Source organism: Halorubellus salinus, from assembly GCF_020567525.1.
Classification (GTDB): domain Archaea; phylum Halobacteriota; class Halobacteria; order Halobacteriales; family Natrialbaceae; genus Halorubellus; species Halorubellus salinus.
In genome coordinates, this window is the sequence record NZ_JAJCVI010000003.1 from 114,015 (window position 1) to 171,685 (window position 57,671).

A 57,671-nucleotide genomic window follows, 5' to 3' on the forward strand; every position below is an offset into this window, starting at 1 on the left:
ATCGACGAAGAGTAATGGAGGTGATGTCGCGTCACCCGAGGAATTTCGATGTCGCGGTCTTGCCAACGTTCCACGACATCGATCTCAGGTGGCCATGCTTCGGAGTTGGCTTTCGACCAGAACGCGTTCTGGAAACCGGTTCGGTGAGCGAACCGGAGCCGGGCCTCGAGGTACGCGTCGGGTTCGAACAGTACCTTGTCCTTCGTGTTCACAGCTCCGGAGAGAATCGAGTCGCTGTCGTGCGTTCCGACCAACCGGAGTGTATCGTCGTCGACACGGACATTGTCCGGGACGATACGGGTCGGACTCGTCGACGTCGACCGACCCCATCCCCAGCCGATACTCCAGATGTCCCTGTTCAACTCGTCCGACTCGAACCGGTCGTCGAGGACGAGTTCCCACCCTGGCGCAGTCGGACGGGCAGTGACGGCGTTCGCAACGCTCCTGGCCGTGGTCGCTGTGGGACTACAGAGGACGGTTCCGCTTACGAATCCGAGGAACGACCGACGATTCATCGGTCAGAATGGTACTCACGAGGGGCTGTCAGTGAAGTCCGCGTCCGAAACGATACCTGTCGGAATCGCTCGTCGAACCACTGCACGAACCCAGGCATATCACTCTGTATAACCGAGCGCTCGGAGCTGGTCCGCGCTTGAAACGGTGGACACCCCTGGTTCGTACGGCGCAGGGTCGTGGGTTTCACGGTCCGTCGCCGAGGTTTCGACCCACGGAACCTGCGTCAAACACGGCATGTCGACGTTCTGTGGATGCCCGTAGAGACCGAACTCACCGAAGGCCTCGCCGTGATCGGCTGTGAGGACGACGTCGTCGGCATCGACGTTTTCGAGTAACAGGTCGACGTCTTCGAGGACCGTCGAAAGCGTCTCTCGATACCGATCAATCGCGGTCTGGCGCGGGAGTTCTCCACGCGTCACTCGATCCCAGGCGTCGGGAACGCTTCGTTCGTCGTGGTCGAAGTTCCGCTTGCTGAGGGGGTCTGCATCATCCGTCAGGAACGGGACGTGTGGTTGCACGTAGTGGACGAGAAGCCGATCGGAGTCCCCTGTTCGGCCGTGATGGATGGCTCGGTCCGTGACGGGTCTCGGGAGGACGGTTCCCCAACGTTCGTCCCACGCGTACTCGTACACCTCGTCGAGGCAAGCGAACGTCGAAGGCTCGCAGAACCGGGCAGCGAACGGGTTCGCGCTCACGTACGTCGTCTCTGAGAGGATGTCGTCTGGCGTCACCTGCAGCGTCCTCGGCAGCCAGTTCCACGTGCACGACGCGAGTGAGGGGAATCGAGAGATCTCCTGAATCCAGTCGTGCGCCTCTCGTTGGAGTTCGAGTTCGTCCGCTCTGCATGCGTCGAGGATGATGCAGACGTCCCAATCCATCTCGAAGAGAGAGCGGCCGTCGATACCGCCGTTGAGACGGTGATACGCAAGCCCCGCCCACCGCTGGAGTCCACCTCGCAACCCGTATTCGCGAACGAAACCAGGAACGCTCGTGACCCCCTTCGCGAGCGTCGTGGCGTTTATCATATTAGTGATGGTAGGACTGAATCGTCTTGATTATTGAGACGCTATCTTGACGGATACAACGTAAGCGACGTCTTCAAGCACACCATGCGAGGGGTGACGCGGGGAGACTGGAGACAGTACGAGACAGAGAGAAACGAGGTCGTACGACGGATTCTCACAGGACCGGAGAAAGAGCGGGGTAGTAACGGACGGCCCGTAGCGGCCGTCTCGCTAGTCAGTACGGTCGATGACCGTTCCGTTCAGTTCAGTGACGACCGAACCACCGAAGGTCGAAACGTCGACGACGTCCCCATCGACGAGCCAGAACGCGTCTGCGTCGGCGTCCACGCGACCTTTGGCTTTCGACGAGTCGACAGCGTCCGAGCTGTCGATGGTCGCGCCGTCCTGTCGACTCTGCATGAGGCGACCGGTCGTCTCGACGATGTACGAGACGGTTCCGCTGGATTCGGACGACCGTCGAACGACGAGTTCGTCGACTGCGAGTCCGTTGAGTCGAACGTCGGCCTTCCCGTCCACCGAGAGCGAGGCGATGGAGCCAGAGAACGCGTACTTGTCAGAACCACCACCGACCGTCCCAGTAGCGGTGGCACCGTCGATAGAGTCAGCTTGATTCATCTCCTTCGCCGGTTCGATACTGTCGCTGACAGTCACCGAGTACGAAGCGGTCTCGGAGTACGGGCTCCCGTCGATCGTAACCGTGTTCGGTAACGCGTTGGGGTCGGTCGGACCCTCGGTGTTCGGATCAACGAGCGTGTCGGGGTCGACCTGCTGGTCGTCCACGTAAATCTCGAGGGGGCCGTCGTACGCGAGGTCCGTGATGGGGCCGTCGATACGGAATCCTGGGAGGCTGCTCGTGCGAGCGACCGATCCGCCGGCAGTCATACCATCGTCCGCAATCCAGTAATCAGCTTCCTGGCCGCTATCGTCGAGTCTGATGTTCCCGTCACCGGCTCGGAACGCGAACGTCGCTTCCTCGCCGTTCGCAGACCGGACCCAGACGTAGTGACTCTCAGACGTGTCGGTATCACCACCGTCGCTCGAGTCGGGCGTGTAATCCCAGACACGAACCCAGTCGGTGAGGTACTCTCGGCCCTCCCAAGACACCGACTTGTCCGTGGTTCCGACGTTGTCGAGGTTCAGGGATAGCATGAGATACTCAGGGCCACCACGATTGAACGATTCGAGGACGTCCGGGTCGGTTGTCTCCTCGACGAGTTGTCCATCCACGTAGTGGCGGATGGCGTCCTCCCGCCATTCCACACCGTATACGTGGAACGTGTTTCCGGGCCACTCGGACTCCGAACTGTACTCGTGGCTTCCGTTCACCGACCGATGGGTCGAGGAGTCACCGGGGATGCCAGACGCCGCGTAGTGGAGGTTGTGGCTGCTTTCGTCAGCACGGCTCGCGGACGGCTGCAGGTACTCGACGACGTCGATCTCCGGGGGCCACGCTTCGTCGTTCGGTTTCGACCAGAACGCGTTCTGCCACCCGACGCCCTGAATGAAGTTACATCTCGCTTCGAAGTACACAGGCGGTTCGACCGTTACCTTGTCCTTCGAGTGTACGTTCCCAGCGTACAGAACGCCGTTGGACTCCCAATCCTCGTGGGAGGCGGTGAGAACGAGCATGGAGTCACGAACGTTGACGTGTCGTTCTCGCGCCCAGGTAATCTTGCTGCCAGGGGCACCCATCCCCCAGCCCCACCCGATACCCCAGTTGCTGGTATCGAGTGCAGTGCCGTCGAAATCGTCCTCGAACGAGAGAGTCCAATCGGATTCGTTCGGTGGGCCACTGGCCGTGGGCGCGCCAGCGGTGACACCTCCCAGGCCGATACCGGAGAGTGCAGCGACACCCGCAGCTTTCAGATAATTCCGTCGTTTGAACGCCAGGTCGGGGATAGTAGGATCATTCTTCCCGGTTTCGTCTTGCGTTTCTGTGCAATCCGTATTCGATTCGTTTACGTTACTACTCTGACGAGTAGGGTTTGCTTGTTCGTCGGACACAGGTCCACATTAGAAATCGCCTGAATAGGTTTTGTTACAACATGCAAGATGGGTTGTACTCGGCTTGATGAGGTTAGCGGCTGATTCACAAGGTTTAGTTACCAGATACAGGTGAATGAGCATCGGTACGAGTCAGAAACGTATACCATACCCCAGAGAAGGTCGTCTTCGCATGTCACGTCCGTACGGTTCGAGACTATCAAAATAGGGGCAGGCCCGGCGATGAAACGTAGTAATCAGTCGTTACGCGCCTCAGACTGCGAGGTCAGCAGTGCGTCTTGTCAGATTTCCCACTTCAATCGGTCAACGTTTCCATCGCGACCGAAGATACGGAGCGGATGCGGTCCGTAATACCAGAGGAACAACATCGTGTTCCGCGACTTGATCCGCCGAATGGTCTTCGCGTCGACGACCGCTCGCTCCTCGAGTAGTTCAGAACGAAGCGAGTACAGTTCGGTGAGTAACTCGACGAGCGACGACAGTCGGCGAGTGACCACGAGCGCGTACGTCGACCAGACCAGCGCCGTGAAGAACACGTAGCGCCACGGAAGGTTCCGGACGGCTAACTTGATCCGGTTTTCGGCCAATCGACGGCGGGTCTCGAGGTCCGTGATGCGACCCGCGTTCGACCCCTTGTGTTTCACGACGATCGACGGCGTGTACAGGATGTCAGCACCTGTGTCATGGATGCGGAGAGAGAGGTCCATTTCCTCGAACCCGTAGACGAAGTGATCCGGGTAGCCACCGACGGACTCGAAGGTGGAGCGACGGATCGCGTTCCCGACGCCGACGAAGTTGGTAGCTCGATACGAGTCCGCAGGAGTCATTTCGAAGGCTGGTGGATCCGGCGTCTCTCCGAGCGCGATCTCGTCAGAGTAGTAGTCTCGGCACTGGAACGCGAGGACGTCCACGTCGTCGTGTTCGTCGAACAACGAGACCACTCGACGAGCGGCGTCGGTGCCCGTTAAAACGGCGTCGTCGTCGAGCGTAACCACGTACTCGCCCTCGGCGAGGTCGAATCCGACGTTCCGAGCCTGCGGAACACCCATTCGTCCGTCGAAGTGATAGTACCTGATCCGGTCGTGATCGAACCGAGCACCCGGCTCGAACATCGAAGACGTCTCGTCGGTCGAGTTACTGACGACGACGATCTCGAATGGACGATACCGCTCGTCGAGGATGGAATCGAGGACATCCGCGAGATCATCGGCACGGTTGTACGTGGCGACGACGAACGAGACGAGCGGTCCATCGGCATCGGATTCAGAGTTTTCTGAGCTCATCGAGAGGAGGTGGTCGCGTTGGTCGACCGCAGAATTCGAACCGCCCCGCTGTCGTAGAGGACGTTATTGGAGCGACACAGGGATTCGACCTCCGGTTCGGTGAAACTCGTTGGCTGGACGCCCTCCGACCGTGAGGTGGTGACGGTTCGCGTCCGCACGTATACGAATCCATCGTCGACGCGATGGACGTCGAACGATGGTCGCCATTTGCTCTTCAGTAAGACGACTTCCGTACGGTGGTACGCGGATGGCAGTGCGGAGCGAAACAACTGCGAACTGTACGAGTCAGTGTACACCTGGACTCGCGGCGGCTCGTCCACTGCTATCCGTGACCCGGGAACGTCACGGTACGTCTCGTATTGGGTGATGTCGGCTCGTTCCGAGAGCCATTCGACCGAACGGCGTTCCTGACTCGTGAACGCGAGGTCGTTCGCGTCGGCACTGAAGGTAGACGTATTCGCAGACCCGGCGAGCGCGAAGACGAACCCGGAGTTGAACGCGAGCAGCACGACGAGGAGGACCGGGACCGCGTACGTTCGTTCGACGCGGTTGGTCGCCGCTGCGACGGACGGGACGGAATCGTCGACGAGCGATCTGAGGACGAGGAAACCGATCGGAAGGAACGGCGCGAGGACGGGAAGCACCATCTGGTACACCCGATCAGCCCATAGACTGAATGATAAGAAGTATGACGTGCCGAGGAAGAGGAACATTGGGGTTGCGACTGCGGCGTATTCGAGCGTGCGAGGCTGCTCACTGCGACGAACCGATTCGAGGTTCCTGTAGACAACGCTCGCGAGACCAATCGCCAGCAGTAGCGTCAAGGCGATGTAGAGAACGACGTTGAGTTGGTCGAATATCGTCGTCTGTTGGGTCGCGTAGCTCGCTCCCGTTCCTGGAATGAGTCCTTGGAAGAAGAGGACGGTGAGTTGGTCGGTTATCTGCGCTGGAATGGAAGCCATGCGAGAGACGACTTGAGCGGAAGCGTAGGTGTACCATGCAGTCGCTCCGACCAGGAGCAATACCGGCGTGGAGACGGAAAGCGACCGTTCGATCTCGACATCCTCGACGAAAGCGTCCAGTGCAGTCACGGCGAGTGCGGCGACGAGCATCGACGCTGCCAGGAGATAGGTCGTCCCGTAGTGCGTCAGGATGAGACCGGTTCCGAGAAGACCGAGACTCGAGCGCCGAACGCTGTCGGCGTTTCGACCGAAGACCGCAAGCAGGAGGAGAATCGCGAACAGTTCAGAGAGGAGTTGTTTCCCGGGCGTGAAGTAGAACGAGACGTGATAGAAGCTAAAGAAAAGGCTGGCGAAGAGTGCGGTTTGAGCACCGAAATGCTCACTGGACAGGTAGTACACGCCCACGGGGACGAGCGCGAAGAGGAACGAGTGAACGAGGACGAACACGAGGTTAAGCTCCAGTCCAGTCAACGTCGAGAATGCCGCGGGAACGACGCTCACGACCGGAACCGAGATGGACGGTCCGACGACTTCGATGGTCGCCTGACCGGTCCGGCGCACCATCGCAGCCGAACCGTAGAGGCCCTGGATGTCCGCACCGACGACGCTCTCTGCGACGAGGTTACGGTGCAAGAGTAGTGAGATCGAGACGAAGAACGCAACTGCCGGGTACTGTCTGGTTGGAAAGTACCGAGAGGATGTAAGGAGCACGACGACGCAGGTAGTGACGATGAAGAGACTCACTCCGAGCGAGCTTCCCCACCGTTTCATTCCGAACGCACCTGCCGCGGCGACCGTCGGTAGCAGGACGAGGAGGACGGTCAAACCGAGCGGGTGGAGGTCAGGGAGCCAGTGAGAGACTGATGGCGAGTTAGTCCGAGAATTGAAGGCTACCAGCGCGAGGACAACGACGCTGAGTGCGATAGCAAGTGGAAGCTCGCTTATCGGGCGCTCGATACCGATCAGTGGCCCGAGGAACCCGAGAGCGAGGACGACAACGGCGAGGACGACAACGCTGTATGCGACGGCGTAAAGCAAGAATCGGCCAGGGGTTTCGAGGTCGCGTTCGAGCGAATTGGCGAGCATCGCGCCTGGGACGAAGAGCAGGAGTGGTAGTCCAAATACGAGTCGGAGGACGTCGAAGGCTGGGTAGACGCTGGCAACGAGCCCCACGATTGCGTAGCTGGTGAGCAGCGCCAGTCCGACACCCCCGACGGAAGAGGATTGCAAAGCCGAATGAAACACTCGTACGCGAGCCATTGTGACTACGCTTACAGTCAGCAGTGTTAGGAATAGTAATGAACGAGTTACATCCTAGCGTCCTCGAGAAACATGTATCTGTGTGAGACCCCGTTGGAGTCGCGTACGTTCTCAGTTCGCGTCGGGACGGAGGAGATGAACTGCAGGTCGAACCACTTGATCCCTGACGTCGATGCTGGCAATCGAGAACGCGAGGTAGAGCACCATTCCGACGACGACCTGCGCGAAGAGGACGGTGACTCCGGTGACTGGCTGGTACTGATTCAGGACGGCCAGCATACCCCCCATGAGCACCGCAGAGACTATGTACCAGGCGAGTAACCGGACCGGAATCTCGAAGTTGACGTGTCGCGCGAGATATCGACCGTGGAGTATCGTGTTTACGAGCCAGGAGAGCATCGTCGCGTAGGCCGCACCGACGAAGCCGACGGTGACGATGAGCAGCGGGGTGAGAACGAGGTTGACTCCAACAGAGGCGACCGTGGCTTTGGCCGCCAGGTCCGGGCGGTCGATGGCACTCACCGAGATACCGATGACGTCGTTCACGGACTGGAACAGTTTCTCCACCATGAGGACGACGAGAACCGTACTCGCGATCGTGTACTCCGCCCCGAAGACGAACCTGAGGATCTCGTCGGCATAGAGTACGGCACCAACGATGGCGGGAACCGAGACGTAGAGGACGTACCCGAGGGCGGTAGAGATGGCGTTCTGGATGCGTTCTGTCGCCGCTTCAGCGTCCCATTGACTGATCTGTGGGAAGAGGTTCAGTCGAATCGAGTTACTCACCAGGAGGACGAGGAGGGTGACCTGCCAGGCGATCTCGTACGCCGCAACGTGAGAGTTCGTGAGCAGGAACCCGATGACGAGGACGTCCATCCACTGGTAGACGCGGCCACCGACGGCTGTGATAGTGCTGTACTTGGAGAACGCGACGATGGAGCGAACGCGCGCGATCGACGGTCGGCCGAGTGACGTGTCGACACGCGTCGTCGCCCAAACGAACTCGAGGGAACGCCCAACTATCTGCCCGATCAGAAGGGCTTCGGGGCCGTACCCGTACTCGAGGAGGAGGAAGCTGCTCGTAACCCACGTGAATCGACGGCCGACCTCGATAATCGCGGTTTCGCCGACGCGGAGTTCGCCGCGGACGGTCTGTATCGAGAACCGCGAGAATTCCTGGACGACCAGCCCCAGAACGAGGTATGGAGTTATCGGGAAGTGTGCGTACGAGTCGATGAACGTCCCCATTGCGAGCAGGAGACCCCCGACGACGGCAAGCGTCAGGGTCTTGAACGCGAGCGCGGACCCGAGTATTTCGGCGGCCGCCTCGCCTTCACTGAGCCGTTTTTCGAGAGCCGCGCGGACCCCGAGGTCTGCTGGGATGGAGCAGACGCCGAGGAGCGCGAGGTAGAGGAAGAACACCCCGAGTTCGTTCGATGGGAGGCGTCTCGCGAACAAGGTGATGCCACCGAAGAACAGGATCGCGTTCGCGCTCTTCGATAACAGCATCTTGAACGTGGACGTGCTCAGGCTCATCGGAGCGTCTGGATATTGTTCGGATTGAATCCGGTCAGGTGAGGGCTTCGAGCGCGTGGCGTGCTTCTCGAGCGAACGGTGCAGGGTCGTCGTACGTGAGATAGTCGAATCGGGGGTCGGTGTAACAGGACCAGAGTACGTCGCGGACAGAGTTCAACAACCCGGGATTCGGCGTGTTCGGGTAGTCGTCCCTGAGGACGCTAGCCAGATACTGCAGCTCACCGAACAGCAAGTGAGTCGCGAGCCCCGTCTCGTGCGTCGAATCGATGTCGTCACGGTTCCCAGTGGCGAGTTGCCACACGAAGTACGGGAAATCGGCACCAGAACGGACGTCGCACGGGATCGACGTCCATGTCCGCGGATTGACTTCTGCGAGCGTGTACGCGCCGGTTCTCGCGTCCTCGAGGAACTGAACGGTCGCGAGCCCGTGCCATTCGAGTTCGTCGAGCACCTGTTCGCCGAGCGCTTCCAGTTCCGCGTTCCGCGTCAGTTCCCTGCAGACGCTTGCCCCGCCGGCATAGGACTTCCCACGGATCTGTCGACGAAGGCTCGAAGCGACGCAGTTGCCGTGCTCGTAGAGTGCTCGATACGAATACTCGTGGGCTATCGGTATGAACTCCTGGACGATCGGTTCGTGTCCATGCATCGCTCCATCAATCGTGCTCTGTGACGGTTCTCGTCCCGGTTCGGGGTGGATTGGGTCGGGGCACCCGTCGCACTCCGTCTTCGAGAACGAATCGACGTAGTCAGTTGTGAGGATGGAGTAACGGGCCTTCACGATGAGTTCGCGGTCCCAGTCCTCGACGGCGGAGAGTGTCCACGTTTCGGGGACCGGGACCTCAGCGTTGTCGGCGATGCGAGCGAGTTCGAGACCGTCGTGAACCGCTCGAAGTGCCGGGAACGTCGGCCACACCCGAGCGACGTGGTCGTCGAACTCGTCGAGGTACTTCGAGAGGACGTACGCGTCCACTTCGCGGTTCGGGATGATAGTGCGGACGTCCGGTCGTTTCGCCAGCGCTAGAAGTCCGTTCTTGTATTCGACGATATCCTCGTACGGTGATCTCACGCTCTCGATTTCAGAACAGTATCGGGAGACACCAGCGGGCACCGAGGGGTCTTCTGTTGCGACGAGGGTGGTCACGCCCCGTTTCCCGAGCGATCTGACGCAAGTCAGCGCCTTCACCGAGTGCCCCGCCGGGAGTAGGACTGTTCCCCGGTTCACCTGAGTGCTGGACATGGATGTGCGGTCGGGTCCCTGGTGTAAAGATAAGTGCTTGCTTCTGTCAGGGAGAGACTCTATGCCGTGAGAAATCTGGATATAACGAAGCGCGCCACGCGGCAATCCTCGTCGATGACGTTGTCACACTCGATCTTCGAGACGAGTCGACGGCTCGTTCGAAGCGTCTGGAGACGCAGCGTCGGTCGGTCGGCGGTGTTCTCCGCGTTGTACGGGTCGCTGTGGCGTCGATACCTCGCGTTCAGAGGGACGACCGTGGTTTCAGGAGTCGCTGGCAGGACCGCGACCTTCGACGTGTCGACGCGTTCAGAGTACGTTCGGGCGACGGAGTTCGGTGGGGAAGGTTCGTTCCTGGAGGCGATGCTCAGGGACGTCGAGGACTCGGAGACGGTGTGGGACGTTGGCGCGTGTGTCGGGACGCACAGTTGCTTGCTCGCCGATGCGGTTCCCTCGGGAGCCGTGGTCGCTATCGAGCCTGAACCGTCGAACGCCGAACGGCTTCGAGAGAACCTCTCACGGAACGCTCGAGCGGTGGATTGGACCGTTCTCGAAGTCGCACTCGGTGACGTTGATGACATTGGAACGCTCACCTCCGAGTTCAGCGAGCGCGGGTCCGGACATCATTATCTGTCCGAGGACGAGACGGGTGACCGTGTCCCGGTCCGACGGGGAGAGAGTCTGGTTGCGGGGGGGATCGCACAGCCAGACGTGCTCAAAATCGACGTCCAAGGGTACGAGCTCGCGGTCTTGAAGGGACTCGGGACGCTCCTCGACGACGTTCGCGCAATCTACGTGGAGATCCACACGGAGAAGTGCCGGCGGTACGGTACGACCGCGCTGGCGGTCGAATCCATGCTCCGCGACGCCGGATTCACCGTCGAACAGCTCCAAGATGGACCCTCTGACCGGCCGTCGGTCTACTTCGTTCGTGCGGTCAGAGAGGCTACGAGAGTGAACCAAGTTGGCGACTGACGCCGGTCGAATCGGCTGGGAGCGCCCTGGCTCGTTCTGATTCCAGGATAGTCTCCTGTTACGGTCGATACGGCGTCAATTACAATGCTGGCAGGCAGTCAGACGACGAACGTGACCTCCTACGAGAGAGGCGGCGAGATGACGCCGCTTACGGAACTGTCGGGACGTGATGCGGTCGAGAACGTTCTCATTTTCATTTCGGACGCGATGCGGTTCGATCACCTCCCGGACGTCGTAGCCGAACGCGGGGTGACTGCACGCGGCATTGCCCCCAGTTCGTTCACCGCCTCCTCGTTGCCCTCGATTTTGACCGGTCAGTATCCGAGCACGCACCGTGTCTGGATGTTCGACGACCGGTTACCGGAACGACCGCCACTCCTCAAAACGGACGAGGTTGACGTCGGGTTCGATGCACAGACCGTCTGGATCGAACTCCCTCCAGCGGAGAAGCCACCACTCCAGATACATCGGATGAGCGAGGAAATCGAGCTGGAAGCATTGGAACCACCGTTCACGAACGTTGTCCACGACGTCGGGCCACACGCGCCGTACGGGTTCGAGAACGGCGTCTTCGAGTCGACGAGAGCTTTCTTTAAGGAGTACTCCGAGATGGACGAGCTGGCTGCACTCTACGAGCGAGATTGCGTGACGTCCGCGGAACGGTTCATGGAACGGTATCGGGAGCTCGAAGCGCGTGGGTTGCTCGAATCGACGCTCGTCGTCTTCACGAGCGATCATGGACAGTGCCTCGGAGAACCCGAGAACGGCGGTCGGTTCGGGCACGGGCACCCGCTCACTCCGGCGATAGTCGACATCCCTATCGTCTTCATGGGAGCCGGGCTACCCAAAGGGGAACGACTATCTAGGGTCCTGTCAAGTACCGACATCGCACCGACGGTACTCTCCGCCCAAGGCCGGGAGGTACCCGACGACGTCGACGGGACGGATTGTTGGCAGGGCGTGCCGGACGCGGATCGACTGGCCAGGTCCGAGGTCTGGCAGCACCTTCCGGTTGGCGTCCGTGACCACACTGTCGACCTCTCCGTGTACGGCGCGACATCGGCGTGGGACGACGACGGTGGGTACGTCTTCCTGGAGAAGTCCACTTTCGAACGGGTCCTCGCACTCGCGTACGACAATTTCTTCCGAGGGTACGCACCGGCGTATCGGCGGAACTTGACCGCGAGAGCGGCCATGAACATGCTGCGTTTGGCTGCTACGGGGACGGTGGAATACGGCGAGCCGTCATTCAGCGAAGCGCGTGCTCGAGCGGTCGTTCCCGAATCGCTGGAACCGAGAGACGACGACTCCGCGACGACGTTGAGCGACGAACAAGAGTCACATCTGCGTGATCTCGGGTATATTCAGTGATGTGGCCGGCCGCCCACCTCGCTGCGGCGTACCTCGCGTGGTCAGTCCTCTCGCGCGTTCGATACCGACGACCACCGAACACTCCCGAGGTCTGGATTGTGGCGTTCGCGTCCCAGTTTCCGGACCTCGTCGACAAACCGCTCGCCTGGTGGGTGCCCGTGCTCCCGGCCGGTCGTTCGCTCGCACACTCGCTCATCACCGCGACGGTCCTCATCAGCGCGCTGGCGGTGGTCGCTCGACGAATCAACCGCCTTCCGTACGCGATCGCGTTCGGGACCGGGTACGTCACTCACGTCCTAACGGACGCCATCAATCCGCTTTCGGAGAGACGGTACGCCTACGTGAACTATCTCGGGTGGCCGCTACTTCCGTTACCGCCGTACGATACGAACCGAGCACTGTTCGGAGACTTCGGTTCTGTCGACGTCGCTGACCTGTTCGGATTCGAGGGGGCGATACTGGTCGCGATGGTTCTCCTCTGGCTGGCCGACGGCACCCCTGGGATTCCACGTCGTTCGTTACAGCGATGAGTTCGACGCGTCGTCGTTCGTGACGTTCACCCAGAGGTAGACGTCGCGGTGGGCGCGTTCCACCGTCGGCTGGGCCGAAGGCGAGTCCTCATAGAGGAGGAATCGGACTCGAAGGCGGTCACCCGTCATCGACGGCGAGATATCGTAGGGCAGATAACGCGTCTCACCCGGTCGGAGCGCGACCGTCATCCGTTTTCGTTCTTCGGATTCGACCACCTCGAAGCCGTTCGTCTCGTTCTGGACGCGTTCGAGAAGAACGACGACCGTCACCGTCGACTGTCGGTGTTCGTTCGTAATGCCGACGAAGACGCGTTCGCTCTCGTTCCGAGTCATCGTCTCCGGATAGTCCGATGCGACGTACGACCCGTCGGCGTCTTGGGTCACGACGAACAGGTCGGTCTCCGGTGGCGTGGGGCTGGAAGCGACAGCGAAGACGCTCCCGACAGCGAGGACGAAGAGGGCAGCGACGAGGACCTGTGACCCGGTTTCGGTGAGTGCCCTGTCGTCGTTCACCATCGTCAGAAGGGTCGATCCGCTGTCGGTTCGGTCGGTGGATTGGTTCGCGTCCATCATGAGTGATCGATCGCTGGTCCGTCGTCGGTGGGCAGGGGTTCTCTCGCCGGGTGGTCATCAGACCGTGACTTCTCGGTCGCTGGCCGGCCCTCGGACAGGACCGCTTCGTACAGAGAGACGTGTCGGTCGGCGATACGGTCCCAGGACAGTTCGGTGGCGAGCGCCCTGCTGTTCGCGGCCATCCCTCGTCTGCGGGCGTCGTCCGTCAGGAGATCGGTGATCACGGCTGCCAATCGTTCGGGGTCGCCCGAAGGGACGGTGAGGCCGCACCCGCGATCGCCGACGAGTTCCGGGAACTCTCCAGCTCGGGACGAGACCACTGGTTTGCCGAACGAGATCGCCGTCGCGAGCGCACCACTATGACCCTTCGTCCCGCCTTCCTGCTCGCGGTAGGGGAGGGCGACGACGGACGCTCGTTCGAAGCACTTGCTCACGCGATCGTTCGGGACGTACTCGGTGTTGATATCGTAGTGCTCGGAGTGTTCGTCGACTGTGGGACGAACGTCGGACGGGATCCGCCCGTCGCCCGCCACGAGGAGTGTCACGTCAGGCACCGTCTCCGCTACGATCGGGATCGCTTCGATGAGCGTGTCGATACCTTTCTGTGGGACGACGTGCCCGAAGAACAGGACGACGTTCGAATCGGGTTCCGGAGCGATGTCGTCGTAGTCGCCGAACACCTGGTACGCACCGTGAGGGATGACCGTGACATCGTCGGAGTCCATGCCGTGCCGGAGGAGCGCATCACGCTGGTTCTTCGTGTGAACAATCGTCGCGTCCATATCGGGCGTCGGGATAGCGAGGCGTAACAGCTCCTCGACGCAGAGCGATGGCCGACGGACCTGAAATCGACGCAGCGGGACCTCGTGGCGCGTGACGACGAACGGCAACGAATCGATGCCATGGAGGTGTGTGAATAGCTGGACCTGTGGGAACAGACCCGAGGTCTCGTGGACAAGATCCGGATCGACATCCAGTGCGTCCTTCACTCGGTCGTAGGAGAGGAATCCGCGCGCGAAGTCGATCGGCGATACCTCCCGCCGGTAGAGCGCCGGCATCGAGACACTCAGTGGCTCGAACGGTTCGAGTAGTTCGACGTGCTCGGCGAACAAGTCGTCCGCACTCGTGGTGGTGGGTTTCATCACGGTTACGTCGTGTTCGGTTGCGACGGCGTTCGCCAGTTCCGCTGTGTAGTGCGGGAGTCCACCCGAGCTCTGACCGAGGATGTAGAGGACGTGCATCGTTAGAGACTGATCTGTTTCCGCAGATACGGGCCGATGATTCGCGTGACCGGAATCGGGAGTCGTCGCCACACGCGCTTTGCGGCGTCGTATTCGTCGTCCTCGGCGTCCGTGAGATCGACAGGGTCGCCCGGGAAGTAGTGATAGTCGTCGAGCCAGACCTTCTCGCCACCGAAGCTCTTCTTGAACATGTACACGCCTGACCCTTCACGGGTGCGTCCGAAGTTGTACGCTTCATATCCGTTCTTGGCTCCCCACTCAAGGGACTTCCAGTGGAGGAGACTCCCGCCGTTGCGGTCCCGTTCCTCGTACTCGGAGACGACCGTGTGTTGTGCGATGCGATCACCGAGGGCCAAGTCGAGAACACCGTTGATGATGCGGCCGTCCATCCGAATCAATCCGAGCCTGAAGACGCCAGTCTCCGAGTATCGTTCCCAGAGCGTCCGGAAGAACTCGAAGTCGTGTGGCGGACTTCCGTGGCCCCGCATGGTACGCAAGTAGAGCTGGTAGAACTCGCGGAGGTCCGATAGCGAGGTCCCGACTTCGAACGTGAGCGAATCGTCGTCTATCGCTTGCCGGACTTGTCGTTGTCTGCTCGCTTTCATCGAGTCCCATATGTCTCCTGGGTCCCTGTCGAGCTGGACGCGGAACGTAACGTACCGGCGTTTCTTCGTGAGTCGGTCGCGCTCACCGAGATCGCGCCCTCGGAGACTGAGATGGTCCACACCCGTCTGGTCCGCGAACTCTATCGCACTGTCGAGGAGCACTGCTGTGGTCTCCTCAGCTCTGTCGTCTCCGACGAGAACGGACCCGAGTGAGGAGTACGGCATGGAGACGATCTGGTCGCCGAACAAGCGACTCTCGATGCGAACGAGCGGGAGCAAACCGTGGATCTCGCCGTTCGCTCGGGCGACCAGATTCCGAACCGTATGATCGTACGTATCGATGGCAGCACTCCACGCGGCCGATTGGTACGGTGCGCCACCGTGCTCTCTGACGAACGCGTCCCAGTCGTCGACGTTCGCACACTCGGAGACGGTGAATCGCGAGGTACTTCGGGGCGTCATCGCGACGGCACCTCGACACTCTCCGCTTCCTCGGGAGCGTTCTGCGTGGTTTCGACGTCGTCTACGCGTCGAGATCGGTCAACGAGCGATTCGACAGGACCCCACTCGAACGACTCCAAGAGATGGTCGAGTTTCTCGACAGCCCCGTCGACACCGTAGAAACTGATCAGTCGCTTGTGTATCGGGGGGGATGTCACCGGGACTGCTGGGTTGAACTCCCAGGGATGGAAGTAGAGTGTCGCAGAGATCCCGGCGGCGTTCAGTCGCCGAATGCCCCATTCGAGCAGTTTCGTGGGGAAGAGTCTCGCATAGAACCCGCCGGCGATTGGGAGTCTGAGCCGCGAACCGACGACCGCGATCGGTACCTCGATGAGCCCCGACCGGTTCGCGGCGTTCGAGACCTCACGGAAGGGTTCCTCGTCGTCAACGACGTACGGCTGGACGGGCGCGCCACTGACGCCGTACATCGGTGTTCGCATGGGGAAGACACTCGAATCGTACTCGTAGCCGTTCGATTCCAGGACCCGAAACGCCCACGCCGTTCGCGGCGTCACGGAGAAGTTCGGTGCCCGGAATCCCTTGACGTCCACGTTGGCTGCCTCCTCGATTGCGGTTTCCGACTGTTCAATCTCCGTCTCGAAGGTGCTCGGCGTGAGTTCGAAAAGGGGCGTGTGCGAGTGGCCGTGCGATCCGAGTTCGTGGCCGGCGTCTGCGATCTCACCGATGGTCGTCGGGTACGCGACCGCCAGGTCACCGCTGACGAAAAACGTGGCAGTGACGTCGTGCTGGTCGAGGACATTGAGCACGATCTCGACCGAGTCTTCGACGTGGTCAACCGGGTCGTCGACCTCGTCCGCGAGAAGGGTTGCAGTGTACCAGTGTTCCAGGTCGAAACTTATCGCGTTCCGTTCCGGTGTTCCGGCCTCTTTTACCATCTTGTCATGAGTGGACCGTTGCCAGTATTGTTATGACGGGAATATGGCGAGTATCAGCGGGCTTCGTGCGTCCACTCGCCGAGGTGTCGACCGGAGCGAGGTTCGAGAGATGAACCCTCGAAGACGGCTCTCCGGTCGGTTTCCCGCTGGCACAAACAGTGATTGCCTCCCTGTAACGAGCGTCAATCACCACTTGTGTACGGGAAACAGTTCCAAGAAGCACACAGCCATTGTTTCTGATATACCCGGCTGACTGACCGACGTGAGGCCGTCTACACCGTCGGCTCCGTCAGAAGGGCCTGACTCGTCGTCGGCCTTCGTGGAGAGAGACGGGTGAACGTGGAATTGATTCCCACCCTCCTCGCGCTCGCCTGCGCGACGGCGAGGGCGCAGCCGACCCGGGCCAGTCGATGTCGCGACGGCGGTGACCAATACCTGAGCTCCCGTGTCGATCACCGCCCCGTCAGTCATCGTCAGCGACGTACCGACCGTCCCTGCCGAGACGATCCGGTTCAGCTAGCTCCTCGAGAACCTGTTCCGGAACGCCGTCGAACCATGCCCGACGAGCAACCGGACGGAGTCCGGGTACACGACGGCCGCGGACGGCACCGGATTCGGGCTCCGCATCGTCGCGGACGTCGCGGACGCGCACGACTGGTCGGTGTCGGTGACCGAGAGCGCCGACGGCGGCGCTCGCTTCGAGTTCCGGACCTGACGTCCGGCGTCTCGACGTCGCCTGTCAGTCCGCGTGCTGCTCGACGCCCTCGTAGGGCTCGCGCGAGATGGTCTCGCGGAGGTCGGCGAGCGCCTCCCGGCCCGTCGTGGAGGCCGCGTGCGTGACCGCGAACACTTCCTCGCGGGAGATCTTCACGCCGCGCTCGGTGAGCGCGTCCTCGGGTCTGGCGCCGAGTTCGCGGAGGGTACCGACCGCGAGGAGGAAGGGGACGCTCCACGCCTCCAGGGTGTTCCCGTGCACGAGCGGCATCGACTCGAGGTACGTCTGCGCGTCGTCGAGGAACCCGCGTGCGTGGTCGGCGGTCCGCTGGACGACGCGCGCCGCCGCACCGCGATGTTCGGGTTCGACGACCTCCTCCTGGGGGACGCCCTCGGCTTCGAGCCACTCGTTGGGCAGGTAGACGTTGTTCTCGTCGACCCAGTCGTCGTAGACGTCCTTCGAGACGTTCGTCAACTGGAGGAGTTGCCCGAACTCCTCGGCGGTCCCTTGCATGCGGCGGGCGCGGTCCTGGTCGACGTCCGTGCGCGTCAAGAGGTTCGTGACGAGTTCGCCGACCGTCCCGGCGGCGTAGTGACAGTACTCCTCGAGTTCCTCGGCGTCGTCGATGCGGAGCCCACCCTGGTTGCTGTACCGTTCGACGAACGCCGCCATCCCGTCGACCATCTCGACGACGGGGCCGACGACCGCCGACCGGACATCTTCGGGGAGCGCCGCGAACGTCGCGAACACCGTCGGTGACCGCGCGACGACCTCCCAGTCGGCGTTTCGCTCGTCCTCGGCAGGCAGGTACTCGTCGACGTCGGCGCGGAAGTCCTCGATGGTCGCGTCCGCGGTCGGGTCGACCGCATCCCGGTACGTTCGGAGGAGCGCGGCCTGCTCCTCGGGGGGGAAGTGCCCCGCATCCTCGACCGTGTCAGCGACTCGACAGAGGAGATACCCCAGACAGATGTGGGTCGACATCGGTTCCTCCAGTACGTCGACTGTCAGGGCGAACGTCCTCGACACGCCCTGTACGGCCTCGTGACACCACGCCTCGTCGACATCACCACGATAACACTCACGCCCGCTCATCAGATATATCCGACCAAAAGGGCCCCGCGGCAAAAAGCCTCCGGGGTAACGGCGGCCCGGATGCGACCCAAATCCGACCCGAGTCCCCGATTCCGTCGGGTTCGAGCGGTCAGAGTTCGGCGCTGGCGGCGGGAGCGCTCACGCGAGGAACTGGAGGAAGGCGAAGAGCGTCCCGAGTGCGGCGAGCGTGGTCGCGAACACGTTCAGGGACGCGAACGTCGCGTCCCCGCCGAGTTCGGTCGCGTAGACGTACGTCGAGACGGCGGTGGGTGCGCCGAGCATCACGACCGCGGTGTCGCGGACGAGCGGGTCGACGGCGAGCGTCGTGAAGACGAGCCACGCGAGGACGGGCATCGCGACGACCTTGAGTGCGACGACGCGACCGGTTCGACCGAGCGACGAACCGTAGCCGGTGGCGCGCAGCGACCCGCCGACGGCGACGAGCGCGACGGGGAGTGCGAGCGCGGACAACGGCGCGAGGCCGGCGTCGACCGCCGTGGGGACGGTGACGTCGAGGGACGCGACGGCGAGGCTCGCGGCGAGCGTCAGGAGCACGGGGTTCGTCGCGACGCTCCGGAGTTCGCCAGCGACGGCAGCGTCGGCGTCGTTGATCGTCACGAGCACGAGTATCGTGACCGGGATCTGGACGAGCGAGGCGAGGCCGAGGACGACGCTCGCGGTCGCGGCCGCGGTCACGCCGAGCGTCGCGGCGACCACGGGCACGCCGAAGTACCCGAGGTTCCCGTGATAGGATTGGACGAGCGCGACGCTCCGCCGGTCGTCGGCGCCGCGACGGTTCGCGACCCACGCGAGCGCGAGGAGCGAGCCGATGACGGCGACGAGCCCGAGGACGAGTTCCGGGGAGACGAGCGTCGCGAGGTCGCGGTCGTGCGTCGACGAGAACACGAGCGCCGGCAGGAGCACGTAGAACGCGAGCTGGCCGAGGCGCTCGTTGCGAGCGTCGGTGAGGACGCCGCCGCGTCGCGCGAGCAACCCGAGGACGACGAGCGCGAACATGAACGCGAACCGCTCGGCGAGACTCACACCGGACGCAGTCGACTCGCGGCCTTCACGCTTCGGGTTCGCGCAGTCGCCATCACCGACTCCTGACGTCCCCAGGGGAGCGTCCCGCGGGAGCGCGAGCGGCTAGAGCCGTCGGTCGAAGAAGTCCGCCATCAGGCGGAACGTCCGTATCTTGTGGTCGGCGTCGGTCGACGTGTGCCCCTTCTCGCCGAGTTCAACGTACTCGAACTCCTCGCCTTCCTCCCAGCCGCGTTCGAGGAGTGCGTCGCGGAACGTCCGCGCCTGCGAGATGGGACAGCGCGGGTCGTTGACGCCGTGGACCATCAGGAGCGGGTCCGTCACGTCGTCGACGTGCGTGATGGCCGAGCGGTCGCGGTAGAGCTCGGCGTCCTCGTCGGGGTCGCCGACGAGCTGTTCGAGGTACGACTGGAAGTGCGGCATCGACTCCTCGTACAGCAGTTCGAGGTCGGTCATCCCGACGAACGCCGCGCCGGCGCTCCAGAACTCGGGTCGCTGCACGAGCTGCATGTACGTCGAGTACCCGCCGTAGGACCCACCGTAGACGGCGACGCGGTCCTCGTCGACCCACTCCTGGCGTTTCAGCCAGCGACCGCCTTCGGCGACGTCGACCTGCTCCATGCCGCCCCAGTCGCCGTTGATGCGGTGCTTGAACTCGCGGCCGCGGCCCGTGGACCCGCGGTAGTTCGGGAGCAGCACGCTGTAGCCCTCGTCGACGAGGAACTGGACGCGCTCGTTGAACCGCCGGGACTCGTGCGCGCTCGGTCCACCGTGTACCATCACGATGGCGGGCGACGGGCGTTCGCCCGAGTCGTAGACGAGCGCCTCGATCTCGAGGCCGTCCGTGGACTCGTACGTGACGACGTCGCAGGGCGCGAAGTCCTCGGGCTCGAACCGCCCGTACTCGGCGTCGACGAGGGTGTCGATTCCGTCGGCGTCGAGGTCGTACGCGAGGAGGCGCTGGCGGGTGGTCGGGGATTCGTGCGTGACGAGCACGCGACCGTCGGCGAGGACGCCGTCGTCGGCGCTCGACCCGGGGAACATCGCGACGCCCTCGGGGAGGTCGAACTCCGTGGCGGCGTCGGTGTCCTCGCGCTCGTAGTGGACGGCGACCTCCGCGCAGTCGCGCGCTCGACGCGCGAGGAACCCCTCGCCGTCGGGGAGGACGAACGCGGGCACCTCCTCGTGGTCCGGCGAACCGTACCACGTCACCGTCCCGGCGTCGAGGTCGTAGACGCCGGGGCGAGTGGTGTCCTCGCTGTCGTCGGCGAGGAGGACGGCGTCACCGCTCGGGAACCAGTCGACGATGCTCGTCTCCGCGCCGACGTCGCCGACGTCCAGGCGTCGTGCGTCCACGGCGGCACCCTCGCCGTCGGCTGCCGCGTCCGCGTCGCGGTCGGGGAGGTCGGCGACGTAGGGGTCCTCGTTGTCGAGGTCGTCGCGCTCGTTCGTCCGGTAGGAGACGCGGTCGCCGTCGGGCGAGAACTGCCCGAGGACGACCGGTCGGTCGTACGCGGTGAGTTGCGTCGAGTCGCCGGTCTCGACGTCGTGGACGTGGAGGTTCATCTGGCCGGTCGCGGTCGTCGAGTACAGGAGCCGGGAGCCGTCCGGGGAGACGTCCTGGAGGACGGTCTGGCCGTCGGTCTCGACGACGAGTTCGACGTCGCCGTCGAGCGTGATGGCGTAGACATCGTTCTGCTCGTCGCCGGCGTCCTCGTCCTGATGGAAGAACACGCGGTCGCCGTCGGCGTCCCACGCGATGGGGTACATCGCGTTCTCGGGGACGTTCCCGTCGCTGACCTGCGTGCGGTCGCCGGACTCGACGTCGAGGACGTAGAGCTCGTTCCGCCCGGTCTCGTCGTGGTAGTACGCGACCCGGTCGCCGTCGGGGCTCACCGTCGGATGGTAGAAATCGGGGAGGGAGGCGAGGGCTTCGAGGGTGTCGTCGTCGCTTCCTGCGCGGCGCGTCGTGGCCTGTTGGGCGTCGTTAGCGTCTGTCATGATGGGGTTGGTGGTGTGGTCGGTGTGCGGTCCATCGGGTCGTCGACTGGGTGGCCGCGGTCGGTGACCGTGGCGCTTCTGGGCAGCTGTGTAGGTACGTGAGATTCGAAGCGGTCGCTACGGAAAAGAATTGTTGTTTCGAAGTACAGTCTTCTTCTCTTACAGATTCGACCGCCGGGGATTTAGTTCTTCTGGTGGTCCAGGTGCGGCGTCGATCCACTCGTCGGACCACTCGACGCGTTCAGGCGTCGAGTGCGAGCGAGCGGACGCGCTCGCGCAGTTCCGCGGGACCGTCCGCGACCGCGTCGGCGCGCGAGACGTCCTGCTCGCCGTCGGAGTCCGGCGACCGATAGGCGAGGACTATGGCGCCGGCGCGCGCCGCCGCCTCGATGCCGCTCGCTGAATCCTCGATGACGAGACAGCGCTCGGGCGCGACGCCCAGGCGTCGCGCGGCCTCCTCGTAGATGAACGGCTCGGGCTTCCCCGGCTCGTCGAGTTCGGGCGCGAGCACCTCCGCGTCGAAGACGTCCTCGAGGTCGAGGCGCGAGAGCGTCCACTCGACCCACTGCGGGAACGACGACGTCGCCAATCCGACGGGGAGCCCCGCGTCCTGCAGTTCGCGGACGAGTTCGGCCGCGCCCTCGGTGACGTCGGCGCGTTCGAGGTAGATGCTCTCCGCGACGTCGTCGTAGAGCGCGAAGTACTCCTCGCGAGTCACGTTCATGTCGAGGTCGGCGCCGAACGTGTCGTACTGGTCGTAGATGCTCACGCCCGTGAGGTCCGCGGGCGTCACCTCGGCCGCCGGCGGGTACGCGACGTCGATGATGTCGTGCATCTCCTCGGTCCAGTACGACTCGGACTCGACGAGCACGCCGTCCATGTCGAATATCACGGCGTCGATGCGTCGATTCTCGAGGTCGGCTTCGGGCTCGGTCATGCCCGGAGGAACGCAGCACGAGCCCTTGCATCCACGGGTTCCGGCCCGGGAGCGATGACAAGACACTTGCACTCTGGGTCGGACTACCTCGACCGATGCCCTCCACGCGACGTCGAGCGCTCCGAGCGACCGCTGGCGCGGTCGCAGCGAGCCTCGCAGGCTGCAGCGCACTCACCGGGAACTCGGAGCGCGAGCGTCCGCGCGGCGAACGCCTCGGGACGCCTATCACGGACTACGAGACGGAGCGCGCCGTCGTCGAGGACGAGCAGCGCCTCGTCGACTGGCCGGACGAGGACCAGGCGCCGAGCGGACAGTGGCTCGTCGGGACGGCCGACGACCGCGAGAAACTGACGTTCCCGACGGACGCGACGACCGACGTCGAATCGTTCCTCGACGACACCGCGTTCGAGGACGCCGCCGTCATCGTGTTCCAGCGCCAGCACGGTGCGTGCTACCGGCTGGACGCGTACCGGCCGACCGCGAAGCCGGACGAGATATCGGCCTACCTCTGCACCGAGACGCGCCCCGCGGACGAACCCTGCAGCGCGGACGCCGACCGGACGACGCTGCTCGCGCTCCGCATCCCCGTGGACGCTCGCGACCGCAACCGCCTCTCCGTCACGGAGGGCTCCGAGTGCTCGAACCGGCTCGGTCCGCGAGACGCTGGAGGTGACGGACGATGACCGACCGCGACGACGGAGGTGACTCCTGCGGGGGGACCGGGGCGTCGCGGCGACGCGTCCTCGCGGGCGCGGCGAGCGCGAGCATCGCCACGGCACTCGCCGGGTGCTCGTTCTCGCTCGGCGGCAGCGGCTACGACCGTGCGGCCCTGAGCGAGGTCGCCGAGGGCCCGGACCCGTCACGTCCCGCGACGCATCCCGTCGAGATCGACGAGGCGATGATTGCCGACCACCGCGAGCACGCTCGCGACCATCTGGAGCAGGTGTCCGACGACCCGAGCCTCCCGAACGGCGTCGTCGCGGACGAACTCGCCAGTAACCGCGAGCGGGTCGCGGAGACGCTGCGCGTACAGGGGCCGAGCGACGCGGACGGCGGCGAGCCCAGCGACGACGGGAGCGGGTCGGGCGAAACCGACGACCGGAGCGCGGAGCACCGGCTGCACGACGCCCGGGACGTCCGCGCCGACGCTGCAGACCTCCACTTCCAGTATCTCGCAGCGACGGGCGACGTCACCGAGCGCGAGCTGGAGCGACTCCGGGACGACGCCCGCGACCGGCTCGCAGGCTTCCGGCGCGCGTGGGCGTACCGCGCGCCGTCGCCGACGCGAGCGCTCCTCGTGCACGCGCTCTTCGAGGGCCTCGTCGAACGCGTCGAGGTCGACCTCGCGCCGTGGCCGCGGTTCCCCGACGACCCGCTTGCTGGCTGGCGCGAGGTCGGGCACCTCCGCGGGAAGGTGGCGACGGCGGACGCGCTGCTCGACGACCTCGACGCGTACCGCGAGCAGGTCGCGACCGCGGACGCGGGCCGGTACCGGCCGGCGCTGGCGGCGGCGGCGATGTGGCTGTCGCGGCGCGCGAACCGCGTCGAGTACCGCGACGACCGCGCGCTGGAGGACGGCCGCGCCGGGCTGTCGACCGACCCCGGCGACTCGGTTGCCGGGTACGGGTTCGACGTCGCACGCGAGTACCTGCGGGAGTATTCCAAGCGCGCGTTCAACGACGTCCAGCACGACTCGCAGTACGCGCGGACGGCGCTGTTCGCCGCGAAGCGCCGCGCCGCCGTGGACGCGTTCGCGGCGGCCGTGGACGACGCCGAATCCAGTGGTGGGTCGGTCGACGTCTCCGCGAGCACGGTCGCCGACGAGCGGACGAGAGCGGTCGACGCGATCGAGCAGACGCTCGACGCTGGCCCGACCGGTCTCCAGCGGCGGTTGCTGGAGCCAGCGTACGTCGCACTCCGGGACGGCGACGGCGAACTGCGGACCGGCCGGAACAGCGACCCCAGGCGAGCGTTCGCGGTCTACCGGTACGTCGCGAGGTACGCCGACGCGGCGACGCGAGCGAGCGAGGAACTCGTCGGCCTCCTGCGCGCCGCCGAGTGAGAGCGTCCAGGGCGTCGCCGACTCCCGAAGACGTTACGTCGACGCTCTTCGAAGCCCGTGACGTGATTCGGGACGCGCGCGTGCTCCGGACGGACTTCGTGCCGAGCGAGGTCGAGCATCGGGACGGCGAGGTGAACCACCTGTCGTCGGTGCTCGACCCCCTGACGAGAGGGGAGTCCGCCGACACCGCGGTCGTCACCGGCCCCTCGGGGGCGGGGAAGACGTGCCTGACGCGGTTCGTCGCCGGGAAGCTCCGCGAGGCGACGCTCGACGTCGAGACGGTGTACGTGAACTGCTGGCGGAACTACACGCGATATCGGGCGCTCTACAGCGTCCTCGAGCACGTCGGGCGGACCGTGGACGTGCATCGGCAGTCGACGCCGACTGACGTCCTCGTCGACCGCGTGGAGAACGCGGACCAGCGCGCGGTCGTCGTCCTCGACGAGGCCGACCAACTGGAGGACCCCGGTATCATCTACGACCTCCACGGGCTCCCGCAGTACGCGGTCGTGGTGGTCGCGAACCGCGAACAGGACCTGTACGCGCCCGAAGGGAACCGGCTGCGGTCGCGCCTCCAGTCGAGCGAACACGTCCGCATGGACACGTACGGCGCCGACCAGCTCGTCTCCATCCTCCAGTCGCGCGTCGAGAACGGCCTGGAGCGCGACGTCGTCACGACCGCGCAACTCGAGCGCATCGCGGACGCGGCAGCGGGCGACGCGCGGCTCGCCATCGGCATCCTGCGGAGTGCGGCGCGTGCCGCGGAACGCGAGGACGCCGACGAGATAACCGACGACGTCATCGAGGGGGCGGTGCCGACCGCGGAGACCGAGATGCGTCAGGCCGACGTCGCGAACCTCACCCCCGACCAGGTCGCGGTGTTCGAGGTCGTCCGCGAGCACGGCCCCGTCAGTCCCGGCGACATCTACGAGGAGTACTGCGAGCGCGTCGACGACCCGAAGTCCGAGCGCTCGGTTCGCTCGTACCTCTCGAAGATGCAGCAGTACGACCTCCTCCTCGCGAGCGGCTCCAGCCGCAGTCGCGTGTACGAGGTCGTCGACGACGACCTCCCGTCGCCGGGCGCCTGAAAGAAGAAGGGGACGAAGCGCTTGTCGTCAGCTCCGGTTCCTGCGACGGACGACCATGTAGCCGAGCGCGAGCGGCGCGAGCGCGAGCAGGACGAGACCGGACAGGCCGCTCCGAGCGGGACTCGCGTCACCCGCGGGCTGGACGGCCGCGCTCTCGTTCCCCTCGGTCTCGTTCACTGCAGTCGTGGCCGGCTCTTCCGTCGTCGTTGCCGGTGGTTCCGTCGTCTCGTTACCGTTGCCTCCATCCGCCGCGACGATCTCGACCTGGACGGTGTCGGTGTTGTCGCCGTCGTCCACCTCGATCGTGTAGGTGCCGGGCTCCACGTCGTCCGTGGAGAGTGCGAGCGTCCAGCGACCGGAGAGACCCCACTCGTCGGTCGAGTTCGTCTCGAAGTCGTTCGCACTTGGGCCACTGATGACCTCGACGGAGATGGAGTTATCGTCCGGCTTCCGGTTCGTCAGCCCGGCGACGATCATCTGGTCGCCGACGGGGACATCCTGGATTTCGCCATCGGAGACGCTCCCGGCGGGCCCGACGGTCTCGATCGACGTCGCGCCGTCGGTAAGCCGGAACGACTCCTCGATGGCGAGGTCGTCGCTCGCAACCTCGTTCGTGGTCTCGTCTTTGAGGCGTGCGACGATCTGTGACTGGGTCAATCCAGTACCGAAGCTCTGGACGTAGTTCTCGAGCGAGGCGAGTTCCGCGTTCGGCTGACCGGGCAGCACGCCGTCACCGGCGACGCTGTCCCGACCGAGACCGATGACGAAGGCGCGGATATCGCCCTCGTTGAGCTGCCGTCCGTCGACCGTCGTCAACGAGATGTCGTCCTCGTCGAACGTGTCGTCGTCGTCGACGGTGATCCGCTCGGTCGCGACGCGACCGCGCGAGTCGACCATCACGGCGAGCACGGCGTCGAGACCCGGCGCCGTACCTATCACGTCGACCGTTCCGTCCTCGACGGCGACCTGTGCGTCGATCGTCTGGAACGTCCGCGCTTCCTCGAGTCCGGGTTCCTGCACGACGAGCGACATCTGCGAGCTCGTGGCGCTCGAGAAGTCGGACGTGCTCAGCGTCGTCGCGATCTCGCCGTCCGAGATGACGTCGTCCGCCTCGACCACGCCGATCCGGTACCGGCCGGGGATCGAGAAGATGTCACTGGCCTGCGAGAGCACGACGTCTTCGCGCTCCCATTCGCCAGTCGAGTCCACGCTGAGGGTGTCGTCCGCGTTCAGCGAGCCGTCCTCGTTGATGTCGAGGAGCTCCCAGTCGCCCTGGTCGCGCGCGTAGACGACGACTTCGTCCACGCCAAGCGCGGCGGTGCCGCGCACGTCCTCGTCGCTACCCGCGACGTAGACGCCGGGTGGACTGTCGAAGTTCAGGTCGCCCTGGTCGACGTCGAGCGTCCTGTCGTCCTCGGTGTCTCCGAGGTCCGCCGCGACGTCCTCGAGCGACCGGTCCGCCTGGAAGAGGTCGATGCTGATCGATGCGTCGTCGAGGAGTCTGGTGTCGATCTGACCGACGCCGACACCGGTGTCCTCGTCGATCTCGACCTGCGCCCACGCGAAGTCGGCGGTCCCGTCGCCGTCGGTGTCGAACGTGCCTTTGTCGATGACGTCCTGGACGTCACGGAAGACGTCAGCGTCGACGACGTCGTTCCGGAACTCGCTGTCCTCGATGACGACGTAGTGGTTCGCACCGGCGGTGGATCCACGGATGGTGTACCGGACGTTCTCACCGCGAGTGACGTTGTCCGCTTCGAGGTCGAGGTTCACGTCGTCTTCGCTCTGCACGCTGACGGACGTGGACTGGCTGGCGGGACCGAAGTCGAGGTCGTCCCAGCCTTCGACCGTGATGGTGATGTCGTTGACGTCCACGTCGCTGACGTCGAGCGCCCAGTAGGCTGCGTCGACCGTGGAGTTACCGAGTTCACCGTCCTGGAACTGCCCGATACCTTGCAGGTAGACGATCCCGGTTCCGGTGCCGCGCTGGCCGGGGTTCGTCACCTTCTGTGGGTTCGCCGCGTACGGCCCGGAGAGTTCGTTTCTCTGCTGTTCGGAGAGTGCTCCGGCGTCAGCGAGTACCTCGCCGGTGATCTCGTCGCCGTTGGTGTCCCGGATGACGAGTTCGAGGTCCTCCGCCTCTTCGAAGTTCCATTCGGCGCGAACGAGGAGCGTCTCGTCCTCCTGGACCGTGGAGCCTTCAACGTCCACGCCGCGTTGGTTCAGTACTTCGAGTTCGGTGACGCGGGGCGTCTGGACGACGACGCCGGCGGCGTCACCCGACCCGGTGAGCGTATATTGCCCGCGTTCCTGGTCCTGCGGGATCGGTGATTCGAGCGGGATGCCCTCTGCGTCGCCCGAGACACCGGTCAGTTGTGACGAGTCGATCGGGGTGCCGTCTTCGCCGAGGAAGTTGATGTCCTCTTCGCCCTGGAAGACGACTGGTTTCTCGGTGGCGACCTGGACGTCGTTCGGTCCGCCGACGCCGGGGTTGAAGTTCCCCGCGCTTCCGCCGCGCTGGATGGTCAACCCGAAGGCGACGCCCGCCACAGCTGGGGCTGCGACGAGCAGGAGTACCATCGTGATGGCTCCGAGTTTCCGTCGCGATTGGTCAGCGTTGGTTGTCATGTTGGAGTAGTTTTCTCGTGTTAATTTTGTTTAACGTTGTGTGTACGGTCTCGTCGTCGCGTCTGAGTGTCGTGGTTTTCCTGGTTACTTCTCACCCCCGTATGGGGTGGACATGAGTTTGTTTCGAGCGGGTATTGTTATGATGAGACGACAGTTCGTAACGCTGCGTTGTCTACTCCCCCCGGGACCCGGGAAATTTAGAGGGCGTAAGTTATGCGTCAACGGTCGGTCCGTTACCCGAATCGACCGGCGACCAGTTGGCAGGATTGTCGAACGGTCGTCGGTTCCCTTCGGTTGGCAACCAGTAGAAACGGGCCGAGAGACGCGAAATCGAGGCTTTCGACAGGGTTAGACGGGAAGGTAACGGTCCGTAATTCTGCGCGACGCTGCTGTCGGAGTTGCCTACCGTCCGTCGACGACGAAGTAAGGCCGGCCGTGGGTGGGTAACCGAGAGGGAGGAGTGAGTAGTCTGGGTGAAGTCGAGGGTCCCGTTGCTCGTCCGATAGCTCGCTCGGAGAGGGGAGATCCGGGAGGAATGCTGAGCAGGCGGCGATTGGCGACATTCGTTTCGAGCGTCGTGACGGACCGGCCACCGTCGACCCACGGCCTATCGCCTGGCAGCCGTTCGTCGAGGGTCGTCGCGTTCGGGTCCACGACCCGGAGACCGCTGCGGAGATCCGTCTGGACGCGCTGGAATCCGCCGCCCGTGGTGTACCGAGCGGTCGTCTCGACGAGGTACGTTCCCGGTGCCGTCGCTTCGGCGGCGCTCGCGGTCACCGTGACGGTCGCGGACTCCCCCGGTTCGAGGTCCCCGACGAACACACCGACCGTGGACCGCCTGATTGACTCGGCGCCGAATCCAACGGCGGTGCCGTCGGTTGCGAGCGTGAGGCCGACGTCGCGCGCGACCCGCGTGCCCGTGTTCGCCACCGTGAACCGGAACGTGCCCGTCGTTCCGGGTTCGACGTCGGTGCTCTGGACGGCCGACAGCGACAGCCGGGGTCGGTCGACGACGACGATCGTGACGCGCTCGACGACCTCTCGGTCGGCGTCGTTGTACTGTGGTTCGTTCGGGCCGTACCGCACGAAGGACGTGTACTCGTAGCTGATTCGGACCGGGAGCTGGTACGTGCCCGGCGGGATGGACTGCGAGACGCCGACGCTGAGGTTCACCGTCCTCGCGCCGCCCTCGGGGAGCTCGCCGAGGAGAACGCGGCCGGATTCCACCTGGAGCCGGCCCGCGAGCGCCGGTGGGAGTCTGTCCGTCGCGACGGAAACCTCGACGCTACGCGCGGTGGTGACGCGGTCTTCGAACCGTTCGGGGCCACCACGGACGAGGTCGCCGGCGTTCGCGATGGTGACTGCGAGGTCGCGTCTGTCGCCCCACTCGAACGAGTTGTCCTGTGCGGCGACGCTCAGACTCGGACTCCCGAGGACGGTGCCTTCGTCCGGCGGTTCGACCTGCGAGACACCGCCGGTCGACGCGGCAAGGAGCGCGATGCCGAGGACGGCGACGACTGGTACGGTTCGCATACGATGCGGTTCGCTTGCTGGTGTCGTTACAATGAGGCACCTACCGCGAGTGAAGCGGGAGTTACCGCTGGAACGAGCCGCCTCGTGCAGTTTCGTAATGCGAACGCTAGGTGCTCGAGCACCCGGATACCGGGTGCGGCTTCCGGTCGTCCCAGGCGAGGCGGCACTCGTCCGACCACCTCCTCGACGGGTGCGTGCTTCGAACGGTTCGCGTCGGTGACGGGGTGGTGTCGTCGCGAGGAAGCGGGAGCTTTTGTCGGTACGCGATCGTTCGTGCGTCATGAGCGAGGACGAGATCGGGCGCGGGACGGAGGCAGGGGACGGCGTCGCCACTGAGGAGGTGTCGGCGGCGTCCGCGTTCGAGCTCGTGGCGCACGAGACGCGCGTCGGCGTCCTGGACGCGCTCCGCGAGGCCGACGGCGGCCCGCTGTCGTTCGGTGAGATACGGACGGCGGTCGGCGTCGAGGACCCCGGACAGTGCCACTATCACGTGGACAGGCTCGTCGGTCGGTTCGTCCGGAAGACCGAGGACGGGTACGTGCTGTCGCCCGCCGGGTGGCGGCTCGTCGGCGCGATCGTCTCGGGCGGGGTGACGGCGTCGCTCGAACCTGGGTCGGTTCCCGCGGCAGGGTCGTGCTCGGAGTGCGGTGGGTCGCTGCGCGCGCGACTCCGCGAGGGTGGCGTGGCGATCGAGTGCGTCGAGTGCGGGTTCGTGCAGGCGGATCCGGACGTGCCGGCGGGCGCGCTCGCGGGGTGGGAGCGCTCGGCGATTCCCGCGGTCGTCGGCCGGTACGTGTCACTGTGGGAGGTCGCTGCGAGTCACGGGTTCTGTCCGAACTGCGAGGGTCGGGTGGACCGCGGCGTGCGGCGTCCCGGCGAATCGGCGAGTGCGAATCGGCCGGCGGCGCCCGCGTGGTTCGAGGGCGAGGACGCGGACGCGCTCGTGGTGACGGCGTGCCGCGGGTGCGGGTTCTGGTGGCATGCGGCCGTGTCAATCGCGGCGCTCTCGGACCCGGCGGTCGTCGGATTCCATCACGAGCACGGGATCGATCTCCGCGAGCGGCCGTGGTGGACGCTCGACCACCTGCCGTTAGGCGAGTGCCGGGTCGTGGACGATCCGCGGCGCGTCCACGTACGACTCGCGTTGGACGACGACGTGCGGACGTTCACCTTCGACGGCGACTTCGAGCTCGTCGACGTCGAGCGCGAGTAATCGAGGCTTTGACCGCCGCGGTCGTTGAAATGGCTTTCAATCAGCCCGCCGATTGAAGTGTATTTCTACTAATACTTAATGGGGTGGTGGGCGTTCGACGGGCACGTATGCAACGACCGAACGCAGCCGCACGGAAGACGCCGACCTGGCCGACGCCGACCCCCGAACAGGTCGAGGTCGTGCTGCTCGGCACGCACCACATGGACGAGCCGGGGCTCGACGCGGTGAACGTCGACGTCGACAACGTCCTCGACCCGGAGCGCCAGCGCGAACTCGAAACACTCGCCGGGCGCCTTGAGGCCGTCGACCCCGACCACGTGGCCGTCGAACGGCCGGCCGCACGGGTCGACGAACTGAACGAGGTGTACGCTCGATATCGCGACGGCGACGTCGCGTTCGACGAGGAGCACGCGTTCGACCCACGGCACCCCGAGCGCGACGACGAGACGATGGCGTGCCGGAGCGAGGTCGTCCAGATCGGGTTCCGGCTCGCGGCTCGACTCGGGCACGAGCGCGTCCTCCCGGTGGACGTCCCGCAGACGCTCGGCGACGACGAGGACGTCGAGGCGCTCCAGGAGAGCGGATACGAACCGGAACCGAAGGTGGACGTTCCCCGCGTCGACCCGGCCGAACTGCAGGCGTCGCTCGACGAACGCCTCGCCGAGTCGACGGTCACGGGCTACCTCAGGTACCTGAACGAGGAGGCCGCGTTGCACGCGAACGACGGGATGTTCGACGAGTTCGTCCGGTTCGGGGACGGCGAGAACTACGCCGGCCCGGACCAGCTCGCGAAGTGGTACCGGCGGAACCTTCGGATGGTCCACAACGTCTGGAAGGGGATCGAGAGCGGCGACGACCGCGTGCTGTTCGTCGTCGGCTCCGGGCACGTCCACGTCCTCCGGCACCTACTCGCGGAGACCCCGCAGTTCTGTCCGGCGAGCGCACTCCCGTACCTCCCGCGCGAGGGCTGACCGGAACTGCCACGGCCGCCGGAAGGTTTTCGCTCGGTGAGTCGCTAGCGGCGGTAGTGACGTCGAGACGCCGGTTCCTGGCGGTGGCGGGGTCGACGCTCGGAGCGGTCGGGCTGGCGGGCTGTGGCGCGTTGACGGGGGACGGCGAGGTCGGCGAGGGCGCTGCGGGGACGGCGACGACGGCGTACGACGCGTTCGGTCCGGACCCGCGGTACGGCGGCGTGGCGACGACGCGCTCGGAGCCGAACGCGTCGCCGTCGGGCGACCCGCCGTCCGGCGACGCGGTGGCGTGGTCGGTGCCCGTTGGGGTGCCGGTGACGGCGCGGCCGGTGGTGGTGGGCGACGCGATGTTCCTGGGCGCGGGCGAGCACGACGACGCCGACCGACCGGCGATGGACGCGGAACTCCGACCGTTGTTCCCCGGGTACGTGCACGGCGTCGGCCTGGACGGCGAGCGCCGGTTCGAGTACGCGGCGCCGGCGCCAGTGCTGGACGTCGCACCGGTCGCCGGCGACGACGTGGCCGAGCGTGCAAGCGGGACGGCGGGCGCTCGCGCGGCGAGACTGGGTGCGTACGCGGTCCTCGGGTGGTACGGCGGCCCCGGTGGCGTCGCCCATCGGTTGCTGCGCGTGACCCGCGGGGTGCCGCGGTGGGCGGACGCGACGGCGGACGCGAACCGATTCCTCGCCGCGAGTACGGCCGAGGCGGTGGTGACGGGGACGCGCGACGAGCGCGTGGCGTTGACCGGCGAGCGATTGACCGCGCGGTCCCCCGGTGGCGGCTTCCGGTGGCGCGTGGAGAGCGGGGACGTGCTCGCGGGCGTCGGGAGCGGGGAGCGCGCGTACCTGACAGTCGGGACGCGCGAGACGCGGTGCCTGGACGCACGGACAGGCGAGACGGTGTGGTCGTATCGCGGGACGCCGCCGACGTGGACGCCGCGCGTGCAGGGCGACGTGGTGTTCGTCGCCCGGAACCAGCGGACCGGCCTCGGCGGGCAGCCGCTGGTCGCGCTGTCGGCGGCGACGGGGCGAGAGCGGTGGACGTTCGCCGGGAGCGACGACGAGGCGTTCACGCCGGTGTCGGCAACGCGGGACGCCAGCAGCGACGACGACGGGAGCGATGGCAACGACGGGAGCGATGGCAACGGCGGAAGCGATGGCAACGGCGGGAGCGACGTCGACGGAACTGCGGACGCGGTGGTGTACGTGGCGGACACGAGCGGGGCACTCTGGGCGGTCGCCCGCGGCGTGGCGCGCTGGCGTACGACGCTATCGGGACGCGTCGTCGACGGCCCGGTCGTCGCCGGCGGCCGCGTGTACGCGACCGACACCCAGGGGCGGCTCCACGCGCTCGACGCGGCGACCGGCGAGCGCGCGTGGGCGGTCGACCACCGGTTACCGAGTCGCGCGCTCGACGCGACCGCCGACGGCGTGGTCGCGCTCGCGGCGAGCGGTCGCGCCGGCGGCGAGGACGCGTACCGCGTCCGCGGCTACGGCCACGACGGCGGCGAGCGGTTCGGGCACGACGGCAGCGGCGGCCTGCTCGCGGCGCTCGCGCACGACGGCCGCGGCTACGCCGTCACCGACGACGGGTACCTCGTCGCGTTCGACGCCTGACCCGAGGATTCCCTGGCTGCGGAATCGGCCCCGTCACTCCGATGTCGTCGCGGAACCCGTCGCCTCACTTCGGAATCGTCTCGCGGAACCCCTCTGGGTCGTCGTGGAAGCAGTCGCCGACGACGACGGCGTCCGCGCCCGCGTCGAGTATCTCTTCGGTCTGCTCGCGCGAGGTGATGCCGCCGCCGTAGAGGAGCGTGGTGTCCTCGAGGTACTGCGCGGCGGCTTCGACGTCCGCGGGGCCGCCGTACGTCCCGGAGTACTCGACGTAGAAGATCGGGAACCCGTAGAAGGATTCGGTGGCCAGCGCCGCGCCCGCGACCTCGTCGGTGCTGTACGTGCGGGTGACGCCGGACTCGTCGGCGGCCTTCGACTCGAGGTGCTGGACGACGTAGCCTTCGCCGATGACGTTAGCGGCCATCTCCGCGACGGCCTCCCGACCTTTCGATTCGACGACGCCCCCGAGCAGCGGGACCTTCGACGCCATCGCCTCGGCGGGTTTCGCGGCAGCTTCCGCGAAGAACTCGACGTGCTTCGCGACGAAGTTGTCGCGGTCGCCGTTGAACACCGCGGGAACGGCGAGGCGGTCCGCGGCCTCGACGGTCTCGCGAGAGACGTGACTGGAGCTGTACGGCTCCTGGAAGACGGGGACGCCAGCGACCTCGTCGCGGATGCGTTCGATGGCGTCGAGCGAGTTCGACTCGGTGACGCCGTCCGACCCACCGACGATGACGAGGTCCGTGCGTTCGAGGACGGAGAGGTCACCGGGGAGTGGTTCCGCGGGGTCGACCTTCGTCACGTGCGAGACGGCGTCCAAGTCGACGGACATACCCGGGGTTTTCACGTCGAGCGCGATATCAGTCCTTCGACTCCGCCGGAGGCAGTGCTCGTCCCCGCGGACCGCGCTCTGCTGGTAGCTCGGGACGACGGGGCGGTCGATGCAGTTCCCGTGTGTTGGAGTGACGGCCCACCCGAAGGTTCTTCACCTGCGCCTTCCCCGTCAGATTCATGACGGATCCAGCAGGCGGCGACGAGGACCAGGCGCTCTCCCTGGCGGAGTACTACGACCAGCAGCAGGTGGGTGACGTGGCGGTGTCGCCGAGCGGCGACCGCGTGGCGTTCACGGCGACGGAGTTCGACGGCGCGGAGGAGGAGTCGGTGACGTCGCTGTTCGTCGCGCCCGCGGACGGCAGCCGCGACCCGCATCGGTTGTCGCGGGCGAGCGACGCGAGCTCGCCAGCGTGGAGCCCCGACGGCGACCGGCTCGCGTTCCTCGCTGCGCGCGACCCCGACCCGGAACTGCGGGCCGCCCGCGAGAAGGAGGAGGACGAAGACGAGGAAGACGGCGATGACGACGGAGAAGTCGACGATACCGAGACCGAGGAGGAAGACGACGACGACGGGGACGAGGACGAGGAGCCGTCGCTCGGCGAGGAGCAAGCCCAGGTGTTCGTGTTCGACCTGGCGCTCGGTGGGGACGCGCGGCAGGTGACGACGCGAGAACACGGCATCTCGGCGTTCGACTGGGGGCCCGAGGGCGAGCGCGTCGTCGTCGCGGCGCTCGACCCGACCGACGACCAGGCCGAGTACCTGGAGGAGCGCGAGGACGGCGGGCCCATCGAGGTAGAGCGCACGCAGCACAAGGCGAACGGGCACGGGTGGACGAACGAGGCGAAGACGTACCTGTTCGTCGTCGACGTGGACGACCGGGAGGCAGAGCGGCTCGACGAGGCGTACGCGAGCGGAGCGGCGAGCGCACTCTCCGGGGACGCGATGACGCCGTACTGGGGCGACGAGGACCGGATCGCGTTCGCGAGCTATCAGCGCGAGGACGCCGACGACACGTGGGCGATGGACGTCCACACGATCGCGTCCGACGGGAGCGACCATCGCGTGCTGACGGACGGGACCGTTCGGGCGGGCGTCGCGGGCTGGCATGCGGACGGCGAGCACCTCGCGTACACGGTCGGCGACCCGAAGAACAACTACACGACCGCGGACCTCGTCGTCGGCGCGGACGACGCGAACGCCGACCCGAACGTCCTCTCCGGCGACCTGGAACTCCCCGAGTGGGACGCGTTCTGGGCTGGCGACGACGCGCTCGTAGTGCCGACGGGCGACGGCGGCCAGACGGTCCTGCATCGCGTCGACGCGACGACCGGCGAGCGCACGCGCCTCTTCCCGGCGGCGGCCGACGACATGACGAGCGCGTTCTTCATGGACGTCGACGTGGCCGCGGACGGCTCGACGGCCGCGTTCGTGTTGACGCGCGCCGATGAGCGGAACGTCCACGCGCTCGACCTCGACGTCGCGACGGCGGACGCCCCCGTGGCGAGCGACCGCGACGGCGCGGCGCCCGAGAGCGACGGCGCACTGACGCGCCTCACGACGGCGACCGAGGCGTTCCGCGACCGCGTCGACGTCGCGTGCGAGCGGCTTTCCTTCGAGAGCGACGAGGGCGTCGAGATAGACGGCCTCGCGTACCACGCCGCCGACGCCGACCTCGACGACGCCGACTACCCCGTCGTCGTCGACATCCACGGCGGGCCGACGGTGTACGACCAGCCGTGGTTCCGGTTCAACTACGCGTACTGGGTGTCGAAGGGGTACGTCGTCCTGACCGTGAACTACCGCGGGAGCACGAGCTTCGGGCACGAGTTCGCCGAGAGCATCAGTGGCGACTGGGGGCCCCGCGAGGCCCGGGACGTCGAGGCGGGCGTCGAGCACCTCGTCGACCGCGGGTGGGTCGACCCCGAGCGGGTGTTCGTCACCGGGTTCAGTCAAGGTGGTATCAACACCGCGTTCGTGCTCGCGTACACCGACGTCGCGACCGCGGGCGCCGCCGAGCACGGCATCTACGACTTCTACTCGAGCTACGGGACCGACGACTGTCACGTCTGGTGGGACGAGGAGTTCGGCGAACCCTGGGACGACCCCGAGAGCTACTACGAGCTCTCCAGCGTCACGAAGGTCGACCAGATAACGGACCCGCTGTTGCTGACCGCGGGCGAGAACGACTGGCGGTGCCCGCCGACGCAGGCCGAGCAGATGTACCTCGGCGTGAAGAAGCAGGGCGTGGACGCGAAACTCGTCGTCTACCCCGAGCTCCCCCACGCGTACGGGCCGCCAGAGACCGCGACGCACCGCCTCGAGACCGTCACGGAGTGGTTCCGCGAGCACGACCCCGCCATCGAGACGAGCGACGACGAGGGCGGCGACGAGGAACGCGAGGGGCCTGATAGCTGAAAGCGGCGTCGTACCTACTGGAAGACACTTATTCCAGGCGTTCGGTGAACCGGTCGTGAATGGCCGCTATCGAGATTGAGGGGTTACGGAAGGAGTTCGGCGCGGACACGGTGGCGGTCGACGACGTCGACCTCACCGTCGAGGAGGGCGAGGTGTTCGGGTTCCTCGGGCCGAACGGCGCGGGGAAGTCCACCACGATCAACCTGCTCCTGGACTTCATCCGGCCGACCGACGGACGCATCGAGGTGTTCGGGACGGACGTGCAGGCGAACCCGCTCGCGGTCCGCGAGCGCGTGGGCGTCCTCCCCGAAGGCTACGGGTTCGACCCGCTGCTGGGTCGCGAGTACCTCGAATGGGCGATCGAGACGAAGGACGCGGACGACGACCCCGACGAGTTGCTCGACCTCGTCGGGCTCGCGGACGACGCCGACCGGTACGCGACCGAGTACTCGAAGGGCATGCAGCAGCGCCTCGCGTTCGCGATGGCGCTCGTCGACGACCCCGACCTCCTCGTGCTCGACGAACCGTCGACGGGCCTGGACCCGAACGGGATGACGACGATGCGGGAGGTCGTCCGCGAGCGCGCCGCGAACGGCACGACCGTGTTCTTCTCGAGTCACATCCTCTCGGAGGTCCAGTCGGTGTGCGACCGCGTCGGCGTCATGAACGACGGTCGCCTCGTCGCGGTCGACACCATCGAGAGCCTCCAGGCGAACCTCGGTGGGCACGCGAGCATCACGCTCGAATGCAGCGTCCTGCCGGACGACCACGCCCTCGGGACCGTCGACGGCGTCGTCGACGTCGCGGTCGAGGACGACACCGTCGAGGTGACGTGTACGAGTCCGGGCGTGAAGGAGGAGGTCGTGACGCACCTCGCGTCGCGGACGAGCATCGACGACATCCGCTCGGAGGGCGCCTCGCTCCAGTCGCTGTTCGGCGAGCTCACCGACGGCGGTCGCGACGAGGACGCTACGACCAACGAGTCAGCGGCTGGCTCGACCGAGGCGGAGGTGTCCCGGTGACGCTCGCCTCGATCGCCTCGAAGGACCTCGCGGCCACCAGTCGCTCCCGCGGGCTCTGGGCGCTCGCGACCGTGCTCGCGCTCCTGTTCGCCGCCATCGCGTACGGGTTCAGCGGGTACGCGCTCACCGCGGCCGAGACCGTCCGCGAGCTCTTCAAGACCCTCGGCATGGTGCTCGCGTTCCTCCTCCCCATCGTCGCGCTCGTCGCGACGTACATGGCGATCGCTGGCGAGCGCGAGAGCGGCGGCGTGAAGTTCCTGCTCGGGTTCCCGAACACGCGCCGGGACGTCTTCCTCGGGAAGCTCGCGAGTCGCTTCCTCGTCGTCGCCGTCGGCCTCGCGTTCGTGTTCCTCGCCGCGACCACGGTCGCCGCCACGAAGCACGGCGTCGTCCTCGCTGGCCTCGTCAGCGGGCTCTTCGGGCTCTCGGTGATGTACGCCGGTGCGTTCGTGAGCATCGCCATCTCGCTCTCGGCGACGTTCGCCACGCGGAGTCGCGCCGTCACGGCCGCCATCGGGAGCTACTTCCTGCTCGTGCTCCTGTACGTCGTGCCCGGCGTCCGCATCACCGCGATCGTCCGCTGGCTCCACACCCAGCTCCTGGGGTTCGACCCGAACGTCGACCTCTACAACGCCATCACGTTCACGAGCCCGTACGTCGCCTACCGGAAGGCGACGAACCTCCTGCTGCCGCCCGAGCGCCAGACGACGGTGCTCCGACGCTACGGCGACGCGGCCGGCGACCTCCCCGCGTACCTCAAGGACGAGGTCGGGCTCGTCGTCCTCGCCGCGTGGATCGTCGTCCCGCTCGCGCTCGGGTACTGGCGGTTCGTCCGCGCAGACCTCCAATGACCACTCGCCAATCAACCCCCATCGAACCGGATCCATGCCCGCTATGACCCTCCCTCTGACTCGCTCGCACGCACTGGTCGCGGTCGGCCTCCTCCTGCTCGTCGCCCCAGCGTTCGCGCCGCTCCAGCCGGTGCTCGAACACGACACGCGTCGAGGGGCCTTCGAGAACGAATCCACCCTCGAGGAGGAGGGGTACCGCGTCGTCGAGTACGAAGCGCTCTCCGAGCGCGGGAAGGCGCTGTACGTGAAGACCCTCCGGAACGGGGGAACGTACACCGTCGCGACCGGCGAGGGCGCGTCTGACTTCCGGTACCCGACCGAGGCCGATGTCGACGCCAGGGACGGCTATGAAGCTCGCGTGGAACTGAGCCACGTCGTCATCGAGCGACCCGATAACGCGAGCCTCCCGCCGGCGGACGAGGACGTCGAGAACGCGGTCGAGATCGTCAAGCAGCGCCAGGAGGCCCGCGAGGAGCAAGAAGGGGACGGGAAGACGACTACCACGGCGTCGCGCACGACCAGGTCCGAGGCCGAGATTCGCCGACAGGTCGCGCGCTACGACGTGATGCAGACCCGGACGACGCAACCGGGACTGACGAGTCAGCCGGCCGTGCTCCGGTTCGGGGCGGCAGCTCTCGGCATCGTTCTCGTCGGCGTCGGTGGCTACCTGTCCGCGAAACCCTGACCCGGTCGACTCGCGTCCGCCCCGCCGGTCGGGGCGTCGCGACACCTGCCCGTGGCGGTGTGCTTTAGGCGCTGCTGGACGCACGTTCGACGATGACAGTCCACGACGCCCTGGCGGGCTTCCACGAGCGAGACTGGCAGACGACGCGCGACGGAACCCTCCGGCTGGCGCTCGTCGGCCTCGGGTGGTGGACCGTCGAGAAAGCGATTCCAGCGATCGCGGCCTCGGACCACTGCGAGACCACCGTCCTCGTCAGTAGCTCGACGGCGAAAGCCGAGCGCGTCGCCGCCGACGTGGCGGCTGACGACGACGTCGCCGTCCCCGCGACGCCGCGCGGCATCTCGTACGACGAGTTCCACGACGGCGAGGCGACCGACGACTACGACGCGGTCTACGTCTGCACGCCGAACGCGCTGCACCTCGAGTACGTCGAGAGCGCCGCCGAGCACGGGAAGCACGTGCTCTGCGAGAAGCCGATGGAGGCGTCGGTCGAACGCGCCGAACGCATGGTCGCGGCGTGCGACGAGCACGACGTCCGGCTCGCGGTCGGGTACCGGATGCAGACCGAGCCCGCGATCCGGCGAGCGCGCGAACTCGTTCGCGAGGGTGCGATCGGCGACCCGAGGTTGGTGCACGGTGCGAACACGCAGCGGCTGCTCGACATCTTCGACAGCCCCGACCAGTGGCGGCTCGACCCCGACCTCACGGGGTACGGGACGAGCGTGATGGACCTCGGGGTCTACCCCATCAACACCGCGCGGTTCCTGCTGGACGCCGACCCGGTCGCGGTGCAGGCGTCGATGCGCTCGAACCACGACGCGTTCGACGACGTCCCGGACGAACACGCAGCCTTCCTCGTCGAGTTCGACGACGGCACGATGGCGTCCTGTACGGCGAGCCAGAACGCCCACGAGAACACGTTCCTCGAGGTCACGGGCACCGACGGCACGCTTCGTCTCGACCCCGCGTTCCACATGGAGACCGACCTCTCGCTGTCCGTCGACGGGTCGACGGTATCGGTCGACCAGGCCCAGCGCGACCAGATGCGCGAACTCTTCGACTACTTCGCGCACGCCATCCTCGCCGACGCATCGGTTTCGCTCGACGGCGAACACGGCGTCGTCGACCTCCGGACAATCGCGGCGATTCACCGGTCCGCCGACGACGGCGAACGGAAGCTGCTCGACTGAGTCGCCCACGACCGCACCAGCGTGCGGGCGAGTACGCCGATAAAGACGGCCTTTTGGGGGGTCTGTGGGACTCTCGCGTCGATTCAGCGGTCTGTCTCCGTGCCGTTCGCGTCGCGAGCGGTGCCGCCGTCGGTGGCGACGTCGTCGAGGCGGGTGACGCGGTCGGCGAGTGCGTCGAGGTCGACGGTCGCGTCTGAGACGCGAGCGGCGGCGAGCGTGAGAGCGGTGGAGACGAGGAACGCGCCCGCGAACGACGTGAGGTAGAGCGGGTCGGCCGCGGGGAGGGCGTCGCCGACGACTGGAACCGCAGTGATGTACCCGCGGAGGTCGGGGAAGTACGCGAGGCCGACGGCGAGCCCGGTCGCGCTCGCGGCGAGTGCACCGCCGCCGGTGAGCGAGCGCGAGTAGAGCCCGTAGACGAGCGGGAAGCCGACGGCGGCGCCGAGGAGGTCCGCGAGGAAGAACAGTCGGAGCACGCTCCGTGCGCGGAGACTGACGTAGATGGCGGCGAGTGCGACGACGACGGTGAACGCGCGTGCGGCGAGTGCGAGTCGACGGTCGGGCGTCCCCGGTCGGAGTCGTGCGAGGTCGACGGTGACGAGGCTCGCGAGCGCGTTGAACAGCGTGTCGACGCTACTCATCACGAGCGAGAGCGCGAGGAGGACGACAGCGAGGACCGCCCACTCGGGGAACGCCGACTCCAGGAGGACGAAGAACGCGACGTCCGCGTTGTACGCGCTGCTCGCGACGTCCGCGACGACGTCGGCGTGCCCGACCGCGGCGACACCGAAGAGCGCGGCGGCGACGACGAGGAGGCCGTTGAGTCCGGCAGCTCGCCTGAAGCTCGCGACGACGGTGTCGTCGCCGTCGGCGGCGTACACGCGCTGCCACCACGTCTGGTTCACGAGTTCCGCGCCGAGGATGGCGAACGCGAGCCCGAACCCGAACTGGAGGCCGGGGAGGAACCCGGGGTCGAGGAGCGTCGGCGCGGTCGTCTGCACGCCGTCGACGACCGCGATGGGGCCGCCGAGGACGATGACGGCTGCGACGACGGTCACCGCGAGCAGTGGGAGGACGAAGACGGCCTGGACCGCGTCCGTGAACAGGCTCGCGCGGAGCCCGCCGTACGTCGTGTACGCGAGGACGAACCCGCCGACGAGGACGGCGGTCTGGTACTGTGGGACGCCCGCGACGAGCGACAGTGCGCTCGCGATGCCCGTCAGTTCGGCGGCGAGGAACACGAACATGTAGAGCGCGCTCACGGCGACGACGAACGCGTAGAAAGCGGTGCCGTAGCGGGCGTGCGCGTACTCGGTGAGCGAGTGACCGTCGGGCACGAGTTCGCGGATGCGCGGCCCGAGCTTCGCGTACGCGAGCATCGGGACCGCCTCGCCGACGCCGTAGCCGATGACGGCGGCGACGCCGAACCCGGCACCAGCTTCCGGTGCGGAGAACAGGATCCAGACGCCCATGACCGACGCGACGAGCGACGCGGTCGTTCGCCGTCGGCCGGTGGAGTTCCGGGCGCTCACGAGGTCCTCGACGGACCGGACGCGGTCGCGTGACTGCCAGATGCCGAGCGCGGCGAACCCGGCGAGGACGACGACCGTGAGTGCGAGTGCGGTCGTGGTCGTCACCACGCGCCGTCACCTCCGGTCGTCGCCCCGGCGAGTCGGTCGGCGTCGGTCATAGCGCCCAGTCCTCCTGTCGCCACGCGGCGTCCCAGAACCGGTACTCGTAGCGCGCGGACGTCCGGAACAGGTCGCGGTAGCGCTCGCGGTCCGCGGCGGTGCGCTCGGCGGCGACCTGGTTCGCGAGGTCCCTGCACCACTCGGTGAGTTCGGTGAACTCGTCGCCGGCGTACGTCCGTATCCACTCCGCGTACCGGTCGTCGTCGGGGAGGCCGTCCGCGGCGAGGCGCTTCCCGGTCTCGTTGAATCCCCACATGCAGGGGAGGACGGCGGCGACGAGGGCACCGAAGTCGCCGTCGGTAGCGGTGCGGACGAGGAAGTCGGTGTAGGCGCGCGTCGTCGGCGAGGGGTCGGTCGCCTCGAGTGTGGCCGCGTCGATGCCGAACTCGGCGGCGTACTCGCGGTGGAGGTCCATCTCGGTCTCGACGGTCGATCCGAGGAGGTCGGCGAACGTCCGCATCCGGTCGAGGTCCGGGGCGGTGGCGGCGCCGTGGGCGAACACGCGAGCGTAGTCGACGAGGTAGACGTAGTCCTGTCGGACCCAGTACCGGAACGGGTCGTCGTCGAGCGTGCCCGCGCCGAGCGCCTGCACCATCGGGTGGTCGAGGATTGCCTCCCAGTAGGCGTCTGCCTCGGGTTCGAGGTCGGCGGTGAACGACATCGCTCGTGTCGACTACCAGGGCGAACAAAAGAGTTACTAATTGGTGGTACCATCTAGTGGTTGGCTCTCTTGCCGTCGTTCTCCCTCCCCCTGGTGGTCAGTCGACGCTTCGTTGTGCGTCGGTGCTTCCCGTGGACTGCGTGGTCGCGGTGGTGACCGCGTAGATGCCTGTCGCCATGACGACGCCCCCCGCGACGAACCCGACGCCGAGGGTCTCCTGGAGGAAGACCGCGCCGAGGACGGCGCCGACGACGGGTTGCGCGAAGAAGTAGACGGCGACGGTGCCGGTGTCGACGTACTCGACGCCCTTGTACCACGCGTACCACGCGACGGCGGTCGCGCCGACGCCGAGGTACAGCACCGCGCCGACGGTCCCCGCCGTGATGGGGATGCTCCCGAGGGCGGTGTCGGTGACGGCGAGTTCGACCGCTGCGGCGGCCGCGAGCAGTGGCGTCGCGAGGAGCGACGAGTACGTCGCGGTCTCCAGCGCGGAGTACTTGCGGACGAGTCGCTTCCCCCAGACGGTGTAGGCGGCCCAGCCCACGCTCGCCAGGACGAGGAGGGCGATACCGGACGCGGCGCCGGCGCCGAGGGAGTCCAGTCCGTACCTGCTCGCGAGGACGACGGCCGTCCCCGCGAGCGCGAGGAGCATCCCGCCGGTCTTCCGGCGAGTCAACCGCTCGCCGAGAGCGACCACGCCGAGGGCGAGCGTCGCGACGGGCGTGAGGACGGTGACGAGCGACCCTTCGCTCGCCGTCGTCAGGTCCGTTCCGACGAACTGCGTGACGAGCGTCACGGACACCCAGACGGCGAGCACGGTGAACCCGCGCCAGTCGCGCCGCGAGAAGTCGCGGGCCGGGTACGCGACCGCGACGGCGGCGAGGAGCGTGGCGGCGCCGACGGCAACCCGGAGTGCGGCGAGCGTCACCGGCGGGATGGCGCCGAACCCCCACTTCGAGACGACGTACATGCCGCCCCAGAGCGCGCTCGCGGCCAGTGGCAGGAGCGCGAACAGCGACGACCGCATCGATTCGAGGGGCGTGACGCGCACGGCCACGTATCCTGGAACGCCATCGTGCTTGAATATGTGGGGGACCGCGTGGGGTCGACGACCGCGATGAACGCCCTCGGGGTGGAAGCCCATGCTAGCAATACTTGCCGAATGGTGACCATGGTCGCCCGGGTTGCCACGCCGTCACAAACATATTCGTTGAGCATGTACGATACGAGGATGAGTCAAGCGGCGAACGCCGGGACGCGGCTCACGCTCTCGCTCTGGCATCCGAACTGTTGGGCCATCGAGGCCACCGAACAGGTAAACGGTGGCGTCCTCGCTCACGCCATCTACAACACGCCGATGACGGCACCCGAATCGGTGAACGGACTGTTCACCGCGTTCGGCGACACCCAGGAAGAGGTCGACACGCTCCTCGAGACGATCCAGGAGTCCGAGTACGCCGGCGAACTGCTGGAGCTCCAGGAGCGATTCGGACGCGCCCGGGACGCCCCCGGGAACGTCGTTCGCGAGTTCTTCCTCGAGTACGACCCCGCGGACATGGTCTGTCCGACGCTCCTCGAACACGGGTTCGTGCACAGCGCGCCCGTCCGCATCGAGAACGGCGGCGAGGAATGGCAGGTGTGCTTCACGGGCGAACGCGAGGACATCGAGGAGGCACTCGATGGCGTCCGCGAGGACGCCGGCGCGGAGGTCTCCGTCGCCGCCATCACCGGACCGGACAGCGGTAGCCCGCGCAGCGAACGCGAACGCCGGCTCGACTCGCTCACCCCCACGCAGCGGAAGGTCTTCGAGCACGCTCGCGAAGCCGGGTACTACCAGTGGCCGCGGGGCTGCTCGACGCGCGACCTCGCCGACGACCTCGACGTCTCGAAGACGACGCTCCTCGAGCACCTCCGGAAGGCCGAATCGAAGCTCCTGGACCCCCAGGACCTCTGAGACCCGTCTCTTCCTCGTCATCGTCGGTTCGCGCTCACCAGACGACGGGCCCGTACGTCCGCGTGACGACGACGCTGGTCGTCGCGACCGTCAGGAACCCCCACCCGAAGCCCCGAATCATATCCTGCATGAACCGTTCGGAAGCGACGTTCACCTCGTCGAACTCCTCGACGTCGGGGTACATCTCGCCGGGACCGAACAGAAAGAAGAGCCCGACGCCGACGCACGCGACCGCACCGACGAGCAGGCCCTCGCCGGCGGCGTCGAACAGGAAAACGCCGTGAGCCAGGAGCACGAGCAGGAGGTAGAGTCCGAAGACGAACGCGACGGCACCGTACCGCGAGTCGAGGGGTGCGCGGAGGAACGACCAGTCGACGTCGCCGCCGTGCTTCCAGAACAACCCCACCGTCCAGCACTGCACGAGCGCGACGTCGGCGAGCACGACGACGACGAGCGGTGAGGCGAATCCGGCCAACACGTTCGCGTACTGCGTGGAGCCAGTGCAAAGTGCGTTCGGGTCAGTCAGCGTCGACTGGAGGGGTCGCGTCGTGCAACGACGTCGTACCGTGGGAGCTGCGGGTCGTATCGCCGGAGGGCGCTCCGGTACGTCTCGGCGAGTCGTGCCGCCTCGCGCGCAGCGTCGAGCGAGTCGAACCGGAGGCCAGCAACCGGAACCGGTCTGACGCCGGCGTCGGCCGCGGCGACGACGAACGCACCGTCCGAATCCGCGAGCGCCTCCAGGCGGCTACGGAGTGAGCACAGCGACAGCGATTCCGGAGACTGGTCGGCGGTCGTCGCCATCGTCAGTCGTCAGCGCTCTCTGCGGGCTCGGTCGTCCCAACGTCGTCCAGGCTGGCGGCGTACTCGCGGACGACGTCGTCGTCGAACGATTCGAGGAGTCGACGCTGGCCGCGTTCCGCGCGGCGCTCGCGTTCGGCGTCGGTGATTCCGCGGTCGAGGAACGCGGTCTTCATCTCCTCGCGAGCGCGCTCGACGTCCGCGTCGGTCCAGTCGTCGGGCGCCCCGGGTGCGATCTCGCGGTCGAACCAGTCGTCGACGTCGTCATGCCACCCGTCCTCGCCGTAGCGGTCGTCGTCGACCATGTGTTTTAGGCCAGCCTAAAACCGTAAAACGCTTCCGGTTTTTAGGCCAACCTAAATTCTCCTGGCAGACGTTCACCGCGCATCTTGCGATGCCCGGCCGGCGGCGATGCGTTCGAGGACTGCGTCGGCGAGCACGACGACGCCCAGGAGCACCCCCGCGACGAACGACGCGAGACCTGCCCACGCGACGACCGCTGGCGAGTCCCGCGCCACCGCGAACGCGCCCCAGGCACCGGCGAAGAGACACGGCATCGAGAACGCGGCCAGCACGGCGTCCGACGCGCTGCCGGACGCCACCGCTCGCACGACCACCGAGAGCGCCAGCGCGAGCGCAAACGCGGGCAGCGACGCGAGGACGCCGTCACCGCCCCCGGCGCTCGCCATCGCCTCGCCACCGAGTCCCGGCAACGGGAGCAGCACGAACACCGCGGGCACGACGAACGCCAGCGCGAACAGAGACGAGGCGACGCGAGCGACGCACTCGACCAAGCCGCGAGCGCCCCGCCCGGTCATCCGTCGTCGAGCGCGGCGTGCGGCGAGATGTGCGGACCGGTCGGGCTCTCGTGGTCGACGGTCGCGTCGACGTGGAAGACGTCCGCGAGCAACTCCTCGGTCAGGACCTCCCGGGGCGGCCCCCAGTCGTAGAGTTCGCCGTCGGCCATCGCGATCAGGTTGTCGGCGAACCGCGCCGCCTGCCCGACGTCGTGCAGGACGATGCCGATCGTGACACCGTGATCCTCGTTCAGCGAGTCGAGGACCTCCATCACCCGGAGCTGGTGGTGGAGGTCGAGGTGATTCGTCGGCTCGTCGAGCAGGAGGATGTCCGTCTCCTGGGCGAGCACCATCGCGATCCACGCGAGCTGGCGCTGGCCACCACTGAGGTTGCTCATCTCGCTGTGCCGGAGGTGCTCGACGCCCGCCAGGTCGATGGCGCGGTCGACCGCCTCGTGGTCGGTCTCCGTGACGGACTCGAAGAAGCCACGGTGCGGGTAGCGCCCGTGGTACGCGAGGTCCTCGACCGTGATGCTCTCGGGCGCCTGGTTGTGCTGTGAGAGCAATCCGAGCTTGCGCGCGAGGTCCTTCGCGTCGAACGACCGGACGCGCTCGCCGTCGAGGACGACGCCGCCCGCCCACGGGTCCAGCTGGTCCGCCATCGACTTCAGGAGCGTCGACTTCCCGCTCCCGTTCGGCCCCACGAGCGCCGTCACCTCGCCCGCCGGCAGGACGACGTGCTCGCACTCGACGACGGGCTCCTCGTTCGTCGGATACCCGAGTTCGAGGTCCTCGCCGACGAGCTCGCTCGCATCAGCGGGTGATTCGCGGCCGGACACAGCAGCGATTCCGTCCTCGCTCTCCTGTCGTTCTTCGGGAGGCGACGGTCGCGCGGCGGCGCCGTGGCCACCGTCCATCCGCTCGCCACCGTCGTCGCCGTCGGTTCGGTCGCGGCTCATATCTCTCCCATCGCCTCCTGTTTCCGCATCAGGTAGAGGAAGTACGGTCCACCGACGAGGCCGGTGACGATACCGACCGGAATCTGGGCGTCGGCACCGACCAGCACCGACATCCCCAGTCGAGCGCCGACGTCCGCGGCGACCATGAGCGCCGGGCCCGCGAACAGGCAGCCGACGACGAGCTTCTTGTAGTCGCTCCCGACGACGTTCCGGACCATGTGCGGGACGATGAGGCCGACGAACCCGACGATACCGGCGACGGCGATGCTCGCCGCCGCGGCGAGCACCGCGACCCCGGACAGCGCGAACCGCACGCGCTCGACGTTCATCCCGAGGGAGTTCGCGGTGCGCTCGCCGAGCAGGAGGACGTTCAGCTGACGCGACCCGACGAGTGCAGCGCCGACGGCGAAGATCGTCCAGGGGAGCGCCATCCGCACCTGCTCCCAGTCGGTCCCCGTGAGCGACCCGGTCGTCCACGCGATCGCCGACTGGACGACACCGAGGTCGTCGGCGAAGAAGAACAACCCCGTCTGGAGCGACTGGAAGATGGTCCCGACGATGACGCCGGCGAGCACGAGCCGCACGGGACTCGTGCCGTTCTTCCACGCGATCGCGTACACGACGAGGAAGGCGACGATCCCACCGACGGACGCGATGACCGGGAGAAGCGACGATGGCGTGAGGACGAACTCGCCGAAGAGCAAAAGCGGGACGGTGAGTGACATGCCCGCGAGGACGACGAGCGTGACGAGGATCATCAGGCCGGCGCCCGAGGAGACGCCGAGGATGAACGGACTCGCGAGTTCGTTGCGCGTCACCGCCTGGAAGATCGCACCCGATATCGCGAGGTTCATCCCGACGAGCATCGCCACGAACACGCGCGGCAGCCGGATGTTCCACACGATGAGGCTGCGCTTGTTCATCTCGGGGAGTTCGCCACCGAAGACGAACGCGTTCCACGCGTCGAGATCGAAGATGACCTGCGTGTTGAAGACGGCCTGCCACGCTTCGACGAGCGTCATGGAGAACGCGCCGAAGCTCACCTGGACGAGCCCGCCGAGGACGACCACGCCGACGCTGGCGACGCACAGCGAGACGAGCGACGCGTCGACGAACCCGAAGTAGCCCGTGTTCTGCTCGGAGCGCTTCCGTCGCTGCTGGGTCTCGCTCGCCATGACTACTCGCTCGCCTCCGTGACCGACTCGTCCGTCGCCACCCGGTCGCGGAGCGCCCCGTCGTCGACAGCGTCGAGCACCGCCTCCACGCCGACCGCGTCGACGATTCGCTCCACGCCGACCGCGTCCGCGATGCGTTCGGGACCGACCACGTCGACGAACGTCGCGAGCCCGGCTTCGGCGCGGTCGTCGGCCTCGGCGTCGTCGATGCGCGTCTCGAACGCCTCGTCGACGTAGTCCTCGCGGAGTTCGGCGAGCTCGTCGTCGTCCAGGTCGTGGTCGTCCGCGAGCTCGTTCTCGAACCACTCGCGCCACCGGTCGCGGTCCGCCCACTCGCCGCTGAACTCGCTGTCCTGTCGGAGCCAATCGTACTCCGGCGCGACCTCGCCGGAGAGCCCGCGGGCGCGCCGTCGGTCCTCGACGAGCGACCGGGCGACGTGCGCGCCGTTCCCGGCCGCGACGACCGCCTGCGCGCTCCGCGCACCCGACGGGCTCGCGACGTACAGGCCATCGATGGGCGTCCGACCGTCCTCGTCGGCGTACTCGGGGTCGAAGCGCTCCTCGACCTCCCCGTGGTGCTCGTGCTCGACGAACAGGTAGGCGTCGGCGTCGGCAGCGAGCGGCCGGAGGTACGAGCCGTCGTACCACGCGGCAGCGACGACCTCGGTCGCCAGGACGGTCGTTCCCTCCTGGGTGCGGACGCGGAACCGCGCGTCATCGTCACTCGCGTCGCCACCGTCTGCGTTCACGTCACTCGCGTCGCCACCGTCTGCGTTCACGTCACTCGCGTCGCCACCGTCCGCGGCCTCGTCGCGCGGGAGGCGTTCGACCGCGTCGACGTTTTCCTCGACGCGGCGCGCGCCCATCTCGGCGACGTGCGCGTGCATGAGGTCGTGGAAGACGTCGACGTCGACACCCCCCGGGAAGCCGAGGTAGTTCTCGAGGTACGCGCACCGTCGAAGCGCCGAACTGCCGCGGTCGAAGACGACCGTCTCCAGGCCGTAGCGGGCCGCGAACACGGTCGCCGCGGAGCCCGCTGGGCCACCGCCGACGACGACCACGTCGACCGCGGTGTCGTCCACTGTCGCCGCGTCGACGGTCCCCGCGTCGGTTCCCGTCTCCGGACCGTCGTTCGTACCGTTCGCGTGTTCGTCGGACATGCTCAGAGCTTGGACTGCAGTTGCCTGGTCACGAACTCGTCGTCGAGGAGCGACTCAGGGCCGGAGAGGTGGACGAGCGGCGCGTTCTCGACGCGGAGCCACTCGTCGCGTCGGTCACCGGTCACGGTGACGGTCTGGCGAGCGCGCGGGACGCCGTTCTTGCGGCGTTCGTCCGTCGACTCGCGAACGGTCGCGAGCTCCACCGCGTCCGTCCGACGCTCGCAGACGACGAGGTCGTACGTCGGGAGCGCCGGGTCGACGTCGCGCATCGCGGCGCGATACCGCGCCGCCGCGTCGCACGCTCGCTCCGCCGCCTCGTACGTCTCGAACGCGACCGACGACACCGGGTCCGGGCTGACGCCGGTGTCCTTCCCGGCGACGACGAACGCGCCGCCGTCGACCGCGAGGTCCGCGACCGTCTCCCGCGCCTCGCGGACCGCCGCGGCCGCCCCGGCGACGCGCTCGGACGCGTCCCCGTCGTCGCTGCCGTCGGTCGCTCGGTCACCGTCCGCGCCGTCGGTCGGTCGGTCGTCTCCCGTGTCGTCGGTCCCTCGGTCGTCTCCCGCGTCGTCGGTCGCTGCCATCTCAGACGTCCCCCGCGACGACGTCGGCGACGCGCTCGCGGTCGAACAGTTGCTTCTCGACGCCGTAGAGCTGCTGGGCGGTGCGTTCGGTCAGCACCATGTTCGTGATCGGGCCCTGGTAGAGGCCGCCGGCGCGGTAGACGTCGCCGTTCTCGACGGCGGTGAGCGCGCTCGCGGTGTCGTGGGATTCGAGGAACGAGACGACGGTGTCCTCGAACTCGCTCTCGGACTTGGCCTCGTAGCCCCGGAGCAGGAGGACCTCGGGGTCGACCTCGAGGAGGGTCTCCAGGTCGATGGCGGCGCGACTCCCGTGGAAGTCCTTGATGCTGGTCTCCGCGAGCGCGTCGCGGACGCCGAGGTCGCGGAGGTGCTTGAACCCGGTGCCGTCGCCGATGATGTACGGATAGTACTGCTCGGGTTGGTCGCCGACGCCCCAGAGCACCGCGGCCGCGGGACGCTCGCTGGTACCGGGGACGGCGGGTGCGAGGTTCGCCTGGAAGTCGTCGTGCAGGGACTCGAAGGCCTCGTAGCGGTCGGTGCGATCGAAGACCTGGGCGAGCTTCTCGAAGCCCTCGTACAGCGAGTAGTACCGGTAGTCCTCGTGCCAGGGGTAGTGCTGGGCGTAGATGCAGTTCCCGAACATCGGGCCGACGGTGCTCGAGATCTCCTCGACGTCGCTCTGCTTCCAGCCCGAGAAGCGGTTCTGGAGGAAGTTCGGGTCCATGACGTGGACGTCGGCGTCGAGTTCGTAGAACAGCTCCTTGCTGACGCCGCCGTCCTGATAGAGCGAGACCATGTGGCTGGTGTCGACGCTGACGCCGTCGACCTCGTCGTAGTACTGGGTGTGGTAGCGCGATTCGAGCCAGACGGCCTTCGGGGGTTCGAGGCCGAGGGCGACGCCCATGTCGGCCCACGAGCCGTTGTTCGCGACCCACGTCTCGGGGACGCTCTCGAACTCGACCTCGCCGACTGGTTCGATGGAGACGCTGTAGGGGGTTTCGAGGCCGTCGTCCTGGGTGGTCGTCTCGTCGGCGCTGGTCGGTTCGGCGGTGGTCGGTTCGGTGGTGGTCGTCGCGTCGCTCTCGGCGTCGGTCGCTCCCTCGTCGCTCGTGCTCATGCAGCCTGCGGCGAGCGTGCTCGCGAGGAGTGTGCTACCGCCGAGGAGATACCCGCGTCGTGTTCGACGTGCGCCGTCTTGGTCGCTCATACGATTTAGGCTACCCTAAACGACTAAATGGCTTTCGATTATTAGGTCGTCCTAAATTCGAGAGTTCGGTATCGGGTGACGCGTCGACGCGACGCGAGCAGGACGCGTCCGTCGACGAGCATGGAACCGGGGAGAGGTCGGCGACGCAGCCAGGTTGTCGTCCACCAGTCAGGTCCATCGGTTGACCGAAGAGGCGTCGAGAACCACTCCGAGTCAGGCAGCACGACGTCCGGACGGTTGCACGACCGGGCGCCACGCCGGACAGCGCTCTCGAAGGCTAGGAGAGCGCGACAGGAGAGGGAATCGAGGTCCGACGGAGTCGTTCAGTCCAGTGCCGCTTCGCTGAGGGCGGCCGTCTCGACGGCGCCGTCCCCGTCGACGGTGATACGGTGCCCGTAGTAATCGAACGCGAGACTGGCGTCGGCGGCGGCCGAATCGACGAACGCGACGATGGCTTCCGGGTCGATCGTCTCCAGGAGCGGCGGGAGGTCAGTGTGCGACTCACCCGTGGCCTCCGCGACGGTACTGACGATGTCGACTATCGGATTCATTGTCGGTAACAGGGTTCGGGACTACTTAGAGACTGCAACTTTGAACTCTTAACCGGTTTTTTCATGAGTGAAACCGGGGGGCTGCGGTACCACCGAGTGGCGGCCTCGCCGTCTACGGACCGAGCGCCAGCCGACCGCCGGAGCCTCCCGACAGTCACGATAACACGGCACGTGCAGCGAACAGGAGGTTCTCCTTCCGTTCGCGGACCCGCCGGTAGAAGTACTGCATCCACTTGCTCCCGTACGGCACGTACTGGTAGACGTCGACGTCCTCGCCGGCGAGGTCGCGCTGCGCGTCCTCGCGGACGCCCATCAGCATCTGGATCTCGTACGGCGTCCCGTACTCCTCGTGGAGGTCGCGAGCGTGCTCGATCATCGCCGGGTCGTGACTGCCGACGGCGACCCCGTCCTCGAAGTGCTCGAACGCGTACGCGATGAGCTCCCGGTAGGACTCGTCCACGCGAGCCTTGTCCTTGTACGCGATTGACTTCGGCTCGTCGTACGCGCCCTTCACGAGACGGACCTTCCCCGGGAGCGGGGCGAGCCGCTCCAGGTCGTCGCTCGTGCGCTTGAGGTTCGCCTGGATGCAGACGCCGACGTTCCCGTCCGTCTCCCGCGCGTGCCGTTCGAACGCGTCGAGCGTCACGTCGGTCGTCTCGTGGTCCTCCATGTCTATCCACACGAAGACGCCACGTTCGGTGGCGGCGTCGACGATCCGCGCGAGGTTCTCCTCGAACACCTCGTCGCCGATACCTAGCCCGATCTGGCTGGGTTTCACCGAGACACAGCCGTCGACGTCGCTCGCCGCGAGGTCCTTCGCGAGCGAGATGTAGGCGTCCGCGTCCGCGTCGGCCGGCTCGCGGTCGTGATAGTGCTCGCCGAGGAGGTTCAGGATGACGGCGACGTCGTCCCGGTTCGTCTCGGCCGCGTGATCGAGTGCAGTCGCGGGCGTCTTTCCTGCGACGAAGTTACTCGCTATCGGCGGAATCATGCCTATAACCCATTCCTGTGCCGTGGTATATGGGCACCCGACCAGACGTTTCACAGTCGAATGGTCAGTAAATAACGTTTAAGTGCGTTTATCGCCGTCCTCAGGCGATTTTGGCTGCATTCCGACCATGGTCGGGCGGTACTATAGGCCTATAGTTCATAATTGATTCTCCACACCGCTATGGCACCTGATGACAAGCGCGGAAAAGTTCGCAGAGACGTACTGAAAGGCGTGGGCGTTGGCAGTATCGGACTGCTCGCGGGCTGTGTTACCTCGACAGACGAGACCGAGACCGAAGGCGACGGCGGCGGCGGCGGGGGCGACGGTGGCGACGGCGGGGGCGACGGTGGCGACGGCGGCAGCGACGGCGGCGACGGCGACAGCGGGATGGACACCTACCAGATCGGGATGGTGGACTCCGTCACCGGCTCGCTGTCCGCGTTCGGGCAACGCAACCAGCGCGGGAAGGACCTCGCGCTCGCGGACGTCAACGCCGAAGGCATCATGGGCGGCGACCTCGACATCATCGTCGAGGACTCCCAATCACAGAGTCAGGCGGGCGTGTCCGCCGCACAGAAGCTCGTCAACCAGGACGAGGTTCCGTTCGTCATCGGCGCCGTCGGCTCCGGCGTCTCGCTGGCGATCTACCAGTCCGTCATCCAGAGCACGGACGTCGTCCAGCTCAGTCAGAACTCCACGAGCCCGGCGCTCAGTGACTTCCCGGGCCTCCTCCGGATGAGCCCGACCGGGCGCGTCCAGTCCGGCGCGCTCGCGGACATCATGGCCGACGACGGCCACGACTCCGTCGCGATCACGTGGATCAACAACGACTACGGGCAGGGCATCACCGACGCCTTCACGAGCGCGTGGGACGGCGAGGTCGCGTACAACCAGAGCCACGACCAGGGCCAGTCGTCGTACTCGAGCGTCGTCTCCGGGATGGCGAACTCCGACGCGGACGCGTGGCTGTTCATCACCTACCAGCCCGAGTTCACCACGATGGCCCAGGAAGCGTACTCCAGCGGGTACGAGGCGCAGTTCTACGGCGCCGACTCCGTGAAGGGCCCCGAAGTCCTGAACAACACGCCCGAGGGCAGTCTCGACGGCATGAAGGTCGTCGCGCCGAGCGCCGCCATCGACCAGGACAACTACCAGCAGTTCGCGTCCCGCTTCGAGGACGAACACGGGAGCGCGCCGACGGCGTGGTCCGCGTACGCGTACGACTGCGTCATCACCGCAGCGCTCGCCATCCACACCGCGAGCGACTTCAGCGCGAGCGCACTCCAGGACACCGTCCGCGAGGTCACGCGTCCGGAAGGCGAACAGGTCTCGACGTACGCCGAAGCGGTCGAGGTCCTCGGCGAGGACGGCTCCGCGTCGGACATCGACTACCAGGGCGTGTCCGGCCCCATCGACTTCGACGAGAACGGCGACCCCGCAGGCTTCCTCCAGATCTTCACGGTCGAAGATCACGAGTACGTCACGACGGGCACCATCTCCTCGGAGTAACACCCCCTGACAATGTCCGTTCTCGAATACGCAGCGAACGGGTTGGTATTCAGTAGCATCATCGTACTGGCAAGTATCGGGCTGTCGCTCGTGTACAGCATCGCGAACTTCGCGAACTTCGCGCACGGCGACACGATGACCGTCGGCGCGTACGCGACGCTCGTCACGTTCGGTGCCGTCGGCACGCTCGGCGGCGTCGTCCTCGGCATCCCCTACGGGTTCTTCGTCGCGTTACTCGTCGGCGTCGTCGTCGCGGCACTCGTCGCGGTCGTCACGCACAAGGTCATCTACGAGCCCATCGACCTGGACTCCATCGGGTTGCTCATCACGAGCATCGGGGTCGCGTTCGTCTACCGCGCCACGGTCAGGCTCGGGTTCGGCGCGGACTTCACCGAGTTCGGCATCCAGGTGCTGCGACCCATCGAGTGGCTGATTCCCTACGGCGTCCGCGTGACGCTACACGACGTCGCCATCGTCGGGTCCGCGGTCGTGCTCGTCGCCGGCCTGCACACGCTCCTGCAGTACACGGACCTCGGCCGGAAGATGCGCGCGACCGCTGACAACCCCGACCTCGCGCGCGTCTCCGGCATCCGCACGAACCGCATCGAGATCTGGACGTGGATCATCGGCGCCGGCCTCGCCGGCGCCGGCGGCGGCTTCCTCGGCCTCTTCAACCAGCTGTCGCCCCGCATGGGGTTCGACATCCTGCTCGTCGTGTTCGCCGCGGTCATCCTCGGCGGTATCGGGAGCGTGTACGGCGCGATGCTCGGCGGGTTCCTCATCGGGATGATCAACCAGATGACGCCGCTGCTCAGTGACATCGGCATCCCGATCGGTATCGAGTACGCGAACGCCGTCGCGTTCGTCATCATGGTGCTCGTGCTGCTCGCACGCCCCACGGGTATCATGGGGGAGGCCGCATCATGAGCGAACCAGCGACGTTCCTCGGTGACCCACGCGGCTACGTCGCGGAGATGACGCGCGCCGAGCAGGGCGTCGCCGGCTTCGTCGTCACCCTCATGGCGCTGCTGTTCTACGGCCTCGTCACGGGCGGCCTCGGCCCGGCGTACTTCCTGTACCTCGTCGGGCTCGTCGGGATGTACATCCTGCTGAGCTTCGGACTGAACGTCCAGTGGGGGTACACGGGCCTCATCAACTTCTCCGTCGCTGCGTTCTTCGGACTGGGCGCGTACGGGACCGCGCTGTTGACCGCTGACTCCTCGCCGCTCGCCGGCGGGTTCAACCCGCTCGTCGGGCTCGTGCTCGGCCTCGTGCTCGCTGCAGTGCTCGCGGTCATCATCGGGATTCCGACGCTCAGACTCCGCACGGACTACCTCGCCATCGCCAGCCTCGGGCTGGCGGAGGTCGTTCGACTCCTGATGCTGAACGAACGGTGGCTGACGAACGGGAGCGCCGGACTACGCGGCATCCCCGGGTTCTTCGAGGGATGGCCGTTCCTCGCGACGTTCCCGCAGACGATGCCGGGACTCCGCTTCGAGCAGTTCGAGGTCGGCATCCCCGGCATCTGGACGACGCGCGTCCTCGGGTTCACGCTCGGCCAGTCGTTCTGGCAAGCGCTCCTGAACGTGTTCGTCGTGGCGGTGTTCGTCGGCGTCGTCTACCTGCTCCTGCGGCACGTCCACCAGAGCCCGTGGGGGCGCGTCCTCCGGACCATCCGGAGCGACGACGACCTCGCGGAAGCGCTCGGGAAGAACACGTACGCGTTCAAGATGCAGTCGTTCGTGCTCGGGAGCGTCATCATGGCGCTCGCGGGCGTGTTCTACGCGCACCTGAACCTGTTCGTGAGTCCCGGCGACCTCGAACCCATCAACACGTTCTACGTCTGGATCGCGGTCATCCTCGGCGGGAGCGGGTCGAACCGCGGTGCGATGTTCGGCGGGTTCGTCATCATCGCCATCCAGGAAGGCACGCGCTTCCTCGGCGGTGCACTCCCCGACACGTTCCCGGTGGACTTGCCGTCGCTCTTGTCGATCATCGAGTCGACGTACGCGACCGTCGTCGGGAACTTCGCGAGCACGCGCCTGCTCGCGGTCGGCATCATCATCATCCTCGTGATGCGCTGGCGGCCGGAGGGCGTCCTCCCGCCCCAGCGCGAACTCATCTGGCCGAGCGCGCTCGCCGACGCGGACGTCCCGGGTCGCGAAGCCGCTCGCGAAGCGAAGGTCACGGACAACAACAACGAGACCGGGTCGGTGCACGACCCCGACGAACTCGACGACGTGACCGAGGACGCTTCCGACGAGAGCAGCGAGGACGCACCGTCGTCCGGCGACGACGTCCAGGCGAACGGCGGGTCGACCGACCGTGGCCCTGCAGGTGACAACGACGCAGGCGGTCCAGGTGACGACGCCCCGTCCAAGGGAGGTGGTCGCGATGAGTGAGCAGCAGCCCCGGGAACGACTCCTCGACGGCCCGAACATGGAGAAGGACGACGTCGTCCTGGAGGTCGACACCCTCCGGAAGACGTTCGGTGGACTCGTCGCGACCGACGACGCGTCCTTCCAGGTGGAACGCGGCACCGTCACGGGCCTCATCGGCCCGAACGGCGCCGGGAAGTCCACGCTGTTCAACCTCATCACGGGGTTCTACGAGCAGGACTCCGGGAACGTCCGCGTGAACGGCGCGGACGTCACGAACGCGGAACCGCACGAGGTCGCCGAACACGGCCTCATCCGGACGTTCCAGACGCCCCGGAAGCTCGAAGGGATGACGGTCCGCGAGGCGATGCTCGTCGGCCCGCAAGCTCAGGACGGCGAGTCGTTCATCTCGCTGTTCGCGAACCCCGGGAAGGTACACGAACAGGAGAAACAGAACCTCGAGGACGCCCAGCGCATCCTCGAAGAGTTCGAGATCGGGCATCTGGCGACCCAGGCCGCGACCGACCTCTCGGGCGGCCAGATGAAGCTCGTCGAGCTCGCTCGCGCGATGCTCGCCGAACCCGAGGTCCTCCTGCTCGACGAACCCGTCGCCGGCGTCAACCCGACGCTCGCGAACAAGCTCCGCGACCAGATCGCGCGCCTGAACGAAGAAGGCGTGACGTTCTGTATCATCGAACACGACATGGACTTCATCATGAACCTCGCAGACCCCATCATCGTCCTCGACCAGGGGAGCGTCCTCGTCGAAGGGACGCCGGACGCCGTCCGGAACGACGACCGCGTCATCGACGCGTACCTCGGAGGGCCGGGCGAATGAACGTCCGCGCTC

At 66.5% G+C, this 57,671-nt stretch carries 51 protein-coding genes and 1 pseudogene (1 of these 52 only partly in view); 20 read left to right on the forward strand and 32 right to left on the reverse strand.

Going from position 1 to position 57,671, the window contains the following annotated elements; genetic code table 11:
* The 7 genes from LI336_RS08880 to LI336_RS08910 all read right to left on the reverse strand — a co-directional run.
* Positions 1–515: the 5' portion of a glycoside hydrolase family 16 protein gene (locus tag LI336_RS08880; RefSeq protein WP_227132766.1), read on the reverse strand. It extends 358 nt beyond the left edge of the window; only the first 515 of its 873 coding nucleotides appear in the window; the start codon lies at positions 513–515; its stop codon lies off the left edge, out of view.
* Between the two features lie 99 nt (positions 516–614).
* Complete coding sequence (locus tag LI336_RS08885; RefSeq protein WP_227132767.1) at positions 615–1,541, reverse strand: alkaline phosphatase family protein; 927 nt, start codon at positions 1,539–1,541, stop codon at positions 615–617.
* 210 nt (positions 1,542–1,751) lie between these two features.
* Positions 1,752–3,545 (reverse strand): glycoside hydrolase family 16 protein, encoded by a 1,794-nt coding sequence (locus LI336_RS08890; RefSeq protein WP_497007371.1) that lies wholly within the window; start codon positions 3,543–3,545, stop codon positions 1,752–1,754.
* Positions 3,546–3,826: 281 nt separating this feature from the next.
* The gene (locus LI336_RS08895) at positions 3,827–4,828 is read right to left on the reverse strand and encodes a glycosyltransferase family 2 protein (protein WP_227132769.1); all 1,002 of its coding nucleotides are present in this window, start codon (positions 4,826–4,828) and stop codon (positions 3,827–3,829) included.
* The gene (locus tag LI336_RS08900; protein WP_227132770.1) at positions 4,825–7,050 is read right to left on the reverse strand and encodes a DUF2206 domain-containing protein; all 2,226 of its coding nucleotides are present in this window, start codon (positions 7,048–7,050) and stop codon (positions 4,825–4,827) included. Before LI336_RS08900 ends, LI336_RS08895 begins: the two co-directional genes overlap by 4 nt.
* Before the next feature lie 111 nt (positions 7,051–7,161).
* Positions 7,162–8,589, reverse strand: a complete 1,428-nt coding sequence (locus LI336_RS08905; RefSeq protein WP_227132771.1) for an oligosaccharide flippase family protein — start codon at positions 8,587–8,589, stop codon at positions 7,162–7,164.
* A gap of 34 nt (positions 8,590–8,623) precedes the next feature.
* On the reverse strand, positions 8,624–9,931 hold the full coding sequence (locus LI336_RS08910; RefSeq protein ID WP_227132772.1) for a carboxylate--amine ligase: 1,308 nt from the start codon (positions 9,929–9,931) through the stop codon (positions 8,624–8,626).
* Positions 9,932–9,940: 9 nt separating this feature from the next.
* Between LI336_RS08910 and LI336_RS08915 the strand changes: the two genes are divergently transcribed.
* The 3 genes from LI336_RS08915 to LI336_RS08925 all read left to right on the forward strand — a co-directional run bounded on the left by LI336_RS08915 (position 9,941) and on the right by LI336_RS08925 (position 12,699).
* A complete protein-coding gene (locus LI336_RS08915) occupies positions 9,941–10,798 on the forward strand; it encodes an FkbM family methyltransferase (protein ID WP_227132773.1) in 858 nt (285 codons plus the stop codon).
* Between the two features lie 111 nt (positions 10,799–10,909).
* The gene (locus LI336_RS08920; RefSeq protein ID WP_227132774.1) at positions 10,910–12,169 is read left to right on the forward strand and encodes a sulfatase-like hydrolase/transferase; all 1,260 of its coding nucleotides are present in this window, start codon (positions 10,910–10,912) and stop codon (positions 12,167–12,169) included.
* Positions 12,169–12,699, forward strand: coding sequence for a metal-dependent hydrolase (locus tag LI336_RS08925; protein WP_227133205.1), 531 nt, complete (start codon positions 12,169–12,171; stop codon positions 12,697–12,699). Before LI336_RS08920 ends, LI336_RS08925 begins: the two co-directional genes overlap by 1 nt.
* Here the strand turns inward: LI336_RS08925 and LI336_RS08930 are convergent.
* From LI336_RS08930 to LI336_RS08945, 4 genes are all read right to left on the reverse strand, one after another.
* A complete protein-coding gene (locus LI336_RS08930; RefSeq protein WP_227132775.1) occupies positions 12,688–13,215 on the reverse strand; it encodes a DUF1616 domain-containing protein in 528 nt (175 codons plus the stop codon). The genes LI336_RS08925 and LI336_RS08930 overlap by 12 nt on opposite strands.
* Positions 13,216–13,268: 53 nt before the next feature.
* Positions 13,269–14,513 (reverse strand): glycosyltransferase family 4 protein, encoded by a 1,245-nt coding sequence (locus LI336_RS08935; protein ID WP_227132776.1) that lies wholly within the window; start codon positions 14,511–14,513, stop codon positions 13,269–13,271.
* 2 nt (positions 14,514–14,515) lie between these two features.
* Entirely contained in the window at positions 14,516–15,397 is an 882-nt protein-coding gene (locus LI336_RS08940; RefSeq protein ID WP_227132777.1) for a GNAT family N-acetyltransferase, read from the reverse strand.
* Between the two features lie 179 nt (positions 15,398–15,576).
* Positions 15,577–16,515, reverse strand: a complete 939-nt coding sequence (locus tag LI336_RS08945; RefSeq protein WP_227132778.1) for a polysaccharide deacetylase family protein — start codon at positions 16,513–16,515, stop codon at positions 15,577–15,579.
* Between the two features lie 577 nt (positions 16,516–17,092).
* On the opposite strand from LI336_RS08945, the pseudogene LI336_RS20380 reads away from it, so the two are divergent.
* Positions 17,093–17,230: pseudogene (locus tag LI336_RS20380) on the forward strand (hypothetical protein); the annotation flags it as partial.
* Positions 17,231–17,254: 24 nt separating this feature from the next.
* Here LI336_RS20380 and LI336_RS08950 read toward each other — a convergent pair.
* From LI336_RS08950 to LI336_RS08965, 4 genes are all read right to left on the reverse strand, one after another.
* Complete coding sequence (locus LI336_RS08950) at positions 17,255–18,322, reverse strand: phytoene/squalene synthase family protein (RefSeq protein WP_227132779.1); 1,068 nt, start codon at positions 18,320–18,322, stop codon at positions 17,255–17,257.
* 138 nt (positions 18,323–18,460) lie between these two features.
* Positions 18,461–19,366: an AEC family transporter gene (locus LI336_RS08955; protein ID WP_227132780.1), complete on the reverse strand. Its 906-nt coding sequence runs from the start codon at positions 19,364–19,366 to the stop codon at positions 18,461–18,463.
* 102 nt (positions 19,367–19,468) lie between these two features.
* Entirely contained in the window at positions 19,469–21,364 is a 1,896-nt protein-coding gene (locus LI336_RS08960; RefSeq protein ID WP_227132781.1) for a S9 family peptidase, read from the reverse strand.
* A gap of 241 nt (positions 21,365–21,605) precedes the next feature.
* Positions 21,606–22,301 carry an HAD family hydrolase gene (locus LI336_RS08965; protein ID WP_227132782.1) on the reverse strand — a complete coding sequence of 232 codons (696 nt, stop codon included), beginning with the start codon at positions 22,299–22,301 and terminating at the stop codon, positions 21,606–21,608.
* Between the two features lie 95 nt (positions 22,302–22,396).
* On the opposite strand from LI336_RS08965, the gene LI336_RS08970 reads away from it, so the two are divergent.
* From LI336_RS08970 to LI336_RS08980, 3 genes are all read left to right on the forward strand, one after another.
* Positions 22,397–22,984 (forward strand): hypothetical protein, encoded by a 588-nt coding sequence (locus LI336_RS08970; RefSeq protein WP_227132783.1) that lies wholly within the window; start codon positions 22,397–22,399, stop codon positions 22,982–22,984.
* A complete protein-coding gene (locus LI336_RS08975; RefSeq protein WP_227132784.1) occupies positions 22,981–24,363 on the forward strand; it encodes a hypothetical protein in 1,383 nt (460 codons plus the stop codon). Before LI336_RS08970 ends, LI336_RS08975 begins: the two co-directional genes overlap by 4 nt.
* A gap of 62 nt (positions 24,364–24,425) precedes the next feature.
* Positions 24,426–25,451 carry a Cdc6/Cdc18 family protein gene (locus LI336_RS08980; protein WP_227132785.1) on the forward strand — a complete coding sequence of 342 codons (1,026 nt, stop codon included), beginning with the start codon at positions 24,426–24,428 and terminating at the stop codon, positions 25,449–25,451.
* 27 nt (positions 25,452–25,478) lie between these two features.
* Here the strand turns inward: LI336_RS08980 and csg are convergent, their stop codons facing one another.
* Positions 25,479–28,079 (reverse strand): HVO_2072 family ArtA-dependent S-layer glycoprotein, encoded by a 2,601-nt coding sequence (csg, locus tag LI336_RS08985; RefSeq protein ID WP_227132786.1) that lies wholly within the window; start codon positions 28,077–28,079, stop codon positions 25,479–25,481.
* Between the two features lie 402 nt (positions 28,080–28,481).
* The gene (locus tag LI336_RS08990; RefSeq protein WP_227132787.1) at positions 28,482–29,612 is read right to left on the reverse strand and encodes a COG1361 S-layer family protein; all 1,131 of its coding nucleotides are present in this window, start codon (positions 29,610–29,612) and stop codon (positions 28,482–28,484) included.
* A gap of 280 nt (positions 29,613–29,892) precedes the next feature.
* Here LI336_RS08990 and LI336_RS08995 point away from each other — a divergent pair, with 280 nt between their 5' ends.
* From LI336_RS08995 to LI336_RS09005, 3 genes are all read left to right on the forward strand, one after another.
* Positions 29,893–30,825, forward strand: a complete 933-nt coding sequence (locus LI336_RS08995; RefSeq protein ID WP_227132788.1) for a winged helix-turn-helix domain-containing protein — start codon at positions 29,893–29,895, stop codon at positions 30,823–30,825.
* A gap of 107 nt (positions 30,826–30,932) precedes the next feature.
* Complete coding sequence (locus LI336_RS09000; RefSeq protein WP_227132789.1) at positions 30,933–31,796, forward strand: DUF5694 domain-containing protein; 864 nt, start codon at positions 30,933–30,935, stop codon at positions 31,794–31,796.
* Between the two features lie 56 nt (positions 31,797–31,852).
* The gene (locus tag LI336_RS09005; RefSeq protein WP_227132790.1) at positions 31,853–33,412 is read left to right on the forward strand and encodes an outer membrane protein assembly factor BamB family protein; all 1,560 of its coding nucleotides are present in this window, start codon (positions 31,853–31,855) and stop codon (positions 33,410–33,412) included.
* 64 nt (positions 33,413–33,476) lie between these two features.
* Here LI336_RS09005 and LI336_RS09010 read toward each other — a convergent pair whose 3' ends face one another.
* On the reverse strand, positions 33,477–34,241 hold the full coding sequence (locus LI336_RS09010; protein ID WP_227132791.1) for a geranylgeranylglyceryl/heptaprenylglyceryl phosphate synthase: 765 nt from the start codon (positions 34,239–34,241) through the stop codon (positions 33,477–33,479).
* 179 nt (positions 34,242–34,420) lie between these two features.
* Between LI336_RS09010 and LI336_RS09015 the strand changes: the two genes are divergently transcribed.
* The 5 genes from LI336_RS09015 (at position 34,421) to gfo6 (ending at position 40,406) form a co-directional block, all read left to right on the forward strand.
* On the forward strand, positions 34,421–36,658 hold the full coding sequence (locus LI336_RS09015; protein WP_227132792.1) for a S9 family peptidase: 2,238 nt from the start codon (positions 34,421–34,423) through the stop codon (positions 36,656–36,658).
* A 59-nt stretch (positions 36,659–36,717) separates the two neighbouring features.
* The gene (locus LI336_RS09020; protein WP_227132793.1) at positions 36,718–37,680 is read left to right on the forward strand and encodes an ABC transporter ATP-binding protein; all 963 of its coding nucleotides are present in this window, start codon (positions 36,718–36,720) and stop codon (positions 37,678–37,680) included.
* Complete coding sequence (locus LI336_RS09025; RefSeq protein ID WP_227132794.1) at positions 37,677–38,531, forward strand: ABC transporter permease subunit; 855 nt, start codon at positions 37,677–37,679, stop codon at positions 38,529–38,531. Before LI336_RS09020 ends, LI336_RS09025 begins: the two co-directional genes overlap by 4 nt.
* A gap of 43 nt (positions 38,532–38,574) precedes the next feature.
* A complete protein-coding gene (locus LI336_RS09030; protein ID WP_227132795.1) occupies positions 38,575–39,216 on the forward strand; it encodes a hypothetical protein in 642 nt (213 codons plus the stop codon).
* A gap of 92 nt (positions 39,217–39,308) precedes the next feature.
* Positions 39,309–40,406, forward strand: a complete 1,098-nt coding sequence (gfo6, locus tag LI336_RS09035) for a D-xylose 1-dehydrogenase Gfo6 (RefSeq protein ID WP_227132796.1) — start codon at positions 39,309–39,311, stop codon at positions 40,404–40,406.
* An 83-nt stretch (positions 40,407–40,489) separates the two neighbouring features.
* Here the strand turns inward: gfo6 and LI336_RS09040 are convergent, their stop codons facing one another.
* The 3 genes from LI336_RS09040 to LI336_RS09050 form a co-directional block, all read right to left on the reverse strand.
* On the reverse strand, positions 40,490–42,046 hold the full coding sequence (locus LI336_RS09040) for a sodium:solute symporter family transporter (protein WP_227132797.1): 1,557 nt from the start codon (positions 42,044–42,046) through the stop codon (positions 40,490–40,492).
* A gap of 46 nt (positions 42,047–42,092) precedes the next feature.
* Entirely contained in the window at positions 42,093–42,758 is a 666-nt protein-coding gene (tenA, locus tag LI336_RS09045) for a thiaminase II (RefSeq protein ID WP_227132798.1), read from the reverse strand.
* Positions 42,759–42,855: 97 nt separating this feature from the next.
* Positions 42,856–43,785: a DMT family transporter gene (locus LI336_RS09050; protein ID WP_264475377.1), complete on the reverse strand. Its 930-nt coding sequence runs from the start codon at positions 43,783–43,785 to the stop codon at positions 42,856–42,858.
* Between the two features lie 189 nt (positions 43,786–43,974).
* Between LI336_RS09050 and LI336_RS09055 the strand changes: the two genes are divergently transcribed.
* Positions 43,975–44,712, forward strand: a complete 738-nt coding sequence (locus LI336_RS09055) for a helix-turn-helix domain-containing protein (protein WP_227132800.1) — start codon at positions 43,975–43,977, stop codon at positions 44,710–44,712.
* 34 nt (positions 44,713–44,746) lie between these two features.
* On the opposite strand, the gene LI336_RS09060 is transcribed toward LI336_RS09055, so the two are convergent.
* The 11 genes from LI336_RS09060 to LI336_RS09110 all read right to left on the reverse strand — a co-directional run bounded on the left by LI336_RS09060 (position 44,747) and on the right by LI336_RS09110 (position 52,934).
* Positions 44,747–45,190, reverse strand: coding sequence for a hypothetical protein (locus LI336_RS09060; protein ID WP_227132801.1), 444 nt, complete (start codon positions 45,188–45,190; stop codon positions 44,747–44,749).
* 44 nt (positions 45,191–45,234) lie between these two features.
* Positions 45,235–45,513 carry a DUF7552 domain-containing protein gene (locus LI336_RS09065; RefSeq protein ID WP_227132802.1) on the reverse strand — a complete coding sequence of 93 codons (279 nt, stop codon included), beginning with the start codon at positions 45,511–45,513 and terminating at the stop codon, positions 45,235–45,237.
* 2 nt (positions 45,514–45,515) lie between these two features.
* A complete protein-coding gene (locus tag LI336_RS09070; protein WP_227132803.1) occupies positions 45,516–45,815 on the reverse strand; it encodes a hypothetical protein in 300 nt (99 codons plus the stop codon).
* A 72-nt stretch (positions 45,816–45,887) separates the two neighbouring features.
* Positions 45,888–46,328 (reverse strand): hypothetical protein, encoded by a 441-nt coding sequence (locus tag LI336_RS09075; RefSeq protein ID WP_227132804.1) that lies wholly within the window; start codon positions 46,326–46,328, stop codon positions 45,888–45,890.
* A complete protein-coding gene (locus tag LI336_RS09080) occupies positions 46,325–47,224 on the reverse strand; it encodes an ABC transporter ATP-binding protein (RefSeq protein WP_438267279.1) in 900 nt (299 codons plus the stop codon). The genes LI336_RS09075 and LI336_RS09080 overlap by 4 nt, the downstream gene beginning before the upstream one ends.
* Positions 47,225–47,262: 38 nt before the next feature.
* Entirely contained in the window at positions 47,263–48,441 is a 1,179-nt protein-coding gene (locus tag LI336_RS09085) for a FecCD family ABC transporter permease (RefSeq protein ID WP_227132806.1), read from the reverse strand.
* 2 nt (positions 48,442–48,443) lie between these two features.
* Complete coding sequence (locus LI336_RS09090; RefSeq protein ID WP_264475351.1) at positions 48,444–49,601, reverse strand: FAD-dependent oxidoreductase; 1,158 nt, start codon at positions 49,599–49,601, stop codon at positions 48,444–48,446.
* A 2-nt stretch (positions 49,602–49,603) separates the two neighbouring features.
* The gene (locus LI336_RS09095) at positions 49,604–50,185 is read right to left on the reverse strand and encodes a DUF7552 domain-containing protein (RefSeq protein ID WP_227132807.1); all 582 of its coding nucleotides are present in this window, start codon (positions 50,183–50,185) and stop codon (positions 49,604–49,606) included.
* A gap of 1 nt (position 50,186) precedes the next feature.
* Positions 50,187–51,392 carry an ABC transporter substrate-binding protein gene (locus LI336_RS09100; RefSeq protein WP_227132808.1) on the reverse strand — a complete coding sequence of 402 codons (1,206 nt, stop codon included), beginning with the start codon at positions 51,390–51,392 and terminating at the stop codon, positions 50,187–50,189.
* 323 nt (positions 51,393–51,715) lie between these two features.
* Positions 51,716–51,943: a HalOD1 output domain-containing protein gene (locus LI336_RS09105; RefSeq protein WP_227132809.1), complete on the reverse strand. Its 228-nt coding sequence runs from the start codon at positions 51,941–51,943 to the stop codon at positions 51,716–51,718.
* Between the two features lie 154 nt (positions 51,944–52,097).
* Positions 52,098–52,934, reverse strand: a complete 837-nt coding sequence (locus LI336_RS09110) for a proline dehydrogenase family protein (RefSeq protein ID WP_227132810.1) — start codon at positions 52,932–52,934, stop codon at positions 52,098–52,100.
* 180 nt (positions 52,935–53,114) lie between these two features.
* Between LI336_RS09110 and LI336_RS09115 the strand changes: the two genes are divergently transcribed.
* Genes LI336_RS09115 through LI336_RS09130 form a run of 4 tightly spaced genes read left to right on the forward strand, consistent with a single transcriptional unit; the run spans position 53,115 to position 57,659 of the window.
* Positions 53,115–54,443, forward strand: coding sequence for an ABC transporter substrate-binding protein (locus tag LI336_RS09115; RefSeq protein ID WP_227132811.1), 1,329 nt, complete (start codon positions 53,115–53,117; stop codon positions 54,441–54,443).
* A 12-nt stretch (positions 54,444–54,455) separates the two neighbouring features.
* The gene (locus LI336_RS09120) at positions 54,456–55,370 is read left to right on the forward strand and encodes a branched-chain amino acid ABC transporter permease (RefSeq protein WP_227132812.1); all 915 of its coding nucleotides are present in this window, start codon (positions 54,456–54,458) and stop codon (positions 55,368–55,370) included.
* On the forward strand, positions 55,367–56,845 hold the full coding sequence (locus LI336_RS09125; protein ID WP_227132813.1) for a branched-chain amino acid ABC transporter permease: 1,479 nt from the start codon (positions 55,367–55,369) through the stop codon (positions 56,843–56,845). The genes LI336_RS09120 and LI336_RS09125 overlap by 4 nt, the downstream gene beginning before the upstream one ends.
* On the forward strand, positions 56,838–57,659 hold the full coding sequence (locus LI336_RS09130; protein WP_227132814.1) for an ABC transporter ATP-binding protein: 822 nt from the start codon (positions 56,838–56,840) through the stop codon (positions 57,657–57,659). Before LI336_RS09125 ends, LI336_RS09130 begins: the two co-directional genes overlap by 8 nt.
* The last annotated feature ends 12 nt before the right edge of the window (positions 57,660–57,671 follow it).

Coding starts and splice junctions, on each gene's coding strand:
- LI336_RS08885 (WP_227132767.1), bottom strand. CDS start 1,541: ATGATAAACGCCACGACGCTCGCGAAGGGGGTCACGAGCGTTCCTGGT.
- LI336_RS08895 (WP_227132769.1), bottom strand. CDS start 4,828: ATGAGCTCAGAAAACTCTGAATCCGATGCCGATGGACCGCTCGTCTCG.
- LI336_RS08900 (WP_227132770.1), bottom strand. CDS start 7,050: ATGGCTCGCGTACGAGTGTTTCATTCGGCTTTGCAATCCTCTTCCGTC.
- LI336_RS08905 (WP_227132771.1), bottom strand. CDS start 8,589: ATGAGCCTGAGCACGTCCACGTTCAAGATGCTGTTATCGAAGAGCGCG.
- LI336_RS08915 (WP_227132773.1), top strand. CDS start 9,941: ATGACGTTGTCACACTCGATCTTCGAGACGAGTCGACGGCTCGTTCGA.
- LI336_RS08925 (WP_227133205.1), top strand. CDS start 12,169: ATGTGGCCGGCCGCCCACCTCGCTGCGGCGTACCTCGCGTGGTCAGTC.
- LI336_RS08930 (WP_227132775.1), bottom strand. CDS start 13,215: ATGGTGAACGACGACAGGGCACTCACCGAAACCGGGTCACAGGTCCTC.
- LI336_RS08935 (WP_227132776.1), bottom strand. CDS start 14,513: ATGCACGTCCTCTACATCCTCGGTCAGAGCTCGGGTGGACTCCCGCAC.
- LI336_RS08945 (WP_227132778.1), bottom strand. CDS start 16,515: ATGGTAAAAGAGGCCGGAACACCGGAACGGAACGCGATAAGTTTCGAC.
- LI336_RS08950 (WP_227132779.1), bottom strand. CDS start 18,322: ATGAGCGGGCGTGAGTGTTATCGTGGTGATGTCGACGAGGCGTGGTGT.
- LI336_RS08960 (WP_227132781.1), bottom strand. CDS start 21,364: ATGACAGACGCTAACGACGCCCAACAGGCCACGACGCGCCGCGCAGGA.
- LI336_RS08965 (WP_227132782.1), bottom strand. CDS start 22,301: ATGACCGAGCCCGAAGCCGACCTCGAGAATCGACGCATCGACGCCGTG.
- LI336_RS08970 (WP_227132783.1), top strand. CDS start 22,397: ATGCCCTCCACGCGACGTCGAGCGCTCCGAGCGACCGCTGGCGCGGTC.
- LI336_RS08975 (WP_227132784.1), top strand. CDS start 22,981: ATGACCGACCGCGACGACGGAGGTGACTCCTGCGGGGGGACCGGGGCG.
- csg (WP_227132786.1), bottom strand. CDS start 28,079: ATGACAACCAACGCTGACCAATCGCGACGGAAACTCGGAGCCATCACG.
- LI336_RS08990 (WP_227132787.1), bottom strand. CDS start 29,612: ATGCGAACCGTACCAGTCGTCGCCGTCCTCGGCATCGCGCTCCTTGCC.
- LI336_RS08995 (WP_227132788.1), top strand. CDS start 29,893: ATGAGCGAGGACGAGATCGGGCGCGGGACGGAGGCAGGGGACGGCGTC.
- LI336_RS09000 (WP_227132789.1), top strand. CDS start 30,933: ATGCAACGACCGAACGCAGCCGCACGGAAGACGCCGACCTGGCCGACG.
- LI336_RS09010 (WP_227132791.1), bottom strand. CDS start 34,241: ATGTCCGTCGACTTGGACGCCGTCTCGCACGTGACGAAGGTCGACCCC.
- LI336_RS09015 (WP_227132792.1), top strand. CDS start 34,421: ATGACGGATCCAGCAGGCGGCGACGAGGACCAGGCGCTCTCCCTGGCG.
- LI336_RS09020 (WP_227132793.1), top strand. CDS start 36,718: ATGGCCGCTATCGAGATTGAGGGGTTACGGAAGGAGTTCGGCGCGGAC.
- LI336_RS09030 (WP_227132795.1), top strand. CDS start 38,575: ATGACCCTCCCTCTGACTCGCTCGCACGCACTGGTCGCGGTCGGCCTC.
- gfo6 (WP_227132796.1), top strand. CDS start 39,309: ATGACAGTCCACGACGCCCTGGCGGGCTTCCACGAGCGAGACTGGCAG.
- tenA (WP_227132798.1), bottom strand. CDS start 42,758: ATGTCGTTCACCGCCGACCTCGAACCCGAGGCAGACGCCTACTGGGAG.
- LI336_RS09050 (WP_264475377.1), bottom strand. CDS start 43,785: ATGCGGTCGTCGCTGTTCGCGCTCCTGCCACTGGCCGCGAGCGCGCTC.
- LI336_RS09055 (WP_227132800.1), top strand. CDS start 43,975: ATGTACGATACGAGGATGAGTCAAGCGGCGAACGCCGGGACGCGGCTC.
- LI336_RS09065 (WP_227132802.1), bottom strand. CDS start 45,513: ATGGCGACGACCGCCGACCAGTCTCCGGAATCGCTGTCGCTGTGCTCA.
- LI336_RS09070 (WP_227132803.1), bottom strand. CDS start 45,815: ATGGTCGACGACGACCGCTACGGCGAGGACGGGTGGCATGACGACGTC.
- LI336_RS09075 (WP_227132804.1), bottom strand. CDS start 46,328: ATGACCGGGCGGGGCGCTCGCGGCTTGGTCGAGTGCGTCGCTCGCGTC.
- LI336_RS09080 (WP_438267279.1), bottom strand. CDS start 47,224: ATGGACGGTGGCCACGGCGCCGCCGCGCGACCGTCGCCTCCCGAAGAA.
- LI336_RS09085 (WP_227132806.1), bottom strand. CDS start 48,441: ATGGCGAGCGAGACCCAGCAGCGACGGAAGCGCTCCGAGCAGAACACG.
- LI336_RS09090 (WP_264475351.1), bottom strand. CDS start 49,601: ATGTCCGACGAACACGCGAACGGTACGAACGACGGTCCGGAGACGGGA.
- LI336_RS09095 (WP_227132807.1), bottom strand. CDS start 50,185: ATGGCAGCGACCGACGACGCGGGAGACGACCGAGGGACCGACGACACG.
- LI336_RS09100 (WP_227132808.1), bottom strand. CDS start 51,392: ATGAGCGACCAAGACGGCGCACGTCGAACACGACGCGGGTATCTCCTC.
- LI336_RS09105 (WP_227132809.1), bottom strand. CDS start 51,943: ATGAATCCGATAGTCGACATCGTCAGTACCGTCGCGGAGGCCACGGGT.
- LI336_RS09110 (WP_227132810.1), bottom strand. CDS start 52,934: ATGATTCCGCCGATAGCGAGTAACTTCGTCGCAGGAAAGACGCCCGCG.
- LI336_RS09115 (WP_227132811.1), top strand. CDS start 53,115: ATGGCACCTGATGACAAGCGCGGAAAAGTTCGCAGAGACGTACTGAAA.
- LI336_RS09120 (WP_227132812.1), top strand. CDS start 54,456: ATGTCCGTTCTCGAATACGCAGCGAACGGGTTGGTATTCAGTAGCATC.
- LI336_RS09125 (WP_227132813.1), top strand. CDS start 55,367: ATGAGCGAACCAGCGACGTTCCTCGGTGACCCACGCGGCTACGTCGCG.
- LI336_RS09130 (WP_227132814.1), top strand. CDS start 56,838: ATGAGTGAGCAGCAGCCCCGGGAACGACTCCTCGACGGCCCGAACATG.